Below are 56,874 nucleotides of genomic sequence, written 5' to 3'. Positions count from 1 at the left end.
GTCTATCCAGGACAACCACGAACTGCAAAGTTAGGCATCACCTATAATTTCTAACTTTAAAGGAAGCCAGCATTAATGCTGGCTTTTTAATAATTTCTCAAAAGTTATCATTTTCTTATTTACTCCTATTTTTTTATCTATTTAACCCCAATCCTGTTTAAGTCAATGATTCTATAATTTGAATGGTTGGTTTATTTCGGTGATTTAATTGGGATGTACATAACGAGGCATAGATGTCACTTAAGAACTCTGGAATACTTCGAGCCTTACTCATCTGATTTATGGCATTGGATGCATTGATCACAGATTTCTTGCAAGACCGACAATTATTTAAGTTCTTTATCCGACATAGACACCAACATATCAAACAGTCCGCTAAGAAAATCGAAAATGAATATATTCTAAAAGCGGACATTTCTACTTGGGAATAACAATTACCTTTCGTATACGGTGTATTATGCTAATTTTAGATTTTATTTAATATATGGTATGAAATGATTGAAGATATTAGATACTTAATAGTTTTTGCCAAAATTGCTGAAATAGGCTCTATTAGCAAAGGGGCTAAAGCGATTGGCTTATCTTGTGCAACCGCTAGTCAACACCTTACAAAATTAGAAAAAAATTTGGGGTGTGCTTTGTTCTATAGAAATACTCGAAAAATAACTCTCACTCATGATGGAGAAAAGCTTTTAGAAACAGCTAAATCCATATTAGACACCTATGAGCAAGGTATTAATGGTTTAAGAAAAAGCTCAATCATCGGGAATAAAAAATTAAATATCTCTATTCCTGCTATTTTTATCCATGGGGAATTTATGAATCATATTACTGATTTTATAAAAGATTTTCCTGATTTAATATTAAATATTACGTGTGATGATGAAAAAAATGACATTGTTTTTGAAAATATAGATGTAGCTTTTAGAATAGGAGAGCCTTTGGATAGCGCTCTAAAAGCTAAGTATTTGTTTGATCTACCAAGAAGTATTGTTGCGACAAAAAACTTTCTTAAGACCTACGGTGAACCGAAAACACCCTATGACTTAGAAGCAATGAAATGGATTGGTCTAAGTATGCGTCCACATTCAAGAATATTGAAAAACAACGAGAATGGAGAAGAAATAAAAATTTCCTATAATCCAAATATTTGTGTAAATAATGTAGAAGCTTCTTATCAGCTAGCAAAACTTGATGCTGGCTTGGCTGCTCCTCCTGATTATTTAATTAAAAATGACATTGTTAAGGGGGATATTGTAAAAGTTTTACCTCAATGGGAACTACAACCTTTAAATGTATATGCGATTTGGCCAGCCAATTTACCCATCAATAGTATTGCCTATTCGTTAATTAATAAAATTTATAGTTCATTTAATAATGAAAAGATTAAATATCATATATATAGAAAGGAAGATTAAGGAAAAACCCATTAATCTATTGAAGAATAAAATACGTTGACTATTGCTCAATACAATAGATAATTTTCCTCCTAAAGCCCCCCATAAAGCTAAAGATAAATAACAAATTAGAAAGTAAATACAGATAAATACTGTAAGTGGAGTGTTAGTATGTGGTACTGAAAATAAAGCAACACCTGAAGCACACGCAATCCATGCTTTAGGATTCAACCACTGCAACAAGAATCCATCTATAAAATTAGGGATAGAGCTATTATGATTGACTTCAATTTCTGGTTTAGATGATAGTATTTTATAGCCTATATAAATAATAAAAGCAGATCCTAAAAACTCTAACAACTTAAAGATGATAGGGTAAGCATTTATAATTTTAGAAAAACCGAATCCTACGGAGATTAAAAGCAATACAAACCCAATAGTAGCTCCTGATATAAAAGGAAATGTTTTAATAAAACCATGATTTAAACTCGTTGACAGTATTGTTATATTTACTGGACCAGGCGAAATAGACATACTCAGAGAGAACATGAACATGCTTAAAATTATTGCGAATGACATCTTTACGATCAATTTATAAATATCTATGTAGCTCAAGATTACTATCATAAAACATATAGAATTAGCCCATTTTTATCAAAAACAGTTTTAGAAATTTCCACTATTTAAAATAATGACCACCCCGAAGCACACATATATATTTATTTTAATATCAGATACTTATAAATATAAATACGACTAAAAGTTCACAAAATACCAACTCTGAAACAAGTCGGCTTTTTTGCAACTAGTTCAGTTCTGTTTGGCCAATTTAAGATGATTACTTTTCTTATAAGTTATTGTTTTTATTTTGAATTAATCTTCTCTAAACTTTGAAGAATATCTCTCTCCAACATGATCCATTCTATAAATTCAGGCTCGACCAACAAGGTCTGTGACACAAAGCCATAACAGACCCGTTGCACATTTAAACTGATGTGCTGGAGTTGTTCTGCATCATCAATATAAGGCTTAAGGATGCTGTGCCACATCTGTACCATCATGGCATAACTTTTACGGTAACTTTCAATGTTCGAAACTTGCCGTTCGAGCAAAAAAGTCTGTGCCCAAAGAAACTGCCGAGCCTGAATCTGTTCAAGCTGAAAGTGGATAATCTGCTGTAAATAGTCTGCAAAACTTAATTTTGTGGATAACTCCATCAGACTTTGTGCATAACTTTTGAGTAGTTCGGCATTACTTTTCAAATGTCGATGAATGGTCAATGCAACCAAATCTTCTTTCTTTGAAAAGTATTCATAAAAGGTACCCAAGCCGACTCCTGCTATATCCGTAATTTCACGAATGGTGATTTCGTGCGCATGACGCTCATGTAAAAGCCGAACAAAACTTTCTTGCAAAGCTTCTTGTGTGAGCTTGGCTCTGGATTGGCGCGGTCTACGACGCACTTGGACTTCAGGATTTTTCATGGCACAAAGCTGAACATATCAAGGTCATTTTTTCTCTATACTGAAATGAAAATCGAATTAGAACAAGAGCAAAATAAAGATGATGAATACATGGACAACTCATCAAATCAGTAATCAATTTGATGAAAAGCAGGGCTATAACCTATTTAGCAGTGATCAGGTTTTACAAGAAATTTTGACTCGGTATGGCAGTCAAGATCAGCCTGCGTTAACAATACTTGGGCAAGTTGCTGGCTCGGCAGAATATTACCAATATGCAGATCAAGCTAATCGGCATACCCCCATCTTACATGCCTTCGATGCACGTGGACGTCGCAAAGATTGTATTGAGTTCCATCCTGCATGGCATCAGTGGATGCAATTGAATCGAAACCATGCTGTACATGCCTATCCTTTTATTGCACTGCAATCTCAAACTGCGTGGGTGGATTGGGCAGCACGCTTTTATTTGAGTGGACAAGTCGAATGCGGCAGCTTATGTCCCACCGCGATGACACTCGGCAGTATTCCATTGCTGCAACGTGAGCCTGAACTATGGGAAAAAATCGGCACTAAGTTATTATCAACCGAATACGATGCGCGTGATGTGCCAATCAGTCAGAAAAAATCAATTTGGTTGGGTATGGGCATGACCGAAAAGCAGGGTGGTTCAGATGTGCGTGCCAATGAAACCATTGCTGTACCAGTCGCAGAGTCGGGGCGTGGTCAAGCTTATTTGCTCACAGGGCATAAGTGGTTTTTCTCTGCCCCCATGTGTGATGCACATTTGGTGGTGGCACAAACCGAGCAGGATGGTTTGGCCTGTTTCTTTGTACCGCGTTGGCTAGAAGATGGCAGTAAAAATACCGTACAGATTCAACGCCTAAAAGAAAAAGTAGGGAACCGCAGTAATTCCAGTTCCGAAGTCGAATTTAAAGAGGCTTGGGGCATTATGATTGGAGAAGTAGGACGCGGTATTCCCACCATTATTGAAATGGCAAATTACACCCGACTCACTTGTTCGGTAGGTAGCAGCGCTATGCTGCGACAAGCTTTAGTGCAATGCCTTGCTTATACCCGACAGCGTAAGGCTTTTGGAAAACATTTGTCTGAACAACCGCTGATGCAAGCCGTTTTGGTGGATTTGGCTTTGGAAACCGAAGCCGCAGTACAACTCAGCTTCCATTTGGCACATTGCTATGAGCAAGAAGATGTTTTATCTGTGGCATGGAAACGCATTATGACCCCAGCGTCGAAGTTCTGGATTTGTAAACGCGCGGTGGAGCTAACAGGCGAAATGATGGAAGTCTTTGGGGGTAACGGTTATGTTGATGCAGGGATTATGGCGAGAATTTTTAAAGAAGTGCCTGTGAATACCATTTGGGAAGGTTCAGGTAATGTGATGTGTTTAGATGTGCTTCGTGCGATTCAACGAGAGCCAGAATCCATGCAGGTATTGTTGCAGTCTTTTGCCGATGTAGCCCAGCAACAGCCATTATTACAAGCAGAACTGCAACAATTGCTACAGTTATTTCAGCAAGCGCCTGAGCAACGCCAGTTTATGGCACGAAGCTTAGTCAGTCGGTTGGTGATTTTGGCACAAGCTAGTTTATTACAACAATATGCCCCTGCATTCATTGCAGATGCATTTATTCAATCCCGTTATCAGGCGTTCCATGGTCGTGTTGTGGGGATACTTAAAGTACAACAGCAAAATGTCGAGAAAATATTGGCTCGAGTCTTAGCGGTATAAAATATTGTTTTTTGAACAAAATACCATAAATTAGATGATTTTTTAATCAATCGTGTAAGCCAAAGCGTACAATGAATGATGGACTTTGCGTATAGGCAATTTTTTTGAAATCACCTATCATGCATTTCATTCAGGAACAGGATGTTCCAGAACATTCAAGGATTGAAATGTTCTAAAGCAAGGATCGTTTTGGTGCAACAGGAAGTTATACCGAGCAACAAATATGGAAAAGGCCCGACAGGATGTTGGGCTTTTTTTATGTGTGATGTCGCATAATTTTGAACAATCAAGTTTCTAAACTTGAAGCATGAAAACTGGGTCGTAGAACTAGAACTTTACAATCAAGGTTCCCATGGCCTCTTCATTGAAGTAATGAATTAAAGCTTCAGGCAAATGGTCAAAACCCTCAATCAGATGTGCTTGATAAGTCATTTTCCCTTGAGCTAAATATTCAGCGATTACTCGATTCGATTCATTCATAAATTCGAGATAGGGGCAGAGCATTGTCCCCCGAATACTTAAGTACCTGTGCTGAATACCCTCTAAATTTGCTGAATGGTAAGACGTGGGGTGCTGTGTGAATGGCTTGTCTAATACGATGACACGTCCAGATTGATTCATTTGCGCATAAATTAGTCTTTGTTGTGGTTCATCTTTATTATCAAAGAAGATGTCTATACCATCTGGTGCTGCAAGGCTTAATTGGGTGGCAGAATGTTTGTTGCTCATATGAATGGCTGAATCAAAACCCAATTCATTTACTAAGTATTGGCATTTTTTACTGGAGTCCGAACAGCCGATGACCCTTAGACCTTTGGCTTTTGCGAGTTGACCCAGTAAAGAACCCAGTGTGCTTGCTGCATTGGCAATCAGGAGCGTTTCCCCAGCTTTCGGTTGGGCAAGTTTGATTAACCCGATATATGCAGTAAGACCTGTAAAATAGAATAAAGAAAGTACGGCTTCCGCAGGGAGGGCCGAATCAATAATATACATCTCAGAATGCCCTAAAACATATTCATTCCAACCTGTAATCCCCACCACTTGAACCCCTACGGGAAATTGAGGATTTAGAGACTCAATGACCTCACCAACACCATAAGATTGTATAATTTCACTCTTCTGCGTGGGCGTAAATGTATTGTAATGTCTTTGTTGTAACCAATGAGGCATGACAGGGTCTAAGCATATATGCGTCTGCCTAACCAAAAACTCACCCACAGTTAAATTTGGCGAAGGTAAGGGAACCCTATCAAATATATCCATACTCAATTTTCCTTGTGGATATCTGGACAACTTAAATGTTTTGATTCCTCATGATTGTCATCCTTTTACAGTTGCTTTTTTATCATTGATATTGCACTGATCAAGCTCAAGCGTTGTGTGAAGAAAGACCGTTCTATCGTTATTGTTTACTCTTGCGTAGATGATTTTACTGTTTTTAATCTCAGTCTTGTTATGTACTGGGTGAGGTCTTTATTCTGTTGGTCTTCTCCTGAAGAGGTCGGCTCATTGAGACATTATCAAGTACAGATACTGAATTGTATTGTTCACAGATATGAATAAATTTTCAGTATTGGTCATGCCGAAAAGTCTGTCTGGCGTTGTAGAGACATGAATGCGATACATTGATTTTAAAATGTACAGCTATGGCATTTCAATCTGATTTTGATCCATTTTCTGCATCATTGCTCTTTTAATTGAGCACGTAAGCGATTGAGTTCTTCACGTAACTGACTGACTTGGTCTGGCGCACATTGAATGGCTGTCAGAATTTGTTCAGGAATTGGCATTACGGCTTGTTTTAGAGCCTGTCCGTTGGTAGTCAAGGAAATCAGTACTCGTCGTTCATCTTCAACTGAGCGTTTGCGTTCAATAAAACCTAAACTTTCCAGCCGTTTTAATAAAGGAGTGAGGGTGGAAGATTCTAAAAAAATTCGTTGTCCAATCTCAGACACAGTGAGCTGATCTTGTTCCCATAAAATCAGCATGACCAAATATTGTGGATAGGTAATTCCATGCGGCTGTAATAATTTTCGATAGTACTGATTCAGCGCAAGATGAGTCGAATATAAAGCAAAACAAAGTTGATTATCGAGCTTTAATAACTCCTCTTGGTTTGACATAAGGGTGTACCAATTTGTGAAATAACTTCTATTATAACTTTAAGCCAGCATGGCTGACATACCCATCTTCAAATTCAGGTATTTAGGCAAAATTTGCATACAATAATCTGTATTTTTGCTGTGAACTTGGGACGAGGATGACGATCAATATGGGCATAAAACTGCTTGTAAAATAGCCAAAAAGGCGTATGCTTATTTTCCTGCTGTAAAAGTAGAAAAATTGAAATCTGTATTTAAAAGGTGGAACAGAATGGCCAAGAAGAAAGCTGAGCCAAAAGTCGTAATTCACAACTTTGTGGCAAAACACATGCATGAAGTTAACCAAAGCCACGTTTTTGTAGATCGAAAGAAAAATGCAAAACGAGGTTATAGCAAACATAAGCAAGGGCGATATTCCGAAGATTATCGCCCTTTTTTATTGCTATTCTGTGCAGCATGATGGATGTGTTAAGCACCCACAATACGAGTACTTGATTTCACCATATCGGCTAAGCCATGCGTTTTGAAATAATATTCCATCCAACTTTTTATCATGAGTGGATTACTCATTTTTAAAACACGATCCAGTTGTTCTTGAGCATCAGACATCGGAACATGACAAATCGCTTTACGTACACGCAAGATGTTACTTGAACTCATCGACAGCGTATTAAAGCCCATTGCCATAAGCAGGACGGCAGAGAGCGGATCACCCGCCATTTCACCACAAATACTGATGGGCTTATTGTACTTATGACACTCTTGAACCAAACGCGTGAGCGCTCTTAAAATTGAAGGGTGAAAGTGTGAGTAGACATTGGCAACGCGTGGATTATTACGGTCAACCGCCAATAAATATTGGGTTAAGTCATTCGAACCCACTGAGAAGAAATCCACCAACTCTGCAAACTCTTCAATTTGTAGCAGCACACTCGGTACTTCAACCATTATGCCAATTTTCGGCTTATTGATTTTAACCTGTTCTTCTTCTTGCACCGCTTGCCAGTCACGATCGAGTAAATACAAGGCTTCTTCGACTTCACTGACACTGGTCACCATCGGTAATAAAATATGCAGATTATTTAGTCCAATGCTAGCTTTGAGCATCGCTCGAATTTGTGAAGAAAAAATTTCGGGATGATCGAGGGTAAAACGAATACCTCGCCAGCCCAAGGCAGAGTTTTCTTCTTCAATCGAGAAATAAGGCAAATCTTTATCCGCACCAATATCGAGGGTACGCATAACCACAGGCTTGTTGGCAAAGTGGCTGAGCTGTTGACGATAAATGGCACGTTGTTCTTCTTCTCCGGGGAAGCGGTCACGTAACATAAATGGAATTTCAGAGCGATATAGACCAACACCTTTGGCGCCACGTTGTACACCACGAACGACATCAATCATGAGACCTGTATTCACATAAAGAGGCACAGCAACGCCATCAGGCGTAATTGCATCTTTGGTCTCATATTGTTTGAGATCTTTGGCAATTTGCTCTTCTTCTTTTTGGATTTCTTTATAGCGAGTACGTAAACGACGTGGTGGATTAATAAATACCCGACCTTGATGTGCATCGACAATCATCTCAGCATCATCAAGGGTATTAATTGGCAGTTCAGTCACCCCAACCACTGTTGGAATTCCTAGTGCACGTGCCACAATGACCATGTGCGAATTCATTGCCCCTTCGCTGGTCACAATCGCTGCAATTTTGTCGACAGGCAGTTCAACCAATGCCGCAGTTGAAATTTCTTCGCCAATCAGGATGCTTTCATCTGTCAGTTCACGGTGGCTAGAATCGGCTTCTTGTAAAAAAGCCAAAATACGTCGACCTAAATCTTTCAGGTCGGCCACGCGTTCGCGTAAATAGTCATCTTCCATTTGTGCAAATAGCGCAATATGGTTCTCAATCACAATACGGACGGCACCTTGTGCCCAATTACCATCCCGGATTTCCGATTTAATTTCGGCTGGTAGGGCATTTTCGTCCAGCATACGCAGGAAGACGCTAAACAATGCGCGTTCTTCTGCCATCAAGGCATCTTGCATTTTATCGTCGAGTGATTGAATTTCTTCTCGAACAGCCTTGAGTGCACTATCCAGTAAAGCCAATTCTTCGCTAATGTCATCAGCTTCGCGGTCTGGTACTGCCGATAAGTCAGCAGGAGGATATAAAATGACAGCGCGACCTAAGGCAATACCTCCGGAACCTGACACCCCTTGGAAGGTTTTGTAAGCAGGTAAATTGTTGGGTTTACGGAACACATCAATATTGCCAACAGCATGTGCGTGTGCGATTACGCCTGAAAGCTGCGCACAGAGTGTGACAAGAAAGGATTCAGCCGCTTCACTAAAATCTTGTTTATCTTTATTTTGAACCACCAACACACCCATCACCTTGCGGCGGTACATGACGGGTACACCGAGGAAAGAGTTATAAATTTCTTCCCCAGTTTCTGGCAGATACATAAACCGTTCATGTTTGGGTGCATCGTCTAGATTGACAATTTCTTCACGTTGTCCCACCAGACCGACCAAACCTTCGCCTGTGTGTAAGGACACATGTCCGACAGATTCAGGATTTAGCCCTTTAGAAGCCATGAGCAGATAACGTTGGTTACGTTCATCTAAAAGATAGATCGAGCAGACATCGACATGCATCGCTTCAGCGACCTGATTGACCATAATATCGAGTGATTCATGCATACTGGTGGACGCATTGATTTCTTGCACAATACGTCTAAGGGTATCCAGTTGCATGTTTGACATAGAGTCTGCTCCCAAAAAAAATGTAAATTAGTTTTATTTATAGCAATAGTGTCTTAAAAAATCTGCATATTTATACATTTTTTTAAGGTTTTTTTATGGGTAATTGATTGCACAATTCCACCATAGCTTTACGGTAGACATCTCGCTTGAAATTCACCACCTGCCCTAATGGATACCAATAGCTCACCCATTGCCATTGGTCGAACTCGGGTGGATCGGACAAATTCAATTGAATATGCTGTACCGAAGCGGTTAACTTGAGTAAAAACCACTTTTGTTTTTGACCTATACATACGGGGTCTGAATCCGTACGTATATACCGATGTGGCAAACGGTAGCGCAACCACCCTTTAGTTTGCGCTACAATTTCGACGTGTTCGGGCAGTAAGCCAACTTCTTCTCTCAGCTCACGATAAAGTGCCTGTTCGGGGGTTTCTCCATATTGGATACCTCCTTGTGGAAATTGCCAAGCATTGTGTCCAATGCGTTTTGCCCATAAAACCTGTCCAAAGTCGTTTGCCAAAATGATCCCGACATTGGGTCGGAAACCTTCAGAGTCGATCATTTGGCTACCTAAATTTTGTGTAATATTGTGGCTTCGCGTTCGGGGAGTGTTATTTCTTTATCCAACTCGAACCAAAACAAAGCTAAAATGTTAAAATTGCTATGATCTTAACGAATTTCTATCGACTAGCGGAGATAGATTTACAATTTTTTTCTTAAATTTCAGTTTTTACGAGTATTTTCATGAAATTGGCGCTATTTGATCTCGATCACACCTTACTGAATACCGATTCAGATCATTCTTGGGGAGAGTTTTTAGTCAATGAAGGACTGGTCGACCCCATCCGCCATCGTCAAATGAACGACAAATTTTATGAAGACTATAAGGCAGGGCAATTAGACCCGATTGCCTACAATGAATTTGTATTTGAATTTTTGACCCAGCATGACAACCAGTATTTAACCGAATTACATGAATTGTTCATGCAGAAAGTGATTCGTCCTCAAATGCGCCCTGAGGGTTTCGCTGCTATTGAAAAGCATCGTGAAGCAGGCCATGCCTTGGTCGGAATTACCGCCACTTCAGATTTTATTACTGCGCCGATTTTTCGTGAATTTGGTATTACTGAAATTATTGCCACCAATGCTGAAGTGGTTGATGGAAAATACACGGGTAAAGTGATTAATATTCCATGCTACCAAAAAGGCAAATTAGCGCGTTTAGATTTATGGTTGGCGGGCCGTGAAGTTAAAGAGTCTTGGGCTTATTCAGACTCCATCAATGATCGTTTTTTGTTGGAATATGCAGACCATGCGATTGCGGTGAATCCAGATGATCGTCTAGAAGTTTTGGCCAAAGAACAAGGTTGGGCTATTCAAGATTGGTCGATTAGCTAAAGCGTTTTTAGTAGATTTTGATGAACAAGCATAGGGGATTGAAATCCGCCTATGCTTTTTCATGGACAGATTAAAGAGATTTAACAGTTTTTAGGCTGTTGAGTTGATATGCTAATTGGGAAAATAAGAAAATTGAAGGACATGAGCATGAATCAAGTTCGACCAAGAATGACACATTTATTTGAACAGCTCGGTTTAGACGCGAGTGAAGATGCAATTGCGTTATTTATTGTGACCCATCAACTGAATGCACAGACGCATATTGTACAGGCGGATTATTGGAGCGAAGCGCAACGTCAGTTTTTAGAAGAAAAAATTCAGTCCGATGGAGAATGGGCGATTGTCGTGGATCAGTTGAATGAATCGTTGCATGAAGATTCAGTTACCTAACTTGTTGAGCCTTCTACGGCAGTGCGATTGCTGAAGGCTCACTCTGTTATTTCATCATTTCAATCAGCTCTAGTACTGCTTTCGACTGGGTACGTCCAGGGTGCCAAACCATGCCCAATTGACGATTCATTTCAAAACGAATGTCGAGTTGCTGTAAATCTTGATTGAGCAGGGTTTGTGGTAAGACTGACCAGCCTAGACCAATTGAAACCAACATCCGAATAGATTCTAGTGGATTATTGCTCATGGTAATTTTCGGCTTTAATCCCTGTTTTTCAAATTCTGCTAAGGTAATTTGACTAGTATAGGTTTGGGCAGAGGGCAATAAACTTGGATAGGCAATTAAATCTTCCAGTTTCAGGTTTTTCTTTTGAGCCAAAGGGTGAAAGGGGGCTGCAACGAACACCAGAGGATCATTCCAAATGGTGACATAATTGAGTCGATGATCGCCTTGCGGAGGTAAAGTAAGAAAAGCCAGTTCTAAATCACCTGCAAGGACTTGCTCGTGTGCTTGTTCAGAGTCGACAAAATGTACATCTAAGGTGACTTGTGGAAATTGTTGTACATAATGGCGTAAATGATGCGGCAGATGATGCAGACCAATGTGATGACTGGTGCCAATCTTGAGTTTACCTTGTACCTGTCCTTGTTCATGGCTCAGGGTATGGTGAATATCACCGAGTTCATTTAGCCAGTTTTTAACTTTCGGTAATAAAGAATGTGCAGCGTGGGTCGCTTGAACACCGCGTCCTGCCGATTCAAATAATTTAACCCCAAAATAATCTTCTAAGCTATGAATACGTTTGGTTACCGCAGGTTGAGTAATGAACAGTTGGTCCGCCGCTAAAGAAATTGAACCTGTTTCCATGACTTTTACAAATGCTTCAAAGGCAGCCAAATTCATTGTGGAGATCCATAAAGTTTTTTTATATATATTCTATTATTTAGAAACTTTAAGGATTAATCAAATAAAAAAGCACCCGAGGGAGGGTGCAAAGAGGAACTCAAGCTCAAGGACATACTGGATCACACGCAGGATTCTTAAGGTTGCGTTGCGGTTATTGTTTGCTTATCCCAGACTTTCTCGTGGAAGAAAAAGGCAAATGCTTGAACCGTTGGTTCGAGTAAACTTAAAGTGATTGCCATGATCAGGCTACCTGTCACACAGTATCCGACCAACATCGCGACACTTATATGCATAATGTAATAACTAAATGTTTTCTTTAAAGTGCGTTGGTTGTGTTGAACAAAATGATAAAGATGTGCCATAAGTCGCGCCTTGAGCTGTGGGGAATAAGTAAATCATAATGATTTTCATTTGATTTGTTAAAGCGAATATATTTTTTAAATTGATCGGATAATTAGATGGTAAGTGGGAGCTTAAATTATTCCAAAAAGTTTTTAAATTTATAAAAATGATAAATTAGATTTATATTATTTCAGCGCTATAATCACTTAAAGTAAAGAAATTACCCAGTTCTATGGAGCGCGTCGACATGGCAGGCAAAACCTTATATGACAAATTGTGGGATGACCACTTAGTAAAACAACGTGATGATGGTTCGTGCTTACTTTATATCGACCGTCATTTATTGCATGAAGTGACTTCACCGCAAGCTTTTGAAGGTTTACAACTTGCTGGACGTCAACCTTGGCGTTTAAGTGCGAATGTCGCGACTCCTGATCATAACGTACCGACTTCAAAGAAAGAGCGTGAGCAAGGAATTGCAGGGATTGAAGATGATACTTCACGTATTCAAGTGCAAACTTTGGATGACAACTGTGAAGCCTTCAATATTGTTGAATTTAAAATTAATGATATCCGTCAAGGGATTGCACATGTCGTTGGGCCAGAACAAGGTTTAACTTTGCCAGGTATGACGGTAGTGTGTGGTGATTCGCATACGGCAACTCATGGTGCTTTTGGCTGTTTGGCGCACGGGATTGGCACTTCAGAAGTTGAACATGTATTGGCAACCCAATGCTTGGTTCAGAAAAAAATGAAGAACATGTTGGTTCGTGTCGACGGTACTTTAGGGCAGGGCGTAACCTCAAAAGATGTGGTGTTAGCGATCATTGGTAAAATTGGCACAGCAGGTGGTACGGGTCACGCGATTGAATTTGGTGGTCAAGTGTTCCGTGATATGTCCATTGAAGGCCGTATGACCGTATGTAACATGGCGATTGAAGCGGGTGCACGTGTGGGTATGGTCGCTGTTGATGACAAAACCATTGCCTATGTGAAAGACCGTCCTTATGCACCAAAAGCAGAACAATGGGATGCGGCGGTTGAGTATTGGAACACTTTACATTCTGATGCCGATGCTGAGTTTGATACCGTCGTGGTATTACAAGGCGAAGAGATTGAGCCACAGGTGTCTTGGGGAACTTCTCCAGAAATGGTGATTCCAGTTTCGCAAGCGGTACCGACTTTGGCACAAGCGAAAGATGACGTGCAGCGCAATGACTGGACACGTGCCTATAACTACATGGGCTTAGAAGCGGGTCAAGCATTGTCGGATATTCAATTGGATCGTGTATTTATTGGTTCATGCACCAATTCACGAATTGAAGACATTCGTGCAGCGGCTGAAGTGGTGAAAGGTCGTAAAGTAGCTGCAAGCATTAAGCAAGCCATGGTGGTTCCAGGTTCTGGTTTAGTCAAAAAACAGGCTGAAGAAGAAGGTTTAGATCAAGTTTTCCTTGATGCAGGTTTTGAATGGCGTGAACCAGGTTGCTCAATGTGCTTGGCAATGAATGCCGATAAATTACAGCCGGGTGAACATTGTGCTTCGACTTCAAACCGTAACTTTGAAGGTCGTCAGGGCAATGGCGGTCGCACGCATTTGGTGAGTCCAGCAATGGCAGCCGCCGCGGCGATTGCAGGTCATTTTGTTGATGTTCGTACATTCTAATTGGACTAAGGGGAGCAAAACATGAAAGCTTATACCGTTGAACAAGGTATTGTTGCACCATTAGACCGTGCCAATGTCGATACCGACTTAATTATTCCAAAGCAGTTTTTAAAATCAATTAAGCGCACAGGATTTGGCGATAACTTATTTGATGAATTACGTTATTTAGATGAAGGCTATCCAGGACAGGACAATTCTAAACGTCCCAAAAATCCAGATTTCATCTTAAATCAACCGCGTTATCAAGGTGCATCGGTTCTTATTTCGCGTGCCAATTTTGGTTGTGGTTCAAGTCGTGAACACGCACCGTGGGCATTGGAAGAATACGGTTTCCGTACCGTGATTGCACCAAGTTATGCCGATATTTTCTTTAATAACAGTTTTAAAAACGGCATGTTGCCAGTTATTTTGGCTGAAGAAATTGTCGATCAACTTTTCAAAGAATGTGCTGCGACAGAAGGTTATCAACTTACGATTGATCTTGCTGCACAAGAAGTACGTACACCCAATGGTGAAGCATTCAAATTTGAAGTTGATCCATTTCGTAAGCACTGCTTATTGAACGGTTTAGATGACATTGGTTTAACTTTACAAGTGCAAGATGATATCCGTGCTTATGAAGCGAAAACCAAACAATCACGACCTTGGGTTTTCCAAGAAATCCAAGGCTAAAGGTTGCATATTTAGTCATGACAACACCGCCCAACTCTTGCTAACATCGGGGCATAATCAACATGATAAATGCTTTATTACGCAAGGTTGGGCTAGCAAAATGACGAAAGTTTTCGGTCAATGTGTTATTGCGGGATTGTTGTTCAGCACACTGAGCGCATGTCAGTGGGTAGATAGTGCTCGCATTAAGCAAGTGGAATATGCCGAAAGCCCATCATCAAATGCTTTAATTTATTGTTCTGGAACACATAATTGTGAGTTTGAGCGTTTAGGCGACATTTTTATTGTCGATGCGCGAACCCATCGAGTAAATTCTGAAGCAATTGATAAAGGTTTGGTTCGTTTACAAGCCAAAACCTTGAATCAGCCGAATGCATTGTATTTATCTGCGCCTGCGAAACAACAAGAATTGGTGATTCGATTTTATCCAATTTCACCAGATCGAGCAGAAACTTTGCATGTGATTCATGCGTTTAAAGCCAAACAAAGCTATACCTTTAAAATGTATCGGGATCGAACTCGACAACATATCAGTTTATTGAATGCATCTGCTCCAGACCCACTGTGCGTAGATTTGCAGCAAGAACAAAAAACAATTCGTCGCTTTTGCAGACCGTATGACCCGCAAACTGGGTTAGGTGAGTTTGTAGAGCAAAAAATTTAATCTCTAAACAGTCCTAGTACTGATGAAATAATGGAAGTTCTCATGTCTAAACAAATTTTGATTTTGGCGGGTGATGGTATCGGTCCTGAAATTGTCAAGGCCGCAGAGCATGTACTCGATCGAGTCAATGAAAAATTTAATTTAGGTCTCACATGGGAACATGGCCTATTGGGTGGTGCAGCCATTGATGCACATGGTGAACCGTACCCAGCAGTGACAGCGGAACAGGCAAAAAAAGCCGATGCAATTTTGTTAGGTGCTGTGGGTGGTCCTAAATGGGATAGCATTGAGCGCTCAATTCGTCCAGAACGTGGCTTGTTGAAAATTCGTAGTGAATTGAATTTATTTGCAAATTTACGTCCTGCGATTCTTTACCCACAATTGGCCGATGCATCGAGCTTAAAACCTGAAATTGTTGCGGGCTTGGATATTCTGATTGTACGTGAATTAACAGGCGGGATTTACTTTGGTCAGCCACGTGGTATTCGTGAATTGGAAAATGGCGAGAAGCAAGGCTTTAACACCGATGTCTATTCAGAGTCAGAAATTAAGCGTATTGCGAAAGTGGCTTTTGAGTTAGCTGGTTTGCGTGGTGGCAAAGTCTGTTCAGTCGATAAAGCCAACGTCCTTGAAGTGACAGAGCTTTGGAAGCAAACCGTTACCGCATTAAAAGAAGAGCAATATCCTGAAATTAATTTGTCACATATGTATGTCGACAATGCAGCCATGCAGTTGGTGCGTGCGCCTAAGCAGTTTGATGTGATTGTAACGGGTAACTTATTTGGCGATATTTTGTCAGATGAAGCAGCCATGTTGACAGGTTCAATTGGGATGTTGCCATCAGCTTCTTTAGATGAAAATGGTAAAGGCATGTATGAGCCGTGTCACGGTTCGGCACCAGATATCGCAGGTCAGAACGTGGCGAACCCATTGGCGACCATTTTGTCGGTTGCCATGATGTTGCGTTATACCTTCCGTGAAGAGGCTGCTGCACAGGCTATTGAAGACGCGGTAGGACAAGTTTTGGATCAGGGCCTACGTACTGCCGATATCATGTCGGAAGGAATGAATAAAGTAGGTACAGTGGAGATGGGGCAGGCTGTAGTTGCTGCACTCGCATAATCTCTTTGTCGTGTAAAAAACGCAGCCATCGCTGCGTTTTTTTATGGGGGGAAGATTTCCCCATAACACGCGGTAAATGAGCTTGTGCAGACTCGAGCGATTCAGGCTTATTCGTTCAGCAGGATGTCTGACTCATAGAGAAGAATGATGGGTTGTAGTGATTTTTTGATGCAAGGTCAAAAGCAAATTACTGTCTAGAGCAGTACAGCGCAGAGATAAAAAAGATACAACCTTGTCTGTCTAGGGGCAATGTTCAAGTTCAGCAAAATATGCTTAGATAGGCCATATAATAAAGCGATTTGGACAATTTCATGCGCAAAATCATATTGGCTCTCCTCTGCGGGGCGATGGCAACCTTCAGCTATGCAGATAACTGTGACAATGCTCGTAACACCTATGATGATATTTACTGCACCAATAAAATTTATGCCAGTGCAGATGCCGATTTGAATAAGAACTATCAACAATTACGTAAACAACTGAATGCAGCACAACAAAAAACGTTGAAAAAGTCACAATTGGCATGGATTCGTCAGCGCGATGCGGAGTGTACCGATGATGTACAAAGTACTGTCAATGTGCAGTGTCGTTTAACCACCACTCAGGATCGTAACCACTGGTTACAAGAACGTTTACGTGAATGTCAAACGGTGGGCTGTAAAACCTCACGTTTAAGTGAATAGGTGTAGAAGATCTCGATATAAAAAAAGCCACATGATGTGGCTTTTTTTGCTTTCACTAATCAGAGCTTAGCGTGCACGATAAGTGATACGACCTTTCGTGAGGTCATAAGGGGTCATTTCTACCTTCACACTGTCGCCAGTTAAAATGCGGATATAGTGTTTACGCATTTTACCAGAAATGTGGGCAATCACTTCGTGACCGTTTTCTAAACGTACACGGAACATCGTATTAGGAAGCGTTTCGGTGACAACGCCTTCGAACTCAATGAGTTCCTCTTTATTGGCCATAGCCTACCTGATGATCAAATTGGAAAGGGGCAAATTATAGTCAATTTTTTAGAAAAAATCAAGAATCAAACCCTTGAGAACGTGTTAGCTGGCAGTAAATTAAGCGAACTGGCGGTTTCAAAAAAATCCGGAAAAATTTGACTATAGATGTTGTCAGTTTGGTCAATCGCAGTTAATCTAAATTTATTGTTTTAGGTATAAATGAATCACATACAAGGAAGGTCATTGCGTGGGTCAGCTAACGGATGCATCGGTTGTACTACGATTGGGCTATCAGGCGATTCGTCGTTCAGGATTACCAACCGAAGAAATTTTAACAAAAGCAGGGGTCGCCTTAAATCAAGTTCAGGCCAATGATCGTACCCCATTAAATGCGCAGTTTGCTTTTTGGACAGCAGCCGAAGATGTCAGTAAGGACCCTGATATCGGTTTGCATTTGGGTGAGCATTTGCCTTTATATCGTGGGCAGGTGATTGAACATTTATTTATTAGCAGTGAAAATTTTGGTGAAGGTCTTAAGCGTGCTTTGGCCTATCAGCGTTTAATTAGCGATGCCTTTCATGCCCGTTTGATTGTTGAAGATGATCGTTGTTATTTGACCAATGGTGAGCAGCCGTGGGCGGAAAATTTAATTAATCGACATTTTTCTGAATGTGCTATGTCAGGGATCTTGCGCTTTTTTAAATTTATTACGGAAGGACGTTTTCAGCCGCTGTATATCGACTTTAACTTTTCTCAAGGTGCACCAGATGACGAATATTTCCGTGTCTTTGAGTGTCCTGTGAGCTTGGGTCAAAAAGAAACACGGCTTTATTTTGATCCTGCGATTTTGGCTTATCCATTGTGGCAGGCCGAACCTGAGTTATTGCAATTGCATGAACAATTGGCAATTGAAAAACTGCAAGAACTAGCGCGCTATGATTTGGTGGGTGAGGTACGCCGTGCGATTGGTTCAACCTTAGAAAGCGGTGAAACCACTTTAGAAACGGTTGCTGTACATTTAAATATTACACCGCGTCGTTTACGTACCCAACTGAGTGAAGCCAATACCAGTTTTCAACAGATTCTATCGGACTATCGTTGTCGTTTAGCGAAAAGGCTGCTTGCGAATACCAATGAAAGTGTAGAGCGGATTGTTTATTTGACCGGGTTTTCAGAGCCGAGTACGTTTTATCGTGCATTTAAGCGCTGGACCAATGAAACACCTGTTGAATATCGAAAACGTAAACAGCGTTAGTTTAAAATTTAAAAAACCTCCCATGTGGAGGTTTTTTATTATATGTAGAGCATTAATCTGGCATGTTTAACCAATGAGGACCTAAAGGCACTTTGGGTAAATCAAATTGCGCTGGATAATCGGCATGAATAAAATATAAGCCATCGGGTGGGGCTGTTACGCCCGCTGCTTTACGATCTTGTGCAGCGAAAATATGGTCAATATGGTCAATGTCATACATGCCTTGTCCAATTTCCAGCAAACAGCCCATAATATTACGCACCATATGGTGTAAGAAGCCATCGGCTTGAATATCCAGCACCAAATATGCGCCATGTCGAATTAAGCGACAATGGCTCACGTGGCGCACAGGTTGATTGGACTGACAAGCCGCAGCACGAAAGCTTTCAAAATTATGTGTACCTTCAAACTTTTTTGCAGCAGCAATCATTTTTTCTACATCTAATGTGTAGTGTGCATGGGTTACTTGTTTATGCAGTAAAGCAGGGCGTTGTGGATGGTTATAGACCACATAGCGATAACGACGTGCTTGAGCCTTAAAACGGGCATGAAATTCATGATCCATCTCCTTAATCCATTGGATGGCAATGTCTTTAGGTAGTTGGCTATTGGCACCCATTAACCAGCCACGTAGAGGTCTGATTGCATGTGTATCGAAATGAGCCACCATATTGGTTGCATGTACACCTGCATCAGTACGACCTGCGCCATGTAGTGCAATGGGTTCGGCTGCAACTTTACTCAGGATAGTTTCAAGTGTTTCTTGCACACTGATTACCCCGGCTTGTTGGGTTTGCCAGCCACGATATCCTGCGCCTGAAAATTCAATGCCAATGGCAAAACGTTGCATAGATCTATTTACCTTTGATTAAACCGAGTCATGCCAATGGGTGAAACATTGATCAATAGAATCATGCTTGAGATACATCAACAGCGCTTTGGCATATAAGTCTGCATGGCTGATGCAATCACTCACTACTACACCTGCATCCTGAATCCAACTACTAATCGCATAGCGTTGGTCAGTTTTACCAAAGCTGACCTGAGTGGTAAGTAAAACCATACAACCTTGTTGACGTAGCTGTTTAAAGCATTCGATACAGTCTGCATTGACTGAGATATTGCCTGTACCAAAGCCTTGTAAAATGAGAAAACTAGGCGGATGTTGTGCAATAGTCTTAATGTTTTGTAATTGCTGATCTAATGCAATGGGTTGCATCATAAGATTTAGACAATTGAATTGATTGGCTTTGATTACATCTTCAGCTTGAACCAGATATGCTGAACTCGGTTGAGGCAGTTCGTGTTGGCTGTTCACACCTGCAAAGGCATCCAGTTCCGTGGTGTGTTGTTTTAAAACACTGCGCCCATGAAATAACTGCTGATGAAAGGCAAGATATACGCCAACGGGTTGAGTTTGAACGGCATGTAATGCAAAGCTTAGGTTGTCGATGGCATCGGTAAATTCACGTGTGTTGGTACCCTGAATATTGAGTAGAGGATATTGGCTACCCGTAAGCACAACATGCGCGGATTGTCCTAGGAATCGAGAGAGGATGGCACAGGCATAGCTCATGGTATCTGTGCCATGGATAAGCACAAAATGCTGAAACTGTTGTAATTGGAGTTGTTGTACAAATTGTATTAACTGTAACCAATCGGCAGGTGTGCAGGCGCTACTGTCTTTAATGACAGGTGCAATCATGCATTCAACGGTCAAATCCAGAGGTAAGACTTTCTTAAGTTGAGGTAGAAACTCATCAGCAGGCATAGGGCTCAGGGGTTCACCCACGCAGCCAAAGGTCCCACCCATATAAATCAAAGCAATTTTTTTCATCATAAAAAAAGCAGTCATGTATGACTGCTTTATAGTAGAGGGAAATGCCTTAAGATGCTATTTGATTCAGTAACTGTTCCGCGCGTTGCTGCTGTTCCGCTGAAAAATTATTCGAACTCTCAGCAAACAGTTGACGAGCTGCTTCATAAGAGCCGAGTTGAATATACTGTTGTACTAAATCTAAATTCAATGTGCTTTCATTGATTTGTCCAAGTTCTGGAAAAGATTGCACCAGTGGATCTTGTAGATGAACATCTGTTTGTACAGCAGACGTGGCAAAGTCTGTTGTTTCCGTCATGTCTTGAGGAATCGAGTGTGCTGTTGCAAGATCTGTCTTTGGTGACTCTAAGTCAAAAGACATAGTAGATACTTCTGATTGCACCTCGACTTGCGTCGTTGCTTTTTCAGCACTTGGTTGTTCAAGATCAAACGAAAATTTGAATTCTGGCTGATCTTCAGATTTTTCTGTTATCGGTGCAGTAACAGTTTCAACGACTGCTTCAGTTGTTGGTGCAGGATCTAAATTAAACGAAAATTCTAGATCTTTAAGTTCAGTAACAGCTAATTCACTTTCTTTTTGTACCTGAACTGGTTCTTCAACTTGAGGTTTCAGCTCAACTAAATCATCAAATTTCAGAGACGGAGCATCTGATTCTGGTGTTGGTTCTATGGTAGGTTCAATGATTTCAGGGCTTACACTGAAAGACTTAAACTCTAACGGCTTTTCTTCAACAGGAGAGGTACTAGGTGTTTCCGCCTGCAACAGATCAAAAGAACTTGATGTTGTAACTTTATTTTCAATGAGTGCATCAAAATCTGGTGCGTTTTGTGCCGCAGGGGTTGGTTCAGCATAGCTTGAAAGCGTTTGCGGCTGAAAGTCGATAGTGTCTACCGATGAAAGATGCTCTTTTTCATGTTCAGCTTTTTTCTGTTCCGCTAGCGCCAGAGTTTCTTCAAGTTCAAGCGAGCGTAAATGATTGAATAATTGGCTAACCGCAAATTCATCTTTTTGTTCTAGATGGATATCCAATAACAATAAATAAAGTTCATGTTGGGAATTATCTTTATTCAGTGCCTGATTAATTTGTGCTTCTGCTGCAAAGTAATTGCGATCACGAATTTGCCCTTGAATTTGGCTGCGTAACTCGTTACTTAGTGGTGTTTCCTGTTTTTTTTCAATAACTGGATCTTCCACCACTTGGGTTTTTTGTGGGGTTTTCCGTTTATTTACAGGAGTTTTGGCTTTATTACGAGCCGCAGTCGTTTTTTTTGGTGCCGTATCGGCTTCTTTACTAGCTTCTCGTTTTTTTAAAACAATTGCCACGACTAACAAAAGTATAAACGGAATCACATAAATCAGCATGTTTTACCCCTTACGAATCAAATGTATGTTTAATTCATTGATTCTAATATCAAAATTATATAACAATTTAGCTGTTTGGCTTTTTCTGTGCTTGTTGTGCTTTCAACTGTTGTTGCAATTGTGCAAGACGAGCATTTAATAATTGAATTCTTTGGTCCTTTTGACGTAGTGCCAATTCCAGCTGAGTTACGTTTCTCTGTAATTTAACGGTTTTTTCCCGAGATGTCATAACTTTTAATGACAATTCATTTGATATTTGCTCATTCTTAGCTTTCTGCTTTGCTGTTCCATTGGTGGTTTCGGGGTTCTTTTCTGCCACTAAGCTCATTTCGGCTTGATTCAGGCGATATTTTGCTTTTCCAGATTGTTTTGCCACTGTGTTGGGTGGAGCCACAATTTTTTGTTGGGATTTATTGGCGGTATTGGTTTGTAAGTTTAAAGTCACCCCACGACGTAATCGATTGATATCACCCCGAATAAATGCATGCGAGTTTTGGGTTTTAATTTGCTGCATCACTTCACCAATTGGACGATTTTGCTCAGTGGCAACCCGTTGTGCAATTGCCCAAAGCGATTCATTGTTTTGTACGGTATGCTGATTAGGCTGAACTTTTTTCACGTCAGCTACTGCCGCAGTAGGAGCAGGCTTGATGGTTGCTGGCTTTGGTTCAGTTGGTAATTTGGGTGTTGAAGTTGTTGCTTGAGCCGATGCAGCAGAAACTTTCTCTGTTTCCGCACGTTTCTGATACTGCTGTACTTGCGGGGCAGATGACTGTTTAGGGGTTAGATTTGCCGTATTGGAGGTATTTTTGGCAACGCTTGTCGTTGGCTTTGCTGAGTCAGTCTGAGTTTCGGTAAGCACTTTGGCCTGTGCTGCTGGTGTACTCGCGGTATTTAAACTAGAAACGACGATAGGCGCTTCATTTGAGTCAGTCACTGTTGCCAACTTTGGCGGTTGTATTGTTTTTAGTTTTAGTGAATCAACTGAATTGGACATTGGATTCAGTTGTGCTGCTTCAGTAGGCTGAAGTTGAGCACTGGTCGGTAAGTTAAGCGCAATATCCTTTTCACTCACAATCATGATTGGACTAAGCACTTTTTCATTGGCTTTGGCACTAAACATCGGCTTAGGTGCAGTGGTACGTTGGATCGGTGTACGAATATGGCGTAAATGTACCGCATTACCTTCCTGAATACGCACCACGATATTCAGCTCAGATTCCGTCAATGGACGAGATGACGTGATGGTAATGACGCCCTCACCTGAACTGTTTTGTCGAGAAAAGAAATTCAGATGACCTGGGGGTTGATGAACAACACCTAAGGTATTGATATCTTCTGGTGTCGCCAAACTGACTTGAACAGGCTCATCGGTTTTTGCATGATGAAATGGAATTTCTGCGTAGAGTAATTCTCCAGGCGCAGACTGGATCTGTAATGGATCAATACTAATCGCGTGAAGATTTTGCGATGCAATAATGGCGAGAATAGCAATTTTTAATTTGTTATATACAGTCATCTTAGTTTTGACTCTGGTCATATATCGCAACGAGAGAATTATACATTACCGAGATGTTGAGGAATTGTAAATGGATAACATTCTAGTTACATAAAAAGCCGATCATAATTGATCGGCTTTTTTTGAAAATTTAAAAATGCTTATGCATTTTTAAAATCAATTAGAATACGTAGCATACGGCGTAGTGGTTCAGCAGCACCCCACAACAGTTGATCACCCACAGTGAATGCACCGAGGTACTCTTTACCCATATTCAGTTTACGTAAACGGCCTACAGGAACGCTAAGTGTGCCTGTTACTGCAACAGGAGTCAGATCAGTCATTGAAGCTTCACGCGTATTTGGAACGACTTTCGCCCATTGGTTCGCGCTACGTAACATGTCTTCAATCTCATCTAGCGGCACGTCTTTTTTCAATTTCAACGTAAGTGCTTGTGAGTGACAACGCATGGCACCAATACGGACGCAGTGGCCATCAATTGGAACAATCTGCTGGTTGCCTAAGATTTTGTTGGTTTCAACTTGACCTTTCCATTCTTCTTTCGATTGACCGCTTTCAAGCTGTTTATCGATATACGGAATGAGGGAACCCGCTAACGGTACGCCAAAGTTTGCAGAAGGGAAACCTTCACCACGTTGTAATTCAGCAATTTTAGAGTCGATGTCTAAAATTGGAGAGCGTGGGTCATCTAATAAATCTTTGGTGTTGTTGTACAAATAGCCCATACCAGAGATCAGTTCACGCATATTTTGCGCGCCTGCACCTGAAGCCGCTTGATAGGTCATTGAGGTTGCCCATTCCACAAGGTTATTTTGGAATAAACCACCTAAGCCCATCAGCATCAGTGAAACGGTACAGTTACCGCCGACAAATGTTTTAGTGCCATTCACTAAACCATCTTTAATCACGTTCATGTTGACAGGGTCAAGCACGATGATGGCTTCATCTTCCATACGCAGGGTAGAAGCTGCATCAATCCAATAGCCTTTCCAGCCTTCAGCTTTTAACTTTGGAAAGACTTCAGAGGTATAGTCGCCACCTTGACAGGTAATAATGACATCCATTTGCTTCAGACTGTTAATGTCTGTCGCATCCATAAGTGCTGGGGCAGTCTTACCACCAAATGCAGGGGCTTCACCACCTGCATTACTGGTAGAAAAATAGAATGGCTCAAAGTGAGCAAAGTCATTCTCTTCAACCATACGTTGCATAAGGACAGAACCAACCATCCCGCGCCAACCGACCAGACCTACTTTCATGTCATTTTGCCTCGGTGCGTTAAAAATTTAAAAGGGGTTTGAGTGTATCAAAAGCGACCACAACTGCAAGTACTACATAAGTAAAACATCACTATAATTGAACGAAATAACTTGTTTATGATACATACAGAATTGATAAAGTTAGTCCAGATTTAGTTTACCAAACGGAATAGATTGAGAAAAACAATATGATTTGGGTGGAAATCTTGGCGGCTGTTGTGGTGATTCTGACGTTTTGGTCATTGATTCCGCGTGATGAATGGTGGATTCGCGGAGCCGATTTTCCACGACTACAAATTTTAGCACTTGGGCTTCTGGCCTTTATTTTACTGATCTTTTGGCCTAATCCTTGGGATTTACAACGTGAATTGATTTTCGTCGTGTTAATCGCAGCCTTGGCATATCAGTTAAAAATGGTTTTACCTTATACCTTCGTGTGGAAAAAACAGGTTCAGACTGTTTCTCACGAGCAATTGCAGCCCGAGCGGCAGATTTCATTACTGGTTTCGAATGTACTCACACCCAATACACAATATCACTTATTAATTGAACAAATTAGCAAATTTAAGCCCGATCTGGTTTTGACCTTAGAAACAGATCAGTGTTGGCAACAGGCATTACAGGTGCTTGAGACGGATTATCCTTATTGTGTCCCGATTCCGTTGGATAATTTGTATGGCATGCATTTGTATAGTCGACTGAAACTCATCGATACAGAAGTGAAATTTATTTTAAGTGATGAAATTCCTTCCATTCATACTACGGTGCTGTTGCTTTCAGGGCAGCCTGTGCAGTTGTACTGTCTACATCCGAAACCGCCTAGTCCGACTGAAGCCAAGGATTCAACGTTAAGAGATGCTGAATTGTTGATTATCGGTGATCAAATCAAAGAGCTGGATCAAAGCTGTATTGTCATGGGGGATTTGAATGATGTGGCTTGGTCACGAACGACGCGTCTATTTCAACGGATCAGTGGCTTACTCGACCCGCGAGTTGGGCGGCATTATGTGAATACTTTTCATGCCGATTATCCTTTTCTACGCTGGTCTCTCGACCATGTGTTTCACAGTACCGATTTTGCCCTCATTCAAATGCAGCGTTTACCGCATATCGGTTCAGATCACTTTCCAATCTATGTCAAATTACAAACGGGACGTCTATTTGAGCAACAGCAAGAGGAATTGGAGCAAACGGATGCAGATGAGCAAGAAGCTCAGATTGCCATACAAGAAGGGATTGAAAAAGCGGAGCGAGAAGAAAAAATAGTAACGGATGAAATTGCACAGGATTATAAAAACGAGAAGCAGTAAACAAATTGCATGAGAAATTGTGTACGAAATTGCTTACAAAGGTTTCGGTCTCTGACGAATGGTCGAACGATAAGAATTCTTTTATTCTTATTTCATCAGCACAAGGAACAGGGAACGGAACATCCCACTAAGGAAGACGACGCTGAAGGAAAATCATCACGGAAATGATGGCTGGTTAGGACGACCAAACACTAAAACAAGAATTATGATTGAAAGCACAACCTCATATGCCCGAGTTTTGCAGGAAGCAGAACTCGGGTTATGTGTTTTAAGATACCTGAAATTTATTTAAAAATTATGACGACTCTAATATACGTTGATAAAGTGCTAAAGTCTGATCACACATGTCTTGTAAGCTAAATTGCGTGACAGGAGCCACGTGTTGAGGCTGTTCAATATGATGTTGGACGACACGAATAAGTTCAGCTTGATCATCAACAGGGATGAGTCCTTGCGCATAAACTGAAGATAAAATTTCAGCAACCCCACCTCTTTTCCAACCTATCACAGGTGTACCCACGGACAAGGCTTCTAAGGCGGTACGTCCAAAGGTTTCTGCCTGATTTGATAAAGACAAGACCACATCGCTGTAGGCGAGCCATTCACGAATATCAGAGCGGTGACCGACGAAGGTAATCTGATGTTCTAAGCCTTTGCTTTGAATGTTGCGTTGCAGTTCATCCAAATAAGCGGCTTTTTTCGGATCAGCACCCCCGACCACAATGGCATGCAAGTAGGGGAATTGCGTATGTAGTTGCTGGACTAATTCAATTAATGTTTCATGTCCTTTCAGACGCGTGATTCGACCTGGTAAGCACAAGAGGAACTTATGTTCGAGTTGTGGATAGTCTTTTAAGGTGTGTTGAATCCACTGTACTGACGGTTGATATCCATGGGGGAATGCTTTGGGATCTATACCACGGTAAATACGCACGATATCTTGCGGAGGGCAATTTTTATAATGTTCGGTGATGTATTGCACCACACTGTCCGAAACCGCAATGACTTTTTCCGCTTGCGTCATAATTGCACTATAACGATTAATCGAATAGAAACCATGTACGGTACTTATCAAGTGCGGGCGATCAGTTGCAGGAATCCCTTTTAAGGCAAAATGAGTCAACCATGCAGGAACGCGTGAGCGGACATGCACAATGTCTGGACGATGCTGCTGAATGAGTTGACGTAATGGGCGAATTTGCCACAGACTGGACAATGATTTCTTGTGAATGGGCAAGGTTAAATGGGTAGAGCCTTCGGCTTCGAGTTGCGCCACCATCCGACCACCATTGGAAACTACCAATGACTCATGCCCCTGACTAATCAGCGCTTTGGCAATTTCGAGTGTGCCACGTTCAACACCACCGCTATTCAGTTCAGGAAGAAGCTGCATCACCTTCATTGAGTTTATCCTTTTTGTCCTGTTGTGCCGTTCAAGCCAATGTGTCAATCAAAATAGCGAGGATGAAATTGTACTTTCTCCCCAATACAGTTGATCAATAAATTTTTTCATACCCTTCTGGGCGGGTTTTAAAGCGACGGTGAAACCACATGTATTGAGTCGGTGCAATTCGAAGCTGTCGTTCAATAATTTGATTTACCCGAGCTGCATCATCTACTTCATCTTCACTGGGGAGGTTGTCTACCACTGGTTCAATTAACAGATGATACTTTGGATTTGCCACATCACCGTGGCGATAAAAATACAGGGGAACAGCAACAGCTTTAGAAATTTTTAATAGACGTCGATGTGCCGTAACAGTTGCGGCAGGCACCCCAAAAAAGGGCGCCATCACCCCTTGTTTTAAACCGAAATCTTGGTCTGGACTATACCAAATGGCATGTCCATTTTTTAAATTACGAATCAGGCCGCGCATATCATCATGGTCAATTTGATTGGCGTAAATCGTGGTACGACAACGATAAATCAGCATGTCTAACAAAGGGTTATTTTGTGGACGATACACCACATCGGGTTCAAAATATTGTGCGCATAAATAACCACCCGCATCGAGTAAGGTCGAGTGTGTGCCGAGCAGTAAGACGCCTTTACCTGCCGCTTGCGCGGTTTGGATATGTTCCAAACCTTCAATAGTGACTCGATTTTTAAACCATTGTGGGCAGTACCAAGCATTCAGGGTTTCAAACACGCCGAGCATTTGATCAACAAAGACCTGACGAGCATTGTCTTGGACTTGTTCTGGACTCCATTCTGGAAAACAGACTTCTAAATTGCGCAGCGTAGTTTTACGGCGGGATTTCAGTTTATTAAATGCTAAATTTCCTAGAAAAGTGGCTAAGCGATATTGAATTGCCCACGGCAAAATTGCCAGTATCATTAATAAAACGATGCCAAGCCAAATTCCCCAATATTTAGGATGGAGGAATGACCATTGAAATTCACCAGGTGTATAGGTCTGTGCTTGGCTCATAACGATATAATTAGTTTGAAAAAGTGAAGACTGTGCAAAGTGTAGCATGAACTGATTTGGTCAAGGTTATCCACGCTAAAAATGAGGATGAACGTTGCCTGTCACCATCTGCTGGTTTTGATATGACAGTTTAACGACGACTTTCCAGAAGAATGCGTACTGCAAGCCCAGCGAGAACTGTGCCCATGAGCCAACGCTGTACATTTGCCCAAAGTGGTTTTTGCTGTAGAAAAAGTGCAATGCTACCTGCAGAAAAAACAATAACTGCATTTACTGAAACGCTGACAAAAATTTGGATTGTACCGAGTTGAATAGACTGCGCTAAAACACTGCCTTGTTGTGGGTGAATAAACTGTGGCAATAACGACAAATACATAATCGCAATTTTAGGATTAAGTAAACTGGTCAAAAAGCCCATTAAAAATAATTTTAACGGTGAATCGATCGATAAATCTTTGACACTAAAAATAGGAGCTGCATTGGGGCGTAAAGCTTTCCATGCCAACCAGAGTAAATAGACAGCCCCTACAATACGAATCGTGTCATAAGCATATGGAACTGCGACAACGAGCGCTGTGATCCCGAAAGAAGCGCAAAGCATATACAAGACAAAGCCCAGAGCGATACCGCCTAAAGAAATGAAACCTGCTGTTTTTCCTTGAGAAATTGAACGTGAAATCAGGTAAATCATATTCGGGCCAGGGGTGAGGACCATTGCTAGGCTCACCAAAGCAAATGCGAAAATTTGTGACAAATCTAACATGATAAAAGGCTCAGTTATTCTTATGTTGATAGGTATAGCATATCGATGTTGATAAATCTGGTTTGTGCTGCCAATGGGTAATTTAGCCTGTTGAATTGTCATTAAGATTATCAAGTTAATCTTTTCTAGTTTTAGATTTTTAATGAATGAGGTGAAAAATGGGATAGGGCACGCGTACTTTTTACTGAACTATGCTCTTGAAATTTGGCTTGGTCATCTCTGGTTATGCGACTGAACAAAAGGGGATTCATTTTATCCCGATGATTCAGCATGATGGATATGAAGTAACTTGAAATACAGATGTTAGACTAGCAACATATTTCAAATTGATTGCATGTATAGATGAGAAATGACGCGATTGATACTGCCAAAGCAGGTTTAATTTTTCTGGTGGTGTTAGGGCATTTTCTGGAGCGCATGATCGGTTGGTCACAAGCGAGCAATCAGTTACTGCTCGAAACCATTTATGCCATACATATGCCTGCTTTTATTTTTATTTCTGGCATGTTGTATAAAGATAAAAACTGGCTCAAAAACCTCCTCTTTTTTATTGCGCTTTATGTGCCTTTTCAACTGTTGTATTTGGTATCGGATGCAGTTATGTCTGGGCAATGGCATTGGAGTTTGTTTGAACGTCCGTATTGGCTGATGTGGTATCTCATGGGGATGATGGCTTGGACGTTATTTATGCATGTGTTCCATGCAAACCGTTTTGCCCTTGTACTCGCGGTGCTGATTGCTTTAGGCATTGGTTTTTCGCCATGGAATAACTATGCCTATTCCATTGGCAGAATTTGTGTCTTCTTGCCTTTTTTTGTGTTGGGGTATCGTTATGGTCAGCCCATCATGCAAAAGTTACAACAGCAGAATCACGCGGTACTCTGGGCAAGCCTAAGTCTTGGTTTTATCATGCTTGTTCTGTATTGGACGAATTTAAGTCAATTCTGGTGGTATGGCAGTTTGAGTTATGCTCAGCTCAAAGTGGATATCTGGCAAGGAAGTTTGACTCGTATAGCGTGTTTATTGCTATCAAGTTGGGGTGTACTCACGCTTCTGGCGTTATTTCAGCATTTGGGAACTCGCTTTATGCGCTTGGGGCAAAACACTTTGCCTGTGTATTTGTTACATGGTTTTGTGGTGATTTGGCTAGCCCGAATGATTCAGCTCAAGTTGCCTGTGGCAGTGGAAATATTGATTTGTGTGGTGTTGTCAATTTTGACTTGTTGGTTGCTACAACAACGGATTTTTGATCAGACGATCCGCCAATTATCACAGTGGTTGCTACGACCTATGCGTAAATTGTGGCAGAAATAACCGACTGATTGGTTTGTTTGTCATATAACTTTAGCTATTTGTACGATTTGAATTAAACAATAAAAAACCCGATTGGTTAAATGACTCAGCCAATCGGGTTATTGAGCATTAAATTAGTTGCCTTTGCTGAGGTTTTCTAATCTATCCCAACGTTCCAATTTTTCAAGTAACTGTTCTTCAATTTCAGCCAGACGCTGTGACGCTTGAGTCGCGGCATCGGCATTTGAAACAAACCAAGAACCATCTGCCAACTTGTCTGAAAGTTGAGTTTGTTCAGCTTCCAGAGCTTCAATTTCCGCAGGTAAGCTATCGAGTTCTCGTTGATCTTTATAGCTCAGCTTTACCTTTTTCGGCGCAGGCGTTGCTGCGGCAGCCGCTTCAGCTTTGGCTTGTGCCTTTTTCACATCACTTTTTTGATCAACCACTTTCTGATCTGGACGTTGTTCTAGGTAATCCTGATAACCACCAATGTACTCATCAATATTGCCTTTGCCATCAAACACCCAAGTTGAAGTGACTACGTTGTCCATAAAGGCACGGTCATGCGAGATGAGCAGTAAGGTGCCTTTATAATCAGATAGCATCTCTTCCAGCAGTTCTAAAGTCACCATATCTAAGTCATTGGTTGGCTCATCCATCACGATTAAATTGGATGGTTTGAGTAACAACTTGGCTAACAGAATGCGGTTCCTTTCACCACCAGAAAGTGCTTTGACTGGCGTACGCGCGCGTTCTGGCGAAAATAGGAAGTCTTGTAAGTAGCTGTAGATATGACGACGGTTACCATTTACATCGACAAAGTCAGAGCCTTCTGACACATTGGCCATCACGGTTTTTTCAAGGTCAAGCGCATTACGCAATTGGTCAAAATAGGCAATCTCAAGCTGTGTGCCTGTTTTGACTGAACCGCCATGTTCAATTTGACCTAAAATGGCTTTAATTAAGGTGGTTTTTCCAACACCGTTATCCCCAACTAAACCAATGCGGTCGCCACGCATCACCAACGCAGAGAAATCCTTGATCAGTAGGTTATCACCGTAAGAAACACTGAGGTGTTCAATGTCAAACACCAATTTCCCAGAACGATTGGCATCTTGGGTGGCCATGCTGACTTTGCCTTGCTGGAAGCGACGTGCTTTGGATTCTTCACGCAGCGCTTTTAAGGCGCGGACACGACCTTCATTACGGGTACGACGGGCTTTAATCCCTTGGCGAATCCATACTTCTTCTTCAGCTAATCGTTTATCGAACAACGCATTTTGTTTTTCTTCGGCTTCCATTTGTTGTGCTTTGAGGTCTAAGTAGCGCGAATAGTTACCTTCGTAGCTACGTAAAGTCCCACGATCAAGCTCCACAATACGGGTGGCAATACTGTCCACAAATGAACGGTCATGCGAGATAAACAAGAGGGTTAAATTGTTTTGATCGAGTAAAAATTTTTCTAACCATTCAATGCTTTCTACATCCAAATGGTTGGTCGGTTCGTCCAGTAACAGGACGTCTGGTTGAGTCAGTAAGGCACGTGCTAACAGCACACGACGCTTACGTCCACCCGATAAATCGGCCAAATCGGCATTTGGGTCTAATCCCATCTTACTTAAAATGGAATTGACTTTATTTTCTAAAGCCCAGCCATCGAGTTGATCCAATTTATGCTGTAAATTGCCCATGCGATCGCATGCTTCCATATCACCTAAGATGCAGGCATCACATGCTTCGTGGTATGCTTTAAGTACAGTGGCAGCTTCACCTGCGCCGTCTGCCACAATGTCTGCGACTTTGCCAGAATCCATAGGGACGTCTTGTGCCAACATGGACACCGTTAAGCCATTTTGAATAGCAACTTCGCCAGAATCTGGCAATAAAGTACCTTCAATTAGTTTAAGTAGCGTAGACTTACCTTCACCATTACGGCCAATCAAACACACCCGTTCGCCGCGTTCTAGGTTAAAATTCGCGCCATCGAGTAGGGCAGGTCCACCGAATGCAAGCTGGACATCCCTTAAAGTAATATAGGCCATAATGTTTCCTGAAATCTCAAATGAGGACTTTGAATGACTAAGCAACAAAATCTAGATAATCAGGCGTCATTGTCCGCACCCATTGAAGATTTGCAAGTCCGAATTGCATTTTTAGATGATTTAGTTGAACAACTCAATGAACAAGTGATTCGCCAACATGCCGAAATTGCTGATTTAAAAAAACAAATGCAGTTTCTTTATCAACGTGTGGAATCTGCCGATTTATCTGAAGGGATCGAAGCTTTTGATCCTTTCAGCAATATACCACCACACTATTGATCTAGTTTGAAGCTTTGAGCGGTATGGCTTAATCCTATGCATTTCAAACAAGGGAACGAGGGCAAGGCTTGACCTTTTGCCCGCTTCCCGTTCTAATGCACGCTCTTTGCTTATCTCTCATGATTCTGTATTTATGTCTGCTAAAGCGGTTTTGTTCGATCTAGAAAATAATATGCCAACGGCAAAGATGCTACGCGATCTGGTGCAGCATTATCCGACCTTGTATTTGTTTAATTGCAACGGACAGTTTGCATATACGTTGGAAGATCTGACTGAATTTGCAATGTGGGTCAATACAGGGCAAGTGGTGATTTTAGAAACTGCTCAAGCCAAAGAGAAAGAGTTTGAATATGCGGTGGTCGTTGGACAGTTAATGGCTTTACTCGAACCCGATACGCATGTTGAAGTGATTTCAGCAGCAAAAACCAGTGCTGTTTTAATCGAGTTGATGCGTGGTTCGGCACTGACTTGTAGCTTGATTCAAATTCAAGATGCGGCTGAAATAAGCAAACCCAAATACAAAATTCCAAGTTTGGATGTCATTCAAAGTAAACCGTACTTAAAAATGGTCAAGCAATACTGCGATGCTTTGGCGAAAATGCCAGGTAAACCCAATACCATCGATTCACTAAAAAACTCGGTTATGAATATCTTGCAAGTGGTGCCTGAAAAAGCACAGCACTTGGTGGGCATGTTGATTAATCTGAAAATTGTGAAACGTTATGATGAGCAGATTAATTTTCGTAAAAAAGTATTAAAGCAATGGGCACTGTTACATCTTGAACAAGATCAAGCAGCGTTGGTGAGCTCAAGTAATTTAGCGCAAGCGGTAGAACTGTTACAGAGTTCAGCCGAATTGGCATCTTCAGTACCAGACGTGCAACAAGCACAAGATGCTTTGTTTAAAGATTTTGGAAAAATAGATCCTGTACAGCTTGAAGTCGCGAAAAAGTTACGCGAATTGAAAAATGATAAGCCGAAAGACATCTATGCCTTACGTGATTTATTAGAGCAAATGTTTCCTAAAGCAGATGTGCGTTTGTTACTCAAAGAGTTGATTGAAAAAGGTTATATTTACTGGAATGGACATGAAGTCTTATATAGTCATGAAATGTTCCTAAATTAATTTCATCGTTCCAACTTGCGTTTTATATTGTGCTTATGCAACTCTAATAAAAGACAAAAAAGGTTTTGCTATGGAAAATACAGGAATTTGGGTTGCTGTTGTCATTATTGTGTTTGTGCTCGGGTCAATTTTGGGACTCCGCGTTAGCCCTCGAGAAAAAGCATTGGGCTTAATGCGTGAAAAAGCACGAAAAATGGGATTACACCCACGCTTAGTGGCAGCACCAGATTGGACTAAAATTCCGTTGGCATCTTCAAATCGTGCCAGTATGGTTGCTTATTATAGTGTCCTGATTCCAGATGCACGTTTGCCGCTGATGCGTGCCCGTGTTGAAGATCAGCAGCTCAAGGTGGTGCATGGTGATGAAAAATTTAATAATTTTCCCATTGCATTAAAGGGCATTTATGCTATTGATATGCAGGCAAACTGTGTAGGAATCTATTGGGACGAAGAAGCTGACTTATTAGCAGCCCAATTGGAAGACATCAAAGCATATTTACATTCTTTGGCTGAACTTTAATTTTTAGATTCACTGAAATAGGAAAAACGGTTAACTATGGCGAATGCTCCTCGATCCACATCCAAAAGCACAACAGCAAAATCTTCTGATGCTGGGAATAAACGTGCCTTAGTGATTGTGGAGTCGCCTGCAAAAGCGAAAACAATCAACAAATATTTAGGCCCAAATTACATTGTAAAATCCTCTGTAGGTCATGTGCGTGACTTGCCGACGGGTGGTTCAGGTAAAACTGCGGATAAGAAAACTACAGCAACTCGAACCAAACTGACCGAAGTACAAAAGGCTGAAAAAGCACAACAAGCCTTGGTCAACCGTATGGGGGTTGATCCTGAACATGACTGGAAGGCACATTATGAAGTGCTTCCAGGCAAAGAAAATGTGGTTGCTGAATTAAAAAAACTGGCATCGCAAGTCGATGAAGTTTATCTCGCAACGGACTTGGACCGTGAAGGGGAAGCGATTGCGTGGCATTTAAAAGAAGTCATTGGCGGTGATGATTCACGTTATCAACGTGTAGTGTTTAATGAAATTACCAAAAATGCCATTCAAGAAGCCTTTAAGCATCCAGCACGTTTAGACACCAATAAAGTCAATGCCCAACAGGCACGCCGTTTTCTAGACCGTGTGGTTGGCTTTATGATTTCTCCTTTATTGTGGGAGAAAATTGCGCGTGGTCTATCCGCAGGACGAGTACAGTCTGTCGCAGTCAAACTGGTCGTAGAACGTGAGCGTGAAATTCGTGCCTTCATTCCTGAAGAATATTGGCAGGTATTTGCAGATACTAAATCTTCAAGCGATGAAATTCGTTTAGAGGCGGTGAAGCAAGCAGGTAAGACGCTCAAATTACGCAATAAAGCAGAAACTGATGCTTTATTGAAAATTTTGAAAGATGCAGATTACAAAGTTTCAGCACGTGAAGATAAACCGACCAAGGTTAATCCGAGTGCGCCGTATATCACCTCGACTTTACAGCAAGCAGCCAGCACACGTTTAGGTTTTTCAGTTAAGAAAACCATGATGTTGGCGCAACGTTTGTATGAAGCAGGTTTCATTACCTATATGCGTACCGACTCGACTTTTTTAAGTGACGATGCGGTAAATATGGTGCGTCACCATATTGAGACTGAGTTTGGTAAAAAATATATACCTGCGAAGCCAAATCGTTATGGCAATAAAGCGGGTGCACAAGAAGCGCATGAAGCCATTCGTCCATCCAATGTCGGTTTAAAAGGCGATAGTTTGGTGGGGGTAGAACGTGATGCACAACGTTTATATGATTTAATCTGGCGCCAATTCGTGGCATGTCAGATGACACCAGCCGAATATCTATCTTCCACAATTTTGGTCGATGCCAATGGTGTTGAACTGAAAGCCAAAGGTCGTACCTTGGTGTTTGACGGTTTTACCAAAGTCCGTGGTCAAAACAAATCCGATGATGATGTGCTATTGCCTGCGGTGAAAGTGGGTGAGGTATTGAATCTGGAAAAACTAGACCCATCACAACACTTTACCAAGCCGCCTGCGCGTTTTACTGAAGCGTCATTGGTGAAAGAGCTTGAGAAAAAGGGCATTGGTCGACCATCAACTTACGCTGCAATTATTTCGACTATTCAAGACCGTGGTTATGTGAAACTGGAAAACCGTCGTCTATATGCAGAAAAGATGGGGGAGATTGTTACTGATCGTTTGGATGAAAGTTTCAATAACCTCATGAACTATGACTTTACCGCGGACTTAGAAGGTCAGTTGGATAAAGTGGCCGATGGCGAACGTAACTGGAAAGAGTTGCTTGACAGTTTCTATGGCGATTTCAAAACGCGTCTGACCAATGCGCAAGGTGAAAGTGGTATGCGCCGCAATCAACCTGTGGAAGTTGATGCAGTACATTGTCCAGAATGTTCTCGACCAATGCAGATTCGTACAGGGACTACCGGTGTCTTCTTAGGGTGTTCAGGCTATAACTTGCCACCGAAAGAGCGCTGTAAAGGTACTTTGAACTTAACCCCAGTCGAATCACTTGCAGCGTTGTCTGATGATGATGCCGCAGAAACAGCAGACTTGATGTCGAAAAAACGCTGTCCGATTTGCGCAACAGCGATGGACAGTTATGTCATTGATGGTGGTCGTAAACTACATGTTTGTGGTAACAATCCTGATTGCGCGGGTTTTGAACTGGAAGAAGGTGAGTTCAAAATCAAAGGGTATGATGGCCCAACCATTCCATGTGATAAGTGTGACGGTGAAATGCAACTCAAGACAGGTCGTTTTGGACCGTACTTTGCTTGCATGAGCTGTGACAATACCCGCAAGGTGTTGAAAAGTGGTCAGCCTGCACCTCCACGTGTGGACCCAATCAAGATGGAACACTTACGCTCGACCAAGCATGATGACTTTTTTGTTCTGCGTGATGGAGCGGCAGGTCTATTCTTGGCAGCAAGTAAGTTCCCGAAAGTACGTGAAACACGTGCACCTAAAGTTTCGGAACTTCGTAGTGTTGCTGATCAACTTGATCCGAAGTATCAGTTTATTTTGCAGGCACCCGATGTTGACCCAGAAGGGAATCCAACATTGGTGAAATTTAGCCGTAAAAACCAAGCACAATATATTGGTTCGGAAACGCCAGAAGGGAAACAAACCAAATGGTCTTTGGTTTTCCAAGATGGAAAATGGGTTGAGGCTTAACGACTTAAGGTATTGAATATAAATGCTCACTTCGGTGGGCATTTTTTATGTCACAATCATTCATATAAGAAAGTAAAAAATTGGGGGAATTGTGGATATTCAAACAAAGAAGTTTGCAGTACTAATTGATGCAGATAATTCATCGATTAGTGCTATTTCATTAGTATTAGAAGAAGTGGCTAAATATGGAATTGCAAGCGTAAAGCGTGTTTATGGGGATTGGAGTAGTGAAACATTAAAGAAATAGCGTGATGTTTTGTTGCCTCATGCCATTACTCCCGTTCAGCAATTTGCCTACACAAAAGGTAAAGATGCAACGGACATGATTTTAATCATTGATGCAATGGACTTACTCTATGCTGGGGCATTAGATGGGTTTTGTATCGTGTCGAGTGACAGTGACTTTACACCTTTAGCCTCGCGTATTCGTGAAAATGGTTTAAGTGTTTATGGTTTTGGTAAAAAATCTACACCAGAGGCATTTAAAAAGGCCTGTGATAAATTTGTTTTTGTTGAAAATTTGATTTCCGAGAGTGATCTAAAGAATACGGAAGATTATGAAATTGTAAATCTTCAAGTAAAGAAGATATTAGATACAAATAAAATATCCGATGTAAAAGCTGTTTCTTCAGTTAAGGATACTACCACGACAGATATAATGGATCGTGCAACTTTAAATTTAATCTATAAAGCAGTGAAAGATAATGGAGATGAAAATGGATGGGCAAATTTAAGTATGGTTGGACAATATATCAGCGCTGTAAAACCTGAATTTGATTCTCGTAATTATGGTAGAGCAAAATTATCAGGCTTAATTAAAACGCTTAATCTTTTTGAAACAAAAGTAGATATGAGCCAGATGTATTTAAGAAAAATGAAGAAGCAGAGTGCTTAAAATAAATGTGGAAAAAAATTAGAATTTTATGTCTATTGCTGATTTTGTTAATTGTGGCAGTAAACGCTTGGCGCGATCAAAATCAGAACTGGGATAAACCGATTATTGTATTGCTGCATCCTATTAATGCCGATGATCAAGCCAGTACGCAACAATATATTCAACAATTATCTTTAAGTGATCTTGCGACTGTGCAGCCTTATCTCCAGCAAATGTCAGCACATTATCGTGGTCAACCTATTCAGGTTTATTTAAATTTAGGGCGTGAATTAACCCAAAAACCACCGAAGGTACCAGAGCAGGCGAACATGCTCGATATCATATTGTGGAGTCTTAAATTCCGTTTTTATGATTGGCAACAGCATGAGCGCAGTGATGGTACTTCTGCAGTTACGCTGTATTTAAATTATTACGATCCCAAACGTACACGTGAATTAAAACACTCTACTGCTTTGGAAAAGGGGCGTATTGGTGCAGTGAATTTGTATGCCAGTAAAAAACAAAATGAGCAAAATCAAATTGTTTTGGTGCATGAGTTATTACATGCCTTTGGTGCAACCGATAAATATGATGTCGAAACTGGACAGCCGCTCTATCCTCAAGGTTATGCTTATCCGAAACAACAGCCTTTATTTCCACAAGCCCAAGCGGAGTTAATGGCTGGGCACATTCCTGTTTCTGCCGAGAAAAGTAAAATGCCAGATCGTTTACAAGATACGCTACTCAACGAAATTACAGCACTGGAAATTGGTTGGATTAAATAAAGCTGTGTATAAGTGCTTTTTTATCCACAGAAGGGAAGACTAATGTGGATAAAAAAGATGCAGATTGATAACAGACAGTTACGGAAAAAAAGACCACAATAATTGCATTCCATTGTAAGTACTTGAGAAAAATTATGAAAACAGTTGGAAATGATCTTATTCGTCATCAATTACATGAAAATCGGAAATGGTACTTGGTCTTAGGTGTACTCCTGACTTTATTTGGTTTGGTGTTGCTCGCCTATTTACCTTTTGCCACGCTGTCCGCAGTTTATTTGTTTGGCATCTTAATGATGGTAGGTGGTGTGCTACATTTGGTCGCGGCTTTTAAAATTTTTGAAGGAGGCTATCGTTGGCTTTGGGCTGCATTTGCTATTTTCTATTTAATCGCGGGTTATTATGCCTTTACCACACCTGTCAAAACTGCCATTGTATTGACCAGTCTCTTGGCCATTTTTTTGGTGATTGCAGGGATTGTACGGAGTGTTAATGCCTTTATGCTCAAGCCTTTGGCGGGTTGGGGCTGGACGCTTTTCTCTGGAATTCTGACCTTTATTACAGGGGTAATTATCTTAATGTCACCGACAGCACCATTTTGGGTGTTGGGTATGTTTTTGGCGATAGATATTCTATTTCAAGGCATCAACTACCTCACTTTGGCCTCTTATATTAAGCATGAAGTACCCAAGAGTTCGGCTGATGTGTAATTATTACAGATGATTAAGTGGAACAAGAGTGCTATATGCACTCTTTTTTATTGCGTATGATTGAGGATAATTCATCTTAAAAAGCACAACTGCTATGTCTAAAACCTTTGTACTTGCCCCAGACTCTTTTAAAGAAAGTATGACTGCGCTACAAGCATGTCAGGCGATGCAACGAGGCTTAGAACGTGTCTTCCCTGAGGCAAAATATATTCATGTCCCCATGGCAGATGGCGGTGAGGGAACAGTAGATGCTTTGGTTGCTGCTGCGCACGGTGAGATGGTGAGCTGTAGTGTGTCGGGCCCTTTCATCGAACAGAAAGTCGAGACATATTTTGGCTTGATTGATGAAGGGCGAACGGCTGTGATTGAAATGGCGAAAGCCAATGGCATTCACTTACTGCAGCCTTCCGAGCGAAACCCGGCCTTAACGTCGACCTTTGGAACGGGGGAAATGATTCAGCTAGCCCTTGATCATGGGGTTAAAAAAATCATTATTGGACTCGGTGGCAGCGTCACCAATGATGCAGGCATGGGTATGGCTCAAGCACTTGGGGTTCGATTTTTAGATGTTGCTGGCAAAGAGGTGGTTCAGGGGGGCGGACAATTACATCAGATTAGCCAGATTGATTTATCGAATTTGGATACTCGATTGGCACAAGTTGAGATGCTGATTGCCAGTGATGTGAATAATCCGCTCTATGGTGAACAAGGTGCGGCTTACGTATTTGCTCCGCAAAAAGGGGCAAAACCAACCATGGTTGAGCAATTAGATCAAAACCTAAAGTATTTTGCTGGCTTGGTTAAATCGCAACTCCAACTTGATTATGCTCATGTTGCTGGTGCGGGTGCCGCAGGTGGCTTGGGTTTTGGCTTAATGGCATTTGCAGGGGCAACCCTTCGTTCAGGCGTGGAAATTGTGATAGAAGAAACACGATTGGCGGAAAAAATTGAACGGGCAGATTTTGTCTTTACTGGAGAGGGTGGAATAGATTTCCAAACCAAATTTGGCAAAACACCCTATGGTGTCGCACAAGTTGCCAAAAAACTGAATACGCCTGTGATTGCTTGTGCAGGTTATGTGGGTGATGGCATAGAGGAGCTCTATGCAGAAGGCTTTACTGCAATTTTAGGGATTGTAGATCGGGCATGTGATTTGCAAACCGCTTTAGAAAATGCTGAGAAGAATTTGGAAAGAACCTGTCAGAATGTTGCTAGAATTTTAGCCCTAACGCCGTAACAACCACATTACTCTCAATAAATTTAAATATTTTTGTGTAGGGAATGCCTTACTTTTCAAGGATGAAAAGTAATAAAAATCCTTTATTGGATTGAGGGTATGGCCCTATACCCCAATCCAACGAGCGGTATCCATGCCGTTTTGTCTCGTATCCATTTTTTTTGAAATTAAAAATCGGCATATCAGTCTGGATAGATTGTATAAATTAAATCTAGACATTCTTGTTGATTTAAATTGCTTTGATTTTAAAAATGCTCATGTCATTGGCATTATTGATCTGTAACTATTCATTTTGATTGGCTTATTTGTTATCGATCAAACGATGCCATGATCATCTGGCTAAAATTCATAATTTATCTGTAGCTCTGTTAAACTATTCATCTTCCCAGTACGATGAGACACTATGAGTTTAGCCAGCCTAATTGATGAATTAAACCCGCAACAAAAACAAGCTGCCACGACTGCGTCGCAACACAGTCTGGTACTCGCAGGGGCTGGCTGTGGCAAAACGAAAACCATTGTGGCACGTGCTGCGTACCTGATTGATCAAGGCGTCCCCGCCAACCAAATTCAAATTTTAACCTTTACTCGTCGTTCTGCCAGTGAAATCGTAGCCCGAGTAGAGTTGGCTTTGGGGGAGCAAGCCAAAGGGCTACGTGCATCGACTTTTCATACTTTTTGTATGTATTTATTGCGTCGTGTGCCGAAAGCCTTTGGTTTAGAGCAATTCACGATTATCGACCGTGATGACCAAATCATGATGTTTCGTTTAATTCGTGGTAAAGATGACAAGAAAAATCCCAATCAGTTGCCTAAGCCACAAGAGCTGTGTGATTTGTACTCTTTTGCGCGTAATACCCGCCAAAAATTGAGCGATGCTTTAGAAAAGCAACATCCTGAATATTTGGTGTTTAAAGATCAAATTGCCAAAATTATGCAAGAGTACGAGACACGAAAGCGTGCGCGTAGTTTCTTGGATTATGATGACATTCTCGCAATTGTGGCTTCGGCACTCGATCAATCTGAAGGCTTGGTTGATTATGTCGCATCCATCTGTAAGCACATGCTGGTGGATGAGATGCAGGACACCAATCCTTTGCAATGGGCGTTGCTTGAACCGCTGAAAGACCAAGTGAGTCTGTTCTGTGTGGGTGATGACGCGCAGTCTATTTATGGTTTTCGCGGGGCGGATTTTGAAAATATTCATCATTTTAAAGAACGCGTACCCAATGCCCAAGTCTTTAAACTTGAGCAAAATTATCGTTCCACCCAAGAAATTTTAGACCTCTCCAATTGGCTGCTCGATCAATCTGAGATTCAATATGACAAGCGTCTTGATGCTTATCGAGGTGAGGGAATTAAGCCGCGTATGCATATTTTCCCGAATGAGTTTGATGAAGCCAAATGGATCGCAATTGATATTAAAGAGCGCCATTATTTGCAGGGGCAGAAATGGTCGGATCATATGGTCTTGGTCCGTTCAAGCTTCGCTGCGCGGCATATTGAAGCAGCGTGTATCGCGGCCAATGTTCCTTACCGTTTTATTGGTGGGATGAAACTGCTTGAAACTGCACATGTGAAAGATTTGCTCAGTTTACTACGGGTAATTGCCAATCCTTTAGATGATATTGCGTGGATGCGCTTTCTTACCCTATGGAATGGGGTGGGCGATGTGGGGGCAAGTCGTCTGGCACAACAGTTGTTACTTCAACCTGAATTCGAACTGATTTTTAATCAATTAGAACAGTTTGGGCGCATTCCTGCTGAAACCTTATTGATGATGAAGCAGATGACGGTGCTGAAGCAGGAAGTACAAGCGTGTGTCAGTTTAGGTATTCAAGCCCTTGAAGCACAATTGGCTGAGAACTACAAAAAAGACTGGAACCGTCGCCAAGGTGACTTTGAATTGGTTAAACAATTGGCTTCTAAACATGCCCAGTTGAGTGAGTTTTTAGAGGAATATGTGCTTGATCCTGTTTCTATTTCTGAAATTGAACGCCAGTCCGACACCGATGTAGTCACATTGATTACCATTCACTCTGCCAAAGGTACGGAGCAGAAAGTGTGTTACGTCGCGAATGTGACGGCTGGGCAGTACCCGCATGCACGTGCTCAGGGAGATTTTGATGCGGTCGAGGAAGAACGTCGGGTGCTCTATGTGGCACTGACTCGTGCACAGAATGAACTTATACTCACCAAGCAAAATTTGAATCTGTGGGCGCGAGATGTGATTGATGAACAAGGGCGTAAAGTTGACAGCTATTTCTTAAATGATCTCAGCCGAAATTTATGTACCTTGGAAACCCATCATAAACCCCGCCAGCAAACGGTAAAAAGTGCCTTAATTGAACGACAGTCGATTAATTTAGATTTTGGGATTAATCTCGATTAAACTAAACAGATTACATTGTGGTATTTGATGTGCAATGTTCAGAAAGTAGCGTAGGCGATTGCTTTTTGATGATTTTGCCTATTTTTGAAGGTTGTTAAATGAAAATTTTAGTTCGTAATTTAGAACGTACCGTGACAGAAGCTGAGTTACTGAAACTGTTTCAACAATATGGCACAGTAGAGACCTGTCAATTGGTGTTGGATGCCGAAACAGGTAAATCTAAAGGCTTTGCTTTTGTGGACATGCCGCATGGTCGTGAAGCTGTGAAAGCGATTAAAGGTTTAAATACCTTGCGTCTACATGGGACAGGTATTCGTGTAAAACAGGCGGAAAATAAACCTGAGAAGCCAGAAGCATAAGTAAAGAGGAGCAATTGATGCTCCTTTTTTATGGGAAAATCATGAGAAAGTTGTATCAAGCACTCTCTATAGTGGCTCCATCTGGTGAATATATTGCTCAAGGTGTAAAGACATTAGAAATTCGCTCTTGGCGACCTGAGCAACTTCCTCTTAAAAATTTAATCATTGTTGAAAATACGCATTATTTGAATCAGTGTGGAGATGAAGAAGAAGGACGAGCGGTTGCATGGGTGGATATTACATCTGTTCATGCGTGGAAAAATACTGAAATTGAATCTGCGAAAGCTTCTTATTGGCAAGAGGGGTATTGGGCTTGGGTCATTGAAAATGTTAGGCCAATACATCCACCAGTTAAAACTATTGCTCGTCGTAAAATATATTGGGTTGAACTGGAACAGATGTAATTTTTTATTGTGCATTGAATTCAATTAAGTTTAATCTTAGACCTGTAACACATGCCCAAAAATTAGGAAAATTGTATGTCCCGTGTAGCTCGCTTTCATGCCGACCGAACCAACCAGAAATTATATTTTGCACGTTTGTCGTGCCAGCAAGCAGAGCAAATCGATCATATTCAACAAGCTCAAGCGTACCGTGAAGCTGCGGTTTTTCATTTACATGGTGCAGTGCTTGCATTTTTGCAGGAGTTGGTACGTTATTACCGTCTCAATGACTTTCAGCCAACATTGAAGTCAATTGAAGAACAGATGGCTGCTAAGGGGCAGGTGTCTCCCGAAGTGGTGGTCATGCAGCAGCTCTCGAAAGATGGCTTTATTGCAGAACTAAAACGTGCTTATCGGATGTGTCAGTATGCGCCAGAACCAAGTGCACCAGAACCAGAAGATGAAACGTCTTCCAACTTAATTATTAAGGTGACGCAAACTCCTCAGGCATGGTTGCCAGATACCAAAATTTTACGTGAGTGGCATCGTGATTTGAGTCAGTTGATTGATGGTTTTCGTAACGAAATGGTCGAATTTTAAGGAAAAGATGGCGAGCGCTTGAAGTTTAGATTTTTGACCCGATATTAATAAGTCTAAGCGATGCAAAGTGCAACAGGCCTTTGCCACCATGTTGAACATGGAGGAACATATGTCTATAGAGCAATTGAAAGAATTATTTGGGAATCAGGACGCGGTTCTAGAGTTGGTTCAACTTGAAGGTGGTGAGTTGGCATTGCGAAATGCAGGCTCGGAAAAAGAACCTTTGGTCAAAATTCAGTTTAACGATGAAGTTAAAGCGTTATTGGGTGACCAAACCGCTGTGATTGCACAGCACATGATTCAGGCCGCTTTATTTAGCTTGCTTGAAAAACAAGTGAATGAATGGCAAGCCGAGGTTGTGGACGAAAAACCACAGTTTATGAGCTAATCTACATTGGCTAAAAAGCGCACATGATGTGCGCTTTTTTTATGTTCAAAATTGAGAGAGATACCTAATGGCTAGGGGCTTGATGATGTGCAATTTCAATTTGATTGAGAATATGATTGCTCATATTTTTTGCCATTTCTTCTTTGGCAAAATACACATCGCCAATGTTTTCTCTACGAATAACGTCAGCTTCTTGTTTGCTTTCTGCACAAATCAGCACCTGAATTTGCGGATTTAGAGTTTTCGCAATATCAACAATTTTATGGATATCAATAATATCCATAGGTGAAAGCACCAATAAGCGTGCATGTTGAATATGGGCTTGAATCAGTACCCCAGGTTCGGTTGCAATACCAGAAACAGCGGCGATACCTTTTTCACGCAGATTTTCCACAATTTCACGGTTTTCTTCCGCAATCACCACTTTAATGTCTTCCGCCATAAGTGTCTTGGTGATGCGACGTCCGACTTCACCATGACCGACAATCACCACCTGATCCCGTAAATAATCTTGTGAAACTTCATCGGGTAACATTGCTAGTGGGTCGCCACTGCGTTCTAGCAAGCGTGCCAGAGATGAGCGCTCGCGAATCCAGTTTTGAAGGGGTTCTATTGCAGAGAAAATAAAGGAGTTTAAGGTAATGGAAATGAGCGCCCCTGCCAAAATCAAATTTTGCCCTTCAAGGGAAAGCAGTTTTAACGATAGTCCTAGAGTGGCAAGAATGAAGGAGAACTCTCCAATTTGCGCCAAACTTGCGCCAACGGTCAGGGCGGTATTGATTGGATAGCGGAAAAACAGCACCAGTGCCATCGCAGCAATGGTTTTACCAATCATGATAATTGCAACGACCGCCAAAACATGTTCAGGCTGTTCCCATAAAATACGCGGATCAAACAGCATACCAACCGAAACGAAAAACAGGATGGAAAAAATTTCACGTAAAGGTAGGGTTTCTTCTTCGGCCCGATGGCTAAAATCAGATTCTTTCACCACCATACCGGCAAAGAATGCGCCGAGAGCCATAGAAACGCCAAAGACTTTATAGGCACCAAAAGCAATCGAAACGGCTGCGGCAACCACGGTCAGAGTGAAAAGCTCACGAGAACCCAAACGTGCAACCACCTGCATAATCATGGGCACTAAACGCTTACCCACAATCAGCATAAAGGCGATGAAACCAGCCACTTTTAATAACGTTAGCCCTAATGTGAGCCAAATATTATCATTGCCGCCATGAGCAGTCATGGATTCACCACCCAGCAATACCGCTGTTGCTGGTAATAGTACCAAGACCAAGACCATCACCAAGTCTTCAACCAAGAGCCAGCCTACCGCAATTTTGCCATTGACCGAATTGAGTAGACCTTGATCACCTAAGGCTTTGAGTAATACAACAGTACTGGCACAAGATAAACTCAGACCGAACACCAGCGCTGAACCAAAGCTCCAGCCCCAAAGCATGGAAACCCCAATGCCTAATAGCGTTGCCACTGCAATTTGTAAAATGGCACCCGGTAGTGCAATGCGTCGGACTTGTAAAAGATCGTTCAGCGAAAAGTGCATGCCGACCCCAAACATCAGAAACATGACGCCCAGTTCGGCAAGTTGGTTGGCAAGTTGAATGTCCGCAACAATTCCTGGGGTGTTCGGGCTAAGAATAATGCCAGCAACTAAATACCCAATTAGAGGAGGGAGGCGTAAACGGGCAGCAAGGTAACCAAAAATAAGTGCGAGCCCAAACCCAAAAGCCAGTAATATGATGAGATCTACATTATGCGGCACTAAAAACTCCTTAAACACAGGTTAAGGGTGAAAATAAAATAAGCACAAAGAATGCCAAAAATTGTTTTAAGTTTATCAAGATGCATAAAAAAAATGCAAAAAAAAACGACCTAAGATTAGGTCGTTTTTTAAAGAAACTAAAATTACTTGATTTTAGCTTCTTTGAAGATTACGTGTTGACGGATTTTTGGATCAAATTTTTTGATTTCCATTTTTTCCGGCATAGTACGTTTGTTCTTAGTCGTGGTATAGAAATAACCTGTACCCGCAGTAGAAACTAAGCGAATTTTATCACGCATGGTTCAGACTCCTTAGATCTTTTGACCTTGAGCACGGAGGTCAGCAACAACCTTCTCAATGCCCAATTTGTCGATAATACGCATACCTTTAGTGGTTAAACGAAGACGTACGAAACGTTTTTCGCTTTCTAACCAAAAACGGTGGTGATGCAGGTTCGGCTCGAACCGGCGTTTGGTTTTGTTATTGGCGTGCGAGACGTTGTTGCCAACGACTGGACGCTTGCCGGTAACTTGGCAAACCTTAGACATGGTGAACTCCATTGCTAGACAGCACCGATTGTGCGCTAGTCATTAAAAGTAAACAGATGAAATCATTCAAGGGGCGTTTTATAACAAAAATGCGCTTAAAAGACAAGCGATTTTTGATAAAACGGGACATGATCTGATGCGATAGATCATGCCTTGATCACTTAGCGAAGAAGAGTTTTCAAAATCAATTTGTGAATCGGCTTATTAAACGGTGGGAGGATGTATTTAAAGCTGTACAGCTTTGGATTCGACATCATAGACCGTTCATGCGACAAACTGAAGAAACCTTCTGGACCATGATATTTGCCCATTCCTGATGCACCAACGCCACCGAAGGGTAAATCGTCTTGTGCAACATGGGTTAATACCGTGTTTTGTCCAAAATGCCCTGAATGGGTACGCTGTGCGACATAATCTGCACGCGCCTGATCAAAGTCGAAGTAGTATAAAGCAAGTGGACGAGGACGGCTATTAATAAAGTCGATTACATCATCTATTTGATCATATTCCATGATCGGTAAAAGCGGACCAAAGATCTCATTTTGCATAATTTGCATGTCTGGCGTCACGCCTGCGACAATGGTTGGCGCAATTTTACGCACTTCGTGCAAGTCTTCGTGTAATGGGTTAATCGCTATAATTTGTGCACCATGCGCTTGGGCATCTTCCAGATAGCCTTGAATGCGTTGATATTGCTTGTCATTAATAATAGAGGTGTAATCCTGATTGTCTTTAAAATGTGGATACATCTCTAAAACGCAAGCTTGAAACTTTTCAATAAATTCCTGAGTTTTGCCTTTGGGTAGGAACATAAAATCTGGAGCCACACAGGTTTGACCTGCATTCCATAGTTTTCCTACAGCAATTCGCTGTGCGACATCTTCTAGATCAATTGATGGATGAACCAAGACTGGGGATTTGCCGCCTAGTTCCAGAATCACGGGAACTAAATTTTCTGAAGCGGCTGCCATCACGGTTTTGCCAACATTGGTGGAGCCGGTAAATACAATTTTATCAAAAGCCAGATGGCTAAAAGCATCTGAAATGCTGCCGCCACCATTAATGACTGCCACAAGCTCTTGTGGGAAAATTTCAGATAGAGCCAGTTCAAGTACACGACCAAAATTACTGGATGAGCTTGAAATTTTAATCATGGCATGGTTGCCAGCAGCCAAAGCACAAATGAGAGGGCCAACCGAGAGCAATAAAGGATAGTTCCAAGGCGCAATAATACCGATGATGCCTAAAGGTTGATATTGCACCCAAGCTTTAGCAGGTTGATGGATGATTCCGACGTGTCGCTTGGAGGGCTTCATCCATTTTGCTAAATGCTTGCTATAATATTTAATCTGCTCTAGGCAAGTGAGTAATTCACCGATTTTGGTTTCGGCGATAGAACGGTTACCATAATCGAGGTTGATTGCTTCAGCGAATTGATCTTGGTACTTAACCAAGATACGCTTAAGCCGTGCTAAACGATCAATACGTTCCTTTGCTGTTGGTAAAGGATAGCGTTGGTAAGCATGCTTTTGTTGTTCAAGTACGTCGTGTAAGTATTGAAGATCAAAAGCATGGGGTGTCATTGCTGTTGTTTTTGTTTGACTGTTCATGACGCGTTACCAGTTACATTAAAGCGGATAATTAATTTTTTAGAGCAAATGCTCTAAATAGTCAAGTCACTTACTGTGTTAGTTTTCTAACCCATTGAATATATGGTTACTTTAGGATGTCTCACTCCAAAACGGTGAAAACCAAAGAACGCATTTTGCAATTAAGTTTGCAGTTGTTTAATGAACGTGGTGAACGCTCGGTCACGACCAATCATATTGCTGCTGAATTGGGTATGAGTCCCGGCAATTTGTATTACCACTTTCGCAATAAAAATGAAATTATTAAAGAGTTGATGGAGCAGTACCAGAAAGAAACGTTGGAAATGCTCGCGCTACCCGATGACCGTGCTTTGGATGTGAATGACAAAATTAGTTATTTTCAAGTCTTAAGCAACCAGTTGTGGGCTTATCGATTTTTGCATCGTGATGTTTATCATTTGGTTGAAAATAATGAAGATTTTCGCAAAATGTATCCACGTTTTGCGGGACAAGTCATGCAACAAGGTCAGAAAATTTATCAGGCTTTTGTGGATGCGGGCTTAATGCAAATGACGTCTTCAGAAATTGAAGCCTTGGTCATTAATTTGTGGATTGTACTGACCAACTGGACCAACTTCTTATATATGTCGGGACACATCAGTGACTCTAACCATCTGGAAGAAAAGTGGGTATGGCAAGCCTTACGTCAAATGGTGTTCCTTGAAGGGGCCTATTTACGTGGTGAAAGCCGTGAGACCTATGAGCGATTACTGGAAAGTTTTGGTCCTTCTGAGTTATTTGCCAGTCTCTCACATGTGAAAAACAATTGAAGCTGAAACCAGCTATTTAGTCAGCGTGTAAAACGCGCTAGAATACTCGGCTTATTTAAATTAGGTGTAATAAGAACCAACATGAACATGACAACTGCCAACACAGCACGCTTACTGATTACTTGTGAAGATAAGCCAGGGATCGTGCAGGCTGTATCGAGCTTTTTGTATCATCAGGGAGCAAATATTACCGCACTTGATCAATACGCAACGGAAGCTTCGGGCGGGCGTTATTTCATGCGTGTTGAGTTTGAATTAGACCATTTGCAAACACGCAAAGAAAGCTTGATCCAAACTTTTGCGGTAAACGTTGCCGAGCGCTACGCCATGCAATGGCGTTTGACCTTGGTCAGCGACGTGAAAAAAGTGGGTATTTTAGTCTCTAAAGTCGATCACGCTTTACTTGAGCTGTTATGGCGTCATGCGCGTGGCGGTTTACCATGTGAAATCACGAAGGTAGTTTCCAATCATCCTGATTTACGTGAAGCAGTAGAGAACTTCGGTATTCCGTTTGAAGTGGTTCCAGTGACCAAAGAAAACAAACGTGAAGCCTATGCAAAAATTGATGAATTGATGCAAGGCAATGATTTGCTTGTTTTAGCGCGTTATATGCAAATTCTGGATGAAGAGTTTGTGAAGCACTGGGAAATGAAAATCATCAATATTCACCATTCGTTCTTACCTGCTTTTGTCGGGGCAAATCCATACAAACAAGCACATGAGAAAGGCGTGAAGTTGATTGGCGCTACGGCTCACTATGTGACTGCTGATTTAGACCAAGGTCCAATTATTGAGCAGGATGTTGAGCGTGTGAACCACGACTTTACCGTTGAGCAATTGCGTGAATTGGGGCAGGACGTTGAACGTAATGTTTTGGCACGTGCAGTAAAGTGGCATTTAGAAGACCGCATTATTGTCGATGGCAATAAAACAGTTGTTTTCCAATAACTATTTTTAGCCTATGCGAAAAAGGACCAGTTTTTTAACGGTCCTTTTTTTATTTTGATTCAAAAAACTCATTAAAACAGTGAAATTAATAGTTGCAAATGAAAACACTTCTCATTTATTATTGCGATACTTTAATTGTACTAACCGATGAGCTTGATTGTTAAATCCACGATTAAACTGTCGTGAGCAGTCGCTTCTTTTAGGTCTTAGATTCTAATGAGTCAACTTTCTACCCCCTCTATGCAAGCTCCTAATCCGATGAAAAAGAAAATCATCTCAGCCTTAATTGCAGTTGCCATTGGGCATGTTGGGGTATTGTGGGCGGTCAGCCAAATGAAAGCGCCTGAACTCCCTAAAGTGGAAAAAGAGCCATTAAAAGTACGATTTGTCAAAATTCAAGAACAACCAAAGCCTTTACCGCCAAAGCCGAAAGCTGAACCGAAAAAAGAACAACCTAAGCCAAAGGAAGTAAAAGAGGTCAAAGTGGTGGAAAAACCTCAGCCACAACCTCCGAAGAAGGTGGAAAAAGTTCAACAAGTTAAAAAAGCAGAAACCGTCAAACCTGTTACACAACCTACAGTACAGCCGCAGAGACCAGCCGTGGTGAGTACTCCAGCGGTTGAAACCAGAGTAGTCAGTAGACCTGCACCAGTAGCAGCACCTGAACCAGAAAAAGTAGCCCCAACGCCAACCACCCAAAGTGTTTCCATTGGGAGTGAGGGTGTGCAATGGAGTCGTAAACCTAAACCAAGTTATACTAATAACGATTTGAAAGGTGCAGCGCGCTCTGTCACGGTTTTGATAGATGCGGATGAGAAGGGTAAAGTTATTAATGTTCGGATAACCAAATCGACAGGTATTCCTGCTTTAGATGAAAAGATTTTACGCGCAGTGCGTAATGCAAAATTAAAACCGTACAAGGAAAATGGTATTGCTTACCCGTCTCGAGCAGTACAATCATTTGACTTGACATTGAATCCTAACGGCTAACTATTTCAGGAGTTCGAGTATGAACTTTTCAGTTTATTGGCAACATGCGGATGCGGTGAGTAAAACCCTGTATTTCGTATTATTGGCAATGTCTATCGCAACATGGACGATTTTTATTTTACGTCTGATGGGCACACGCCAACTTAAACAACAAGCACATGCTCAACTTGCAGCAGCACTCACTAAGCTGAAAGCGAAATTGGCACCGCTAAGTTTTGAACAGCGTAAAGCAGTTGCAGAACAAGCGCTATTGCGTCAAATTTCTGTAGAAAAAGCCAATGCAGAAAAAGGTGTATCGGTTTTAGGTACCATTGCTTCGATTGGTCCTTTTGTCGGTCTATTTGGTACGGTTTGGGGTATTTTCCATGCTCTGGTTGCTGTTGGTAAAAGTGGTCAAGCAGGTTTAGCTCAAGTGGCAACCCCTGTAGGTGAAGCACTGATCATGACGGGTTTAGGTTTGGCAGTTGCGATTCCTGCGGTATTGGCGTACAACATTTGTGTACGTGCCAACCGTACTTTGTCAAATGAACTGCAAGATCAAGCACACAGCTTATTGATTGACACCATGTTGCAGCAAGAAACAACAACGCAAAAAGTTGAAGTGAAAGCAGCACAACAAGGTTTAGTTGGAGGTCAAGCTTAATGGCTTTTCAATTGGGTGAAGACAACGATTCGGGCATGAATGAGATGAACCTCATTCCGCTCATCGATATTATGTTGGTATTGATGATCATCTTCTTGGTGACTGCAACCGTTGCCAACCCATCAATTCCATTAACCTTACCAAAAACCACTGCGGATATTGTTGATCCACCACCTGAAGCAATTACAGTCAGTATTAATGCCAATGGTGAAGTGGCGTGGAATGACCAAATCATTAGTTTAGATGAGTTGCAGACTCGTTTTAATGAGGCGGGTCAAGCCGCACAGAAGCCAACCGTACAGTTACGTGCCGATAAAGAATCACGTTATGATACTGTTGCACAAGTGATGTCACGCGCGAGTGAAGCCGGACTCAGTGATATTGCTTTTGTCAGTGAAAATTAAGCATCCATGATGCGAAAAAAGCGACCATAGCGGTCGCTTTTTTATTGCTGATTTATTCAGTTTTCAGCAGTGCTTGGAACTTACTGTGCAGTTTTAAAAGTTTCGGTGGAATGGCAAAATTACAGTAACCTTGAGTCGGATTCCGAGCAAAGTAATTTTGATGATACTCTTCGGCTGGATAAAACGGCGGTGCAGGCGTCACTTCCGTGACAATATTGATGCCTTGGGCTTTTAATTCTTGAATAATCTGTTCCGCAGCTTGCTGCTGTTCTGGGTTGAAGTAATAAATCACTGAGCGATATTGTGTACCAATATCATTGCCTTGGCGGTTTAACGTCGTTGGGTCATGCGTTGCAAAAAATACTTCAAGCAATTGTGAATATTGAATTTGACTTTCATCAAAATCAATCAGGATGACTTCGGCATGTCCTGTATTGCCTCGGCAGATGTCTTCATAACTCGGATTTTCAGTTGTGCCACCTGCATAACCACTGACCACTCGAGTCACGCCTTTTAATTGAAGAAATACTGCTTCGACACACCAAAAGCAGCCACCACCCAATAATGCTTGTTGCATGAATTTTTTCCTTTTCTGAATATACGTGACCACGATAAGCGAATTTTGTGGCACACAGATGTAATGTTGGTTATACAAATGAAAAAGGTCTGTAATACAGACCCTTATCTTAAAATTTTAACGCGGTTGTTTTGCTCTGGTAAATTCAACCAATAGGTTGCCATTGCGATCCAGTAATTTCAGGGTGTTGTTATACACTTGATAGTTGGTGACGTTGGCTAGTGCAGTGTTAAATTGATTCGGCAAGGTATTATCAATACACGCCATTTTAGTAGATGCCATTTGTGAAAGTACCAAGGTATTGCCCGTGGCTTGATAAGTTCCCATCAAACGGTTACACCCATCGGCGCCTGAAACACGCTTTGTTGCTTCATCAAACTGTAGTGCAGGAATATTATGGGCACTTGGATTGATTTTAATGTTTTGAGCTCCAATTTGAGTCGCAATCCACGTGCGGTTTTGAAGCATTTGTAAATTATTGACCTCGGCAGCAGAAGAGCTTGGCGTGGACTGACAGCCAGCAAAAAGCAATGCAGAGCCGAGTAGGGCAACACTTAAGGTTTTTTTTAACATGTTGTAATTCCAATTTTTTTAACTTTATTTTTTATTTTATAAACAAAGCAGATTCAAATTTCTAGTTGATTATCGTATTTCTTCTTGTGAAGGCAGAAGAACCTATTGGGTTGGTAGTCCTTGACGCATGGTACTGGAATAGTCTTGGATTGAAGCTAAAGATTGAACCTTGGGATTGACGTGTGCCTGACGATACCATTCATGCATACTGTAATGGTGTGAAATTGCATTCAAGTCGTAGAGATAGTTAGGCAAATAGCCTGACGCCAACAGGCGGTAATCTACAGGCAGCGGTTTTTGTGTGACGGCTTGAATCATGTCAAATACTAGCGTGGTGCAGTTACTGCTGAGCGTATTATACCATTTGGGTTGTTGTGCCAATTCACTGGCTTTATTTAGATACTCGAGAAATAAGGCTTGGCTTTGTGCTTTTGACATCTTGATCGGAAAAAAATAGACCTGTTCATGCCGAATATTGCTACGGGTGTAAATGATGTCAGTTTCATTGGAAGCAACTAAATTCAGTTCATACTTACGGAAAAAGCCGCCAATTGCGGAAAATTCTTCGCCTTTTTCCTTGCGAATTTCGATGGAAAAGGTGAGTGGGGCGGCATTGGCAAAATCAAAACTGACCAAAGTATGGGCAATCTGTGGGCCTGTCCAATAGGAGGTAATAATATTAACCCCTGTAATTTGATTCAAATCTAAAACTCGCGTTTGCCATGCAGCGCTATAACTGCCATCGGCATGCCAGTGAAAGTCTCGAACATTGTGCAAAGTGACCTCATGGTCTCTTATTTCATAACTGAGCAGTCGTGAGACTTCAGGGTTCCAATCACGATCTTGTCGAGCTTCTAAGCCAAAGTACCAACCCAGTGCTAAAACAAAGCCGAACATATACAGCAAAATATCTTTATTGCGACTGATGAGATGCTGACTAAAATAAATGCCTAAGATACTGAGAGAAAAGCAAGCCCACGCTAAAATGAGGGCATAGGTCACAACAGCATGAATAGGCTGCTGAATCCAGAGCGCGAGGCACAGCCAAATTGAAGATAACAGTACAAACAGACTGAAAATACAGTGGATCAACCATTGCAGCGTTTTGAACAACAATGTACCTGATCCTTTTTGCTGCATACTCAGCCACTCATTTTTGAATAGTTATTTGGTATAGGTTGCAAACTCAAACACGATCCCAGTATTTTCATCTCGTTGTTTTTCTGAGCTTACTTTTTTAAATTCAGTTGGAATTTCAGGATAATATGCATCACCTTGTACATCAAGTTCAACATGGGTCAATTCTAGACGGTCTACAATAGTCATGGTTTGCTTAAAAATTTCGCCACCACCGATAATAAAGATGCTTTCAGGCTTTTCTGAGGCTTGTACATCCGCTACCGCGTGTGTGAGTGCTTCCTCAATACTATAGGCTACTTTAGTGCCTTCAAAAGACCAGTTTGGATCGCGGGTAATGACCCAATTGACACGCTTTGGTAAGGTCCGTCCCATCGACTCTAGGGTTTTACGCCCCATCACCACCACACCACCTTGCGTGATGGCTTTAAAATGCTTGAGATCGGCTGGAATATGCCAAGGCAAATCATTCCCTTTACCAATACAACGTTGCTGATCCATTGCTACAACATGTACAACTTCTAAATTCTGGAATGCCATGAATTACTTACCTGACGAATGATGCTTTGAAAAAAGATGCTTCCACAGTGAGGGAAGCATTGACCTTAAGACTTATACCGCTACAGGGGCTTTAATGCCTGGGTGTGACTCATAGCCGACAATTTCAATATCTTCAAATTCGAAATCGAAGATATCTTGAATCTCAGGGTTTAGTTTTAATTGACACAGGCCTAAAGGTTCACGGCTCAGTTGTAGTTTGGCTTGTTCAAAATGGTTGGTATAGAGATGCGTATCGCCACCTGTCCAAACAAAATCACCCACACCTAAACCACACACTTGCGCCACCATATGCGTCAGTAAGGCATAGCTGGCAATGTTAAATGGCACGCCTAAGAACACGTCGGCACTACGTTGATATAACTGGCAAGATAATTTGCCATCTTGGACAAAGAACTGGAACAGAGTATGACATGGCGGTAAGGCCACTTGCCCTGCTTCTTGTGGATTCCAACCCGACACAATTAAGCGGCGTGAATTTGGATTGGTTTTAATTTCATTGATCAACCATGAAATTTGGTCAAAACCATCTCGCGCATACAGTCCATTTTCGAGTTTGGTTGCACCAAAGTTTCGCCATTGATGGCCATAGACGGGACCGAGTTCACCTTCAGGGCGACCGAAACGAGCCGTTTGTTCTGCGGTTGCCCATTCATCCCAAATGCTGACTTTATTGTCTTGTAGATACTTTACGTTGGTGTCGCCTTTAAGGAACCACAACAGTTCAATCACAATTGAACGGAAATGAACTTTCTTGGTGGTCAGTAAAGGGAAGCCTTGATTTAGGTCAAAACGCATTTGATGACCAAATACCGAGCGCGTACCAGTACCAGTACGATCGCCTTTATCACCGCCGTGATCGAGGATGTGTTGTAGCAGGTCTAAATACGTTTTCATAAAATTCTCAAACAAAAAATGGAGGATAAGTTCCTAGAGGTTTGTACTTATCCATCCAGAGTCAAATCTAATTTCTAGGGTCGATTATACCCAAAATATGATAGAAACGATAAAAATGTAGAGCAAACGACGAATCATATAGTTTTGAGGTTTGGTTGAAATTTAATCAAAAAGATAATGAGAATCTATTGCGGAAACACCGTAAAAATAAGCAATTAGCAACGCTTTGTTTACATATTTATATTTTTTTACATTTTACGCCTGAAAAATTAAATTTCACGGGCTACTATCAGCGCTCGAAGATTTGTGTGTCTGATGTAAGAAGTTAGAGGTTTAAAGATGATTTATGATGTTAATACGGGTATGAGTGATGTTCATGCTCCTGCCGAAACAC

59 protein-coding genes and 2 pseudogenes (2 of these 61 running past the window's edge) are annotated in these 56,874 nt (G+C 41.5%); 33 read left to right on the top strand and 28 right to left on the bottom strand.

Annotated features, from left to right (window positions below; all coding sequences use genetic code 11):
* Positions 1-54, top strand: the end of a protein-coding gene (locus tag DCO44_RS00545) for a TonB-dependent siderophore receptor (RefSeq protein WP_171304921.1). 2,001 nt of this gene lie to the left of the window's left edge; 54 of the gene's 2,055 nt are visible here — the last part of the coding sequence; the start codon falls outside the window, past its left edge; it ends in the stop codon at positions 52-54.
* Positions 55-157: 103 nt separating this feature from the next.
* On the opposite strand, the pseudogene DCO44_RS00540 reads toward DCO44_RS00545, so the two are convergent.
* A pseudogene (locus DCO44_RS00540) lies at positions 158-271 on the bottom strand (IS982 family transposase); the annotation flags it as partial.
* 223 nt (positions 272-494) lie between these two features.
* On the opposite strand from DCO44_RS00540, the gene DCO44_RS00535 reads away from it, so the two are divergent.
* Positions 495-1,418 (top strand): LysR family transcriptional regulator, encoded by a 924-nt coding sequence (locus tag DCO44_RS00535; RefSeq protein ID WP_116758684.1) that lies wholly within the window; start codon positions 495-497, stop codon positions 1,416-1,418.
* Here the strand turns inward: DCO44_RS00535 and DCO44_RS00530 are convergent.
* Together DCO44_RS00530 and DCO44_RS00525 are read right to left on the bottom strand one after the other, a co-directional pair.
* The gene (locus DCO44_RS00530; protein ID WP_116758683.1) at positions 1,368-1,976 is read right to left on the bottom strand and encodes a LysE family translocator; all 609 of its coding nucleotides are present in this window, start codon (positions 1,974-1,976) and stop codon (positions 1,368-1,370) included. The two genes, DCO44_RS00535 and DCO44_RS00530, sit on opposite strands and share 51 nt — an antisense overlap.
* Before the next feature lie 284 nt (positions 1,977-2,260).
* On the bottom strand, positions 2,261-2,881 hold the full coding sequence (locus tag DCO44_RS00525) for a TetR/AcrR family transcriptional regulator (RefSeq protein WP_116758682.1): 621 nt from the start codon (positions 2,879-2,881) through the stop codon (positions 2,261-2,263).
* Between the two features lie 82 nt (positions 2,882-2,963).
* On the opposite strand from DCO44_RS00525, the gene DCO44_RS00520 reads away from it, so the two are divergent.
* Entirely contained in the window at positions 2,964-4,613 is a 1,650-nt protein-coding gene (locus DCO44_RS00520; RefSeq protein WP_116758823.1) for an acyl-CoA dehydrogenase family protein, read from the top strand.
* 327 nt (positions 4,614-4,940) lie between these two features.
* On the opposite strand, the gene DCO44_RS00515 is transcribed toward DCO44_RS00520, so the two are convergent.
* Together DCO44_RS00515 and DCO44_RS00510 are read right to left on the bottom strand one after the other, a co-directional pair.
* Positions 4,941-5,906 carry an MDR family NADP-dependent oxidoreductase gene (locus DCO44_RS00515; RefSeq protein ID WP_228157485.1) on the bottom strand — a complete coding sequence of 322 codons (966 nt, stop codon included), beginning with the start codon at positions 5,904-5,906 and terminating at the stop codon, positions 4,941-4,943.
* A gap of 389 nt (positions 5,907-6,295) precedes the next feature.
* On the bottom strand, positions 6,296-6,736 hold the full coding sequence (locus DCO44_RS00510; RefSeq protein WP_116758680.1) for a MarR family winged helix-turn-helix transcriptional regulator: 441 nt from the start codon (positions 6,734-6,736) through the stop codon (positions 6,296-6,298).
* Between the two features lie 250 nt (positions 6,737-6,986).
* Between DCO44_RS00510 and DCO44_RS00505 the strand changes: the two genes are divergently transcribed.
* Positions 6,987-7,175, top strand: a complete 189-nt coding sequence (locus tag DCO44_RS00505) for a hypothetical protein (RefSeq protein ID WP_116758679.1) — start codon at positions 6,987-6,989, stop codon at positions 7,173-7,175.
* Between the two features lie 8 nt (positions 7,176-7,183).
* On the opposite strand, the gene ptsP is transcribed toward DCO44_RS00505, so the two are convergent.
* A complete protein-coding gene (gene ptsP, locus DCO44_RS00500) occupies positions 7,184-9,481 on the bottom strand; it encodes a phosphoenolpyruvate--protein phosphotransferase (protein WP_116758678.1) in 2,298 nt (765 codons plus the stop codon).
* A gap of 82 nt (positions 9,482-9,563) precedes the next feature.
* Positions 9,564-10,046 carry an RNA pyrophosphohydrolase gene (locus DCO44_RS00495; RefSeq protein WP_116758677.1) on the bottom strand — a complete coding sequence of 161 codons (483 nt, stop codon included), beginning with the start codon at positions 10,044-10,046 and terminating at the stop codon, positions 9,564-9,566.
* Positions 10,047-10,228: 182 nt separating this feature from the next.
* On the opposite strand from DCO44_RS00495, the gene DCO44_RS00490 reads away from it, so the two are divergent.
* Complete coding sequence (locus tag DCO44_RS00490) at positions 10,229-10,882, top strand: HAD family hydrolase (RefSeq protein ID WP_116758676.1); 654 nt, start codon at positions 10,229-10,231, stop codon at positions 10,880-10,882.
* 147 nt (positions 10,883-11,029) lie between these two features.
* Positions 11,030-11,272, top strand: coding sequence for a DUF2789 family protein (locus DCO44_RS00485; RefSeq protein WP_116758675.1), 243 nt, complete (start codon positions 11,030-11,032; stop codon positions 11,270-11,272).
* Positions 11,273-11,318: 46 nt separating this feature from the next.
* Here DCO44_RS00485 and DCO44_RS00480 read toward each other — a convergent pair whose 3' ends face one another.
* Both DCO44_RS00480 and DCO44_RS00475 read right to left on the bottom strand, forming a co-directional pair.
* Positions 11,319-12,176: a LysR family transcriptional regulator gene (locus DCO44_RS00480; protein WP_116758674.1), complete on the bottom strand. Its 858-nt coding sequence runs from the start codon at positions 12,174-12,176 to the stop codon at positions 11,319-11,321.
* Positions 12,177-12,313: 137 nt separating this feature from the next.
* Complete coding sequence (locus DCO44_RS00475; RefSeq protein WP_116758673.1) at positions 12,314-12,541, bottom strand: DUF2061 domain-containing protein; 228 nt, start codon at positions 12,539-12,541, stop codon at positions 12,314-12,316.
* Positions 12,542-12,768: 227 nt separating this feature from the next.
* Between DCO44_RS00475 and leuC the strand changes: the two genes are divergently transcribed.
* The 5 genes from leuC to DCO44_RS00450 all read left to right on the top strand — a co-directional run bounded on the left by leuC (position 12,769) and on the right by DCO44_RS00450 (position 17,328).
* Positions 12,769-14,187: a 3-isopropylmalate dehydratase large subunit gene (gene leuC, locus DCO44_RS00470; protein WP_116758672.1), complete on the top strand. Its 1,419-nt coding sequence runs from the start codon at positions 12,769-12,771 to the stop codon at positions 14,185-14,187.
* A 21-nt stretch (positions 14,188-14,208) separates the two neighbouring features.
* Entirely contained in the window at positions 14,209-14,859 is a 651-nt protein-coding gene (gene leuD, locus DCO44_RS00465; RefSeq protein ID WP_116758671.1) for a 3-isopropylmalate dehydratase small subunit, read from the top strand.
* 100 nt (positions 14,860-14,959) lie between these two features.
* A complete protein-coding gene (locus DCO44_RS00460) occupies positions 14,960-15,523 on the top strand; it encodes a hypothetical protein (RefSeq protein ID WP_116758670.1) in 564 nt (187 codons plus the stop codon).
* A 42-nt stretch (positions 15,524-15,565) separates the two neighbouring features.
* Complete coding sequence (leuB, locus tag DCO44_RS00455; RefSeq protein ID WP_116758669.1) at positions 15,566-16,645, top strand: 3-isopropylmalate dehydrogenase; 1,080 nt, start codon at positions 15,566-15,568, stop codon at positions 16,643-16,645.
* Positions 16,646-16,956: 311 nt separating this feature from the next.
* Positions 16,957-17,328, top strand: a complete 372-nt coding sequence (locus DCO44_RS00450; RefSeq protein WP_116758668.1) for a lysozyme inhibitor LprI family protein — start codon at positions 16,957-16,959, stop codon at positions 17,326-17,328.
* Between the two features lie 66 nt (positions 17,329-17,394).
* On the opposite strand, the gene infA is transcribed toward DCO44_RS00450, so the two are convergent.
* Entirely contained in the window at positions 17,395-17,616 is a 222-nt protein-coding gene (gene infA / locus DCO44_RS00445) for a translation initiation factor IF-1 (RefSeq protein WP_001284370.1), read from the bottom strand.
* 229 nt (positions 17,617-17,845) lie between these two features.
* On the opposite strand from infA, the gene DCO44_RS00440 reads away from it, so the two are divergent.
* A complete protein-coding gene (locus DCO44_RS00440; RefSeq protein WP_116758667.1) occupies positions 17,846-18,853 on the top strand; it encodes an AraC family transcriptional regulator in 1,008 nt (335 codons plus the stop codon).
* Between the two features lie 52 nt (positions 18,854-18,905).
* On the opposite strand, the gene truA is transcribed toward DCO44_RS00440, so the two are convergent.
* The 5 genes from truA to asd all read right to left on the bottom strand — a co-directional run bounded on the left by truA (position 18,906) and on the right by asd (position 24,831).
* Positions 18,906-19,703 (bottom strand): tRNA pseudouridine(38-40) synthase TruA, encoded by a 798-nt coding sequence (truA, locus tag DCO44_RS00435; protein ID WP_116758666.1) that lies wholly within the window; start codon positions 19,701-19,703, stop codon positions 18,906-18,908.
* A gap of 18 nt (positions 19,704-19,721) precedes the next feature.
* A complete protein-coding gene (locus tag DCO44_RS00430) occupies positions 19,722-20,693 on the bottom strand; it encodes an asparaginase (protein WP_116758822.1) in 972 nt (323 codons plus the stop codon).
* A 46-nt stretch (positions 20,694-20,739) separates the two neighbouring features.
* Positions 20,740-22,053 carry a hypothetical protein gene (locus tag DCO44_RS00425; protein ID WP_116758665.1) on the bottom strand — a complete coding sequence of 438 codons (1,314 nt, stop codon included), beginning with the start codon at positions 22,051-22,053 and terminating at the stop codon, positions 20,740-20,742.
* Between the two features lie 67 nt (positions 22,054-22,120).
* A complete protein-coding gene (locus tag DCO44_RS00420; protein WP_116758664.1) occupies positions 22,121-23,572 on the bottom strand; it encodes a hypothetical protein in 1,452 nt (483 codons plus the stop codon).
* Between the two features lie 140 nt (positions 23,573-23,712).
* Positions 23,713-24,831, bottom strand: a complete 1,119-nt coding sequence (asd, locus tag DCO44_RS00415) for an aspartate-semialdehyde dehydrogenase (protein WP_116758663.1) — start codon at positions 24,829-24,831, stop codon at positions 23,713-23,715.
* 188 nt (positions 24,832-25,019) lie between these two features.
* On the opposite strand from asd, the gene DCO44_RS00410 reads away from it, so the two are divergent.
* Positions 25,020-26,141: an endonuclease/exonuclease/phosphatase family protein gene (locus DCO44_RS00410; RefSeq protein ID WP_116758662.1), complete on the top strand. Its 1,122-nt coding sequence runs from the start codon at positions 25,020-25,022 to the stop codon at positions 26,139-26,141.
* Between the two features lie 295 nt (positions 26,142-26,436).
* Here the strand turns inward: DCO44_RS00410 and DCO44_RS00400 are convergent, their stop codons facing one another.
* From DCO44_RS00400 to DCO44_RS00390, 3 genes are all read right to left on the bottom strand, one after another.
* The gene (locus DCO44_RS00400; RefSeq protein ID WP_116758661.1) at positions 26,437-27,543 is read right to left on the bottom strand and encodes a glycosyltransferase family 4 protein; all 1,107 of its coding nucleotides are present in this window, start codon (positions 27,541-27,543) and stop codon (positions 26,437-26,439) included.
* Positions 27,544-27,637: 94 nt separating this feature from the next.
* Positions 27,638-28,573 (bottom strand): LpxL/LpxP family Kdo(2)-lipid IV(A) lauroyl/palmitoleoyl acyltransferase, encoded by a 936-nt coding sequence (gene lpxL / locus DCO44_RS00395; protein ID WP_116758821.1) that lies wholly within the window; start codon positions 28,571-28,573, stop codon positions 27,638-27,640.
* A 130-nt stretch (positions 28,574-28,703) separates the two neighbouring features.
* A complete protein-coding gene (locus DCO44_RS00390) occupies positions 28,704-29,336 on the bottom strand; it encodes a LysE family translocator (RefSeq protein WP_116758660.1) in 633 nt (210 codons plus the stop codon).
* A gap of 342 nt (positions 29,337-29,678) precedes the next feature.
* Here DCO44_RS00390 and DCO44_RS00385 point away from each other — a divergent pair, with 342 nt between their 5' ends.
* The gene (locus DCO44_RS00385) at positions 29,679-30,650 is read left to right on the top strand and encodes an acyltransferase family protein (protein ID WP_116758659.1); all 972 of its coding nucleotides are present in this window, start codon (positions 29,679-29,681) and stop codon (positions 30,648-30,650) included.
* A gap of 113 nt (positions 30,651-30,763) precedes the next feature.
* Here DCO44_RS00385 and DCO44_RS00380 read toward each other — a convergent pair whose 3' ends face one another.
* The gene (locus tag DCO44_RS00380; RefSeq protein ID WP_116758658.1) at positions 30,764-32,671 is read right to left on the bottom strand and encodes an ATP-binding cassette domain-containing protein; all 1,908 of its coding nucleotides are present in this window, start codon (positions 32,669-32,671) and stop codon (positions 30,764-30,766) included.
* A gap of 33 nt (positions 32,672-32,704) precedes the next feature.
* On the opposite strand from DCO44_RS00380, the gene DCO44_RS00375 reads away from it, so the two are divergent.
* From DCO44_RS00375 to DCO44_RS00315, 13 genes and pseudogenes are all read left to right on the top strand, one after another.
* Positions 32,705-32,950 (top strand): SlyX family protein, encoded by a 246-nt coding sequence (locus tag DCO44_RS00375; RefSeq protein WP_116758657.1) that lies wholly within the window; start codon positions 32,705-32,707, stop codon positions 32,948-32,950.
* Positions 32,951-33,083: 133 nt separating this feature from the next.
* Positions 33,084-34,076 (top strand): hypothetical protein, encoded by a 993-nt coding sequence (locus tag DCO44_RS00370; protein WP_116758656.1) that lies wholly within the window; start codon positions 33,084-33,086, stop codon positions 34,074-34,076.
* A gap of 70 nt (positions 34,077-34,146) precedes the next feature.
* Complete coding sequence (locus DCO44_RS00365) at positions 34,147-34,596, top strand: ammonium transporter (RefSeq protein WP_116758655.1); 450 nt, start codon at positions 34,147-34,149, stop codon at positions 34,594-34,596.
* A gap of 36 nt (positions 34,597-34,632) precedes the next feature.
* Positions 34,633-37,278, top strand: a complete 2,646-nt coding sequence (gene topA, locus DCO44_RS00360) for a type I DNA topoisomerase (protein WP_116758654.1) — start codon at positions 34,633-34,635, stop codon at positions 37,276-37,278.
* A 91-nt stretch (positions 37,279-37,369) separates the two neighbouring features.
* Positions 37,370-38,173 (top strand): annotated as a pseudogene (locus DCO44_RS00355) (NYN domain-containing protein).
* Positions 38,174-38,178: 5 nt separating this feature from the next.
* Positions 38,179-38,937, top strand: a complete 759-nt coding sequence (locus DCO44_RS00350) for a hypothetical protein (protein WP_116758653.1) — start codon at positions 38,179-38,181, stop codon at positions 38,935-38,937.
* A 134-nt stretch (positions 38,938-39,071) separates the two neighbouring features.
* The gene (locus DCO44_RS00345) at positions 39,072-39,644 is read left to right on the top strand and encodes an HdeD family acid-resistance protein (RefSeq protein WP_116758652.1); all 573 of its coding nucleotides are present in this window, start codon (positions 39,072-39,074) and stop codon (positions 39,642-39,644) included.
* A 94-nt stretch (positions 39,645-39,738) separates the two neighbouring features.
* Complete coding sequence (locus DCO44_RS00340; RefSeq protein ID WP_116758651.1) at positions 39,739-40,881, top strand: glycerate kinase; 1,143 nt, start codon at positions 39,739-39,741, stop codon at positions 40,879-40,881.
* Between the two features lie 403 nt (positions 40,882-41,284).
* Positions 41,285-43,273, top strand: coding sequence for an ATP-dependent helicase (locus DCO44_RS00335; protein ID WP_116758650.1), 1,989 nt, complete (start codon positions 41,285-41,287; stop codon positions 43,271-43,273).
* A gap of 98 nt (positions 43,274-43,371) precedes the next feature.
* Positions 43,372-43,632, top strand: a complete 261-nt coding sequence (locus tag DCO44_RS00330) for an RNA recognition motif domain-containing protein (protein WP_116758649.1) — start codon at positions 43,372-43,374, stop codon at positions 43,630-43,632.
* A 41-nt stretch (positions 43,633-43,673) separates the two neighbouring features.
* Positions 43,674-44,036 carry an ASCH domain-containing protein gene (locus tag DCO44_RS00325; protein WP_116758820.1) on the top strand — a complete coding sequence of 121 codons (363 nt, stop codon included), beginning with the start codon at positions 43,674-43,676 and terminating at the stop codon, positions 44,034-44,036.
* A gap of 75 nt (positions 44,037-44,111) precedes the next feature.
* Positions 44,112-44,615, top strand: coding sequence for a DUF6586 family protein (locus DCO44_RS00320; RefSeq protein WP_116758648.1), 504 nt, complete (start codon positions 44,112-44,114; stop codon positions 44,613-44,615).
* A 109-nt stretch (positions 44,616-44,724) separates the two neighbouring features.
* Complete coding sequence (locus DCO44_RS00315) at positions 44,725-45,003, top strand: hypothetical protein (RefSeq protein ID WP_116758647.1); 279 nt, start codon at positions 44,725-44,727, stop codon at positions 45,001-45,003.
* Positions 45,004-45,067: 64 nt separating this feature from the next.
* Here DCO44_RS00315 and DCO44_RS00310 read toward each other — a convergent pair whose 3' ends face one another.
* The 4 genes from DCO44_RS00310 to DCO44_RS00295 form a co-directional block, all read right to left on the bottom strand.
* Positions 45,068-46,786 carry a cation:proton antiporter gene (locus tag DCO44_RS00310; RefSeq protein WP_116758646.1) on the bottom strand — a complete coding sequence of 573 codons (1,719 nt, stop codon included), beginning with the start codon at positions 46,784-46,786 and terminating at the stop codon, positions 45,068-45,070.
* A 143-nt stretch (positions 46,787-46,929) separates the two neighbouring features.
* Positions 46,930-47,085, bottom strand: coding sequence for a 50S ribosomal protein L33 (gene rpmG / locus DCO44_RS00305; RefSeq protein ID WP_003654787.1), 156 nt, complete (start codon positions 47,083-47,085; stop codon positions 46,930-46,932).
* Positions 47,086-47,097: 12 nt separating this feature from the next.
* Positions 47,098-47,334, bottom strand: a complete 237-nt coding sequence (gene rpmB / locus DCO44_RS00300) for a 50S ribosomal protein L28 (RefSeq protein WP_000048256.1) — start codon at positions 47,332-47,334, stop codon at positions 47,098-47,100.
* 161 nt (positions 47,335-47,495) lie between these two features.
* Complete coding sequence (locus DCO44_RS00295; protein ID WP_116758645.1) at positions 47,496-48,944, bottom strand: coniferyl aldehyde dehydrogenase; 1,449 nt, start codon at positions 48,942-48,944, stop codon at positions 47,496-47,498.
* Between the two features lie 116 nt (positions 48,945-49,060).
* On the opposite strand from DCO44_RS00295, the gene DCO44_RS00290 reads away from it, so the two are divergent.
* From DCO44_RS00290 to DCO44_RS00270, 5 genes are all read left to right on the top strand, one after another.
* A complete protein-coding gene (locus tag DCO44_RS00290; protein ID WP_016168259.1) occupies positions 49,061-49,753 on the top strand; it encodes a TetR/AcrR family transcriptional regulator in 693 nt (230 codons plus the stop codon).
* Between the two features lie 81 nt (positions 49,754-49,834).
* Entirely contained in the window at positions 49,835-50,701 is an 867-nt protein-coding gene (gene purU / locus DCO44_RS00285) for a formyltetrahydrofolate deformylase (protein ID WP_026440903.1), read from the top strand.
* A 216-nt stretch (positions 50,702-50,917) separates the two neighbouring features.
* Entirely contained in the window at positions 50,918-51,691 is a 774-nt protein-coding gene (locus DCO44_RS00280; protein WP_116758644.1) for an energy transducer TonB, read from the top strand.
* A 19-nt stretch (positions 51,692-51,710) separates the two neighbouring features.
* Positions 51,711-52,334 (top strand): MotA/TolQ/ExbB proton channel family protein, encoded by a 624-nt coding sequence (locus tag DCO44_RS00275; protein ID WP_116758643.1) that lies wholly within the window; start codon positions 51,711-51,713, stop codon positions 52,332-52,334.
* Positions 52,334-52,738 carry an ExbD/TolR family protein gene (locus DCO44_RS00270; RefSeq protein WP_116758642.1) on the top strand — a complete coding sequence of 135 codons (405 nt, stop codon included), beginning with the start codon at positions 52,334-52,336 and terminating at the stop codon, positions 52,736-52,738. Before DCO44_RS00275 ends, DCO44_RS00270 begins: the two co-directional genes overlap by 1 nt.
* 52 nt (positions 52,739-52,790) lie before the next feature.
* On the opposite strand, the gene msrA is transcribed toward DCO44_RS00270, so the two are convergent.
* The 5 genes from msrA to thyA all read right to left on the bottom strand — a co-directional run bounded on the left by msrA (position 52,791) and on the right by thyA (position 56,480).
* Positions 52,791-53,315: a peptide-methionine (S)-S-oxide reductase MsrA gene (gene msrA, locus DCO44_RS00265; RefSeq protein ID WP_116758641.1), complete on the bottom strand. Its 525-nt coding sequence runs from the start codon at positions 53,313-53,315 to the stop codon at positions 52,791-52,793.
* 117 nt (positions 53,316-53,432) lie between these two features.
* Positions 53,433-53,888: an META domain-containing protein gene (locus DCO44_RS00260; RefSeq protein WP_116758640.1), complete on the bottom strand. Its 456-nt coding sequence runs from the start codon at positions 53,886-53,888 to the stop codon at positions 53,433-53,435.
* Between the two features lie 102 nt (positions 53,889-53,990).
* Positions 53,991-55,028, bottom strand: coding sequence for a DUF4105 domain-containing protein (locus DCO44_RS00255; RefSeq protein ID WP_116758639.1), 1,038 nt, complete (start codon positions 55,026-55,028; stop codon positions 53,991-53,993).
* A gap of 24 nt (positions 55,029-55,052) precedes the next feature.
* Positions 55,053-55,565, bottom strand: a complete 513-nt coding sequence (locus DCO44_RS00250; protein ID WP_116758638.1) for a dihydrofolate reductase — start codon at positions 55,563-55,565, stop codon at positions 55,053-55,055.
* 72 nt (positions 55,566-55,637) lie between these two features.
* Complete coding sequence (gene thyA, locus DCO44_RS00245; RefSeq protein ID WP_116758637.1) at positions 55,638-56,480, bottom strand: thymidylate synthase; 843 nt, start codon at positions 56,478-56,480, stop codon at positions 55,638-55,640.
* Positions 56,481-56,819: 339 nt separating this feature from the next.
* Between thyA and DCO44_RS00240 the strand changes: the two genes are divergently transcribed.
* A protein-coding gene (locus DCO44_RS00240) for a CHAP domain-containing protein (RefSeq protein ID WP_116758636.1) crosses the window boundary here: on the top strand, positions 56,820-56,874 show its 5' portion. 455 nt of this gene lie beyond the right edge of the window; 55 of the gene's 510 nt are visible here — the first part of the coding sequence; the start codon lies at positions 56,820-56,822; its stop codon lies off the right edge, out of view.

The organism is Acinetobacter sp. AM, from assembly GCF_003105055.1.
Lineage (GTDB): Bacteria > Pseudomonadota > Gammaproteobacteria > Pseudomonadales > Moraxellaceae > Acinetobacter > Acinetobacter tibetensis.
This window is presented reverse-complemented; position numbering and strand designations above follow the sequence as displayed.

What these genes read in the sequence shown, in the direction of transcription:
- DCO44_RS00345 (WP_116758652.1), top strand. Translation starts at nt 39,072, where the DNA reads ATGAAAACAGTTGGAAATGATCTTATTCGTCATCAATTACATGAAAAT.
- DCO44_RS00295 (WP_116758645.1), bottom strand. Translation starts at nt 48,944, where the DNA reads ATGAACAGTCAAACAAAAACAACAGCAATGACACCCCATGCTTTTGAT.
- DCO44_RS00420 (WP_116758664.1), bottom strand. Translation starts at nt 23,572, where the DNA reads ATGACTGTATATAACAAATTAAAAATTGCTATTCTCGCCATTATTGCA.
- DCO44_RS00340 (WP_116758651.1), top strand. Translation starts at nt 39,739, where the DNA reads ATGTCTAAAACCTTTGTACTTGCCCCAGACTCTTTTAAAGAAAGTATG.
- DCO44_RS00525 (WP_116758682.1), bottom strand. Translation starts at nt 2,881, where the DNA reads ATGAAAAATCCTGAAGTCCAAGTGCGTCGTAGACCGCGCCAATCCAGA.
- DCO44_RS00280 (WP_116758644.1), top strand. Translation starts at nt 50,918, where the DNA reads ATGAGTCAACTTTCTACCCCCTCTATGCAAGCTCCTAATCCGATGAAA.
- purU (WP_026440903.1), top strand. Translation starts at nt 49,835, where the DNA reads ATGAACATGACAACTGCCAACACAGCACGCTTACTGATTACTTGTGAA.
- DCO44_RS00335 (WP_116758650.1), top strand. Translation starts at nt 41,285, where the DNA reads ATGAGTTTAGCCAGCCTAATTGATGAATTAAACCCGCAACAAAAACAA.
- DCO44_RS00270 (WP_116758642.1), top strand. Translation starts at nt 52,334, where the DNA reads ATGGCTTTTCAATTGGGTGAAGACAACGATTCGGGCATGAATGAGATG.
- DCO44_RS00450 (WP_116758668.1), top strand. Translation starts at nt 16,957, where the DNA reads ATGCGCAAAATCATATTGGCTCTCCTCTGCGGGGCGATGGCAACCTTC.
- DCO44_RS00430 (WP_116758822.1), bottom strand. Translation starts at nt 20,693, where the DNA reads ATGATGAAAAAAATTGCTTTGATTTATATGGGTGGGACCTTTGGCTGC.
- DCO44_RS00375 (WP_116758657.1), top strand. Translation starts at nt 32,705, where the DNA reads ATGACTAAGCAACAAAATCTAGATAATCAGGCGTCATTGTCCGCACCC.
- DCO44_RS00410 (WP_116758662.1), top strand. Translation starts at nt 25,020, where the DNA reads ATGATTTGGGTGGAAATCTTGGCGGCTGTTGTGGTGATTCTGACGTTT.
- rpmG (WP_003654787.1), bottom strand. Translation starts at nt 47,085, where the DNA reads ATGCGTGATAAAATTCGCTTAGTTTCTACTGCGGGTACAGGTTATTTC.
- leuC (WP_116758672.1), top strand. Translation starts at nt 12,769, where the DNA reads ATGGCAGGCAAAACCTTATATGACAAATTGTGGGATGACCACTTAGTA.
- DCO44_RS00370 (WP_116758656.1), top strand. Translation starts at nt 33,084, where the DNA reads ATGTCTGCTAAAGCGGTTTTGTTCGATCTAGAAAATAATATGCCAACG.
- DCO44_RS00390 (WP_116758660.1), bottom strand. Translation starts at nt 29,336, where the DNA reads ATGTTAGATTTGTCACAAATTTTCGCATTTGCTTTGGTGAGCCTAGCA.
- DCO44_RS00385 (WP_116758659.1), top strand. Translation starts at nt 29,679, where the DNA reads ATGAGAAATGACGCGATTGATACTGCCAAAGCAGGTTTAATTTTTCTG.
- leuD (WP_116758671.1), top strand. Translation starts at nt 14,209, where the DNA reads ATGAAAGCTTATACCGTTGAACAAGGTATTGTTGCACCATTAGACCGT.
- DCO44_RS00325 (WP_116758820.1), top strand. Translation starts at nt 43,674, where the DNA reads ATGAGAAAGTTGTATCAAGCACTCTCTATAGTGGCTCCATCTGGTGAA.
- DCO44_RS00350 (WP_116758653.1), top strand. Translation starts at nt 38,179, where the DNA reads ATGTGGAAAAAAATTAGAATTTTATGTCTATTGCTGATTTTGTTAATT.
- infA (WP_001284370.1), bottom strand. Translation starts at nt 17,616, where the DNA reads ATGGCCAATAAAGAGGAACTCATTGAGTTCGAAGGCGTTGTCACCGAA.
- DCO44_RS00315 (WP_116758647.1), top strand. Translation starts at nt 44,725, where the DNA reads ATGTCTATAGAGCAATTGAAAGAATTATTTGGGAATCAGGACGCGGTT.
- DCO44_RS00260 (WP_116758640.1), bottom strand. Translation starts at nt 53,888, where the DNA reads ATGTTAAAAAAAACCTTAAGTGTTGCCCTACTCGGCTCTGCATTGCTT.
- DCO44_RS00475 (WP_116758673.1), bottom strand. Translation starts at nt 12,541, where the DNA reads ATGGCACATCTTTATCATTTTGTTCAACACAACCAACGCACTTTAAAG.
- DCO44_RS00480 (WP_116758674.1), bottom strand. Translation starts at nt 12,176, where the DNA reads ATGAATTTGGCTGCCTTTGAAGCATTTGTAAAAGTCATGGAAACAGGT.
- lpxL (WP_116758821.1), bottom strand. Translation starts at nt 28,573, where the DNA reads ATGAGCCAAGCACAGACCTATACACCTGGTGAATTTCAATGGTCATTC.
- DCO44_RS00275 (WP_116758643.1), top strand. Translation starts at nt 51,711, where the DNA reads ATGAACTTTTCAGTTTATTGGCAACATGCGGATGCGGTGAGTAAAACC.
- msrA (WP_116758641.1), bottom strand. Translation starts at nt 53,315, where the DNA reads ATGCAACAAGCATTATTGGGTGGTGGCTGCTTTTGGTGTGTCGAAGCA.
- DCO44_RS00250 (WP_116758638.1), bottom strand. Translation starts at nt 55,565, where the DNA reads ATGGCATTCCAGAATTTAGAAGTTGTACATGTTGTAGCAATGGATCAG.
- DCO44_RS00400 (WP_116758661.1), bottom strand. Translation starts at nt 27,543, where the DNA reads ATGAAGGTGATGCAGCTTCTTCCTGAACTGAATAGCGGTGGTGTTGAA.
- DCO44_RS00425 (WP_116758665.1), bottom strand. Translation starts at nt 22,053, where the DNA reads ATGCTGATTTATGTGATTCCGTTTATACTTTTGTTAGTCGTGGCAATT.
- DCO44_RS00290 (WP_016168259.1), top strand. Translation starts at nt 49,061, where the DNA reads ATGTCTCACTCCAAAACGGTGAAAACCAAAGAACGCATTTTGCAATTA.
- asd (WP_116758663.1), bottom strand. Translation starts at nt 24,831, where the DNA reads ATGAAAGTAGGTCTGGTCGGTTGGCGCGGGATGGTTGGTTCTGTCCTT.
- ptsP (WP_116758678.1), bottom strand. Translation starts at nt 9,481, where the DNA reads ATGTCAAACATGCAACTGGATACCCTTAGACGTATTGTGCAAGAAATC.
- DCO44_RS00520 (WP_116758823.1), top strand. Translation starts at nt 2,964, where the DNA reads ATGAATACATGGACAACTCATCAAATCAGTAATCAATTTGATGAAAAG.
- thyA (WP_116758637.1), bottom strand. Translation starts at nt 56,480, where the DNA reads ATGAAAACGTATTTAGACCTGCTACAACACATCCTCGATCACGGCGGT.
- DCO44_RS00330 (WP_116758649.1), top strand. Translation starts at nt 43,372, where the DNA reads ATGAAAATTTTAGTTCGTAATTTAGAACGTACCGTGACAGAAGCTGAG.
- DCO44_RS00255 (WP_116758639.1), bottom strand. Translation starts at nt 55,028, where the DNA reads ATGCAGCAAAAAGGATCAGGTACATTGTTGTTCAAAACGCTGCAATGG.
- DCO44_RS00380 (WP_116758658.1), bottom strand. Translation starts at nt 32,671, where the DNA reads ATGGCCTATATTACTTTAAGGGATGTCCAGCTTGCATTCGGTGGACCT.
- rpmB (WP_000048256.1), bottom strand. Translation starts at nt 47,334, where the DNA reads ATGTCTAAGGTTTGCCAAGTTACCGGCAAGCGTCCAGTCGTTGGCAAC.
- DCO44_RS00535 (WP_116758684.1), top strand. Translation starts at nt 495, where the DNA reads ATGATTGAAGATATTAGATACTTAATAGTTTTTGCCAAAATTGCTGAA.
- DCO44_RS00460 (WP_116758670.1), top strand. Translation starts at nt 14,960, where the DNA reads ATGACGAAAGTTTTCGGTCAATGTGTTATTGCGGGATTGTTGTTCAGC.
- DCO44_RS00495 (WP_116758677.1), bottom strand. Translation starts at nt 10,046, where the DNA reads ATGATCGACTCTGAAGGTTTCCGACCCAATGTCGGGATCATTTTGGCA.
- DCO44_RS00505 (WP_116758679.1), top strand. Translation starts at nt 6,987, where the DNA reads ATGGCCAAGAAGAAAGCTGAGCCAAAAGTCGTAATTCACAACTTTGTG.
- topA (WP_116758654.1), top strand. Translation starts at nt 34,633, where the DNA reads ATGGCGAATGCTCCTCGATCCACATCCAAAAGCACAACAGCAAAATCT.
- truA (WP_116758666.1), bottom strand. Translation starts at nt 19,703, where the DNA reads ATGCAACGTTTTGCCATTGGCATTGAATTTTCAGGCGCAGGATATCGT.
- DCO44_RS00490 (WP_116758676.1), top strand. Translation starts at nt 10,229, where the DNA reads ATGAAATTGGCGCTATTTGATCTCGATCACACCTTACTGAATACCGAT.
- leuB (WP_116758669.1), top strand. Translation starts at nt 15,566, where the DNA reads ATGTCTAAACAAATTTTGATTTTGGCGGGTGATGGTATCGGTCCTGAA.
- DCO44_RS00365 (WP_116758655.1), top strand. Translation starts at nt 34,147, where the DNA reads ATGGAAAATACAGGAATTTGGGTTGCTGTTGTCATTATTGTGTTTGTG.
- DCO44_RS00510 (WP_116758680.1), bottom strand. Translation starts at nt 6,736, where the DNA reads ATGTCAAACCAAGAGGAGTTATTAAAGCTCGATAATCAACTTTGTTTT.
- DCO44_RS00530 (WP_116758683.1), bottom strand. Translation starts at nt 1,976, where the DNA reads ATGTCATTCGCAATAATTTTAAGCATGTTCATGTTCTCTCTGAGTATG.
- DCO44_RS00320 (WP_116758648.1), top strand. Translation starts at nt 44,112, where the DNA reads ATGTCCCGTGTAGCTCGCTTTCATGCCGACCGAACCAACCAGAAATTA.
- DCO44_RS00485 (WP_116758675.1), top strand. Translation starts at nt 11,030, where the DNA reads ATGAATCAAGTTCGACCAAGAATGACACATTTATTTGAACAGCTCGGT.